Consider the following 57,671-nt stretch of genomic DNA (forward strand, 5'->3'; position numbering starts at 1 on the left):
TGCCCCGGCCTCTCCCGAGCGTCCCACCGTCTTCCCGATGCGCCAGGCTGTCTCTCCAACCCGTCCGGCCACCGAAGCGACCCAACCAACCGCGTCGCCGCTGCCGGTAGAGGGGGTTCTAAGTATAACCGGCAGCACCCGCAACCCAAAAACAAAACAAATCGCAACTTTCTGCAACAGAATTGTGAAACATAAACAATATCAATACTTTACACGAAGGAAAACTCCGCAAACCGTTCAAAAATACCCCCCAAACCACCACAGAAACAAACCCAAAACACCAAATCAGAACTTACACACAGACTTACACACAGACTCACTCAACTCTCGTACATGAATCACGCGTGATCGACCCAAATCGCACAATACCAAACCGCTAGCTGGCGCGTTTCGCAGCGCACTACAACGAAACGCAAAAGGGCCCAGCCACTGGCTGAGCCCTCCCCTTTTCCTGTGGTCTCTTCCGGATATTGGAAGGCGCGATCAGGCCTTGGCCGCAGTAACAATGAACTCCACCAGGAAGTCAGGCAGCGCCAGCTTCGCCTCGCCGCAGGCGCGGGCCGGACTGTGGCCTTCCGGGACCCATGCATCCCAGACCGCGTTCATCTCGGCGAAGTCGGCCATGTCGGCCAGCCAGATGGTCGTCTGCAGCAGGCGCGTCTTGTCAGACCCCACCTCGGCCAGCAGCGCGTCGATCTTGTCGAGGCAATCCTGGGTCTGCTGCGCCACGCTTGCGCCCCTGGTGCCGACCTGACCTGCAAGATAGATGGTGTCGCCATGGGTGACGATCTGGCTCATACGGGCGCCAGTGTGAAGACGGGTGATTTCGGACATTATGTCATTCCTGATGTAAGATGAAAGGGCAAGGCCCCATAGACAGATCCCATAGACAGGCCGCCAGACAGATGCAGCAGCCCGGAACAAGAAGTCGCTAAAGACTTTAGCCGCTGATCACTCGCTCAGCAGCCATTTTCCATCAGCGCCCTTGCAGAACTTGCGTGTGATCTCGCGCGCCGGAGTTGCCCCCTTGGGATGTGCCATGTGCCGCATCACAACACAGCCCGAAGGTTTGCTGCTGACCTTGATCACCCCGTAGGTTCCGGTTTCGGGATTACTCCACTTGACCGAAGAGCCCACCTTGACGTCGGCGTGACCATACAGCGCTGCCTCGGCCGCGCGCATGGCATCAAAGTCACCGGGCGACATGGGCGAGTCTGCCAACATCCGGCTGAGCGGCTTGGCGAACGCGGGCTGTGCAACCACTGCTGTCAGGGCAACCAGTGCAAAAACGGAAAGGTGGGAAAGAGCTTTGGGCATGATATCTCAACCTGAAAGAATGTTTTCAACGCAGCCTATAACAGCAGGCGCGTCCAGCATGACGCAAGCCCGCCCGCCTGTCTATGCCTGCCAACATTCGCGCATAGGCGAACGACGCTTTCTGCTGCCACCGGGCATCCGGCACATTGCCCCCTCAAGAAAACTTGCGGAACAGGCGGGTCGTATCAAACAGGGCATCAAGGCGGTCATAGCGTTCTTTGGTTTCATCCCAGCTGGCCTCTTGGGTGGCCGCGATCATCGCCTCAAGCAGCATCATGGTGGAGATGTTGGAATCCCAGGCCGAGGGGATTTCCACCCAGCAGCTAAAGGCATGCTCCGCCACCGCGGTGATCGGGCTGGCCCATTGATCCGTGATCAGAATCACCTTCACGCCACGCTCTGCTGCCAGTTCGGCCAGCCGCTGCAAATTCGTCTCATACCGGCGCACATCAAACATCAGCAGGGTGTCACCTGCTTCCATGTCCAACACGTAATGCGGCCAGGTCGCCGAAGAAGAGGTCATATGCGTGACCCGCTGCCGGACGGCCTGGAAATGGGTAAAGGCATAATCCGCCAGGGCACGGGTGATCCGGCCGCCGACAACATAAAGGCGTCCGTCGGTATCGGCCAACTGGCGCACGGCGGCATCAAACTGGCCCGAATCCACATTGGAGAATGTCTGGCTCAGGTTATTGGTCACCGCCTGGGAAAACCGATTGAGCATATGCCCCTCTGGTGCCTCTGAGGCCCAGTTGGCGCGCCGCTGGGTCGGGCCAGAAACCTTTGCCTCCAACTCTTTCAGCAGCGCCTGATGGAATTGCGGATAGCCCTTGAAGCCCAATTTTTGCACCATGCGCGCCACCGTTGGCGTTGAAACATCTGCATTGGACGCGACAATGGTAATCGAAGCCAGCCCCGCTGCAGGGTAATTTTCCAGCAGGGAATTGGCAAACTTGCGCTCTGATTGCGTCAGCGTCGCATAGTGATCCCGGATCTTTTCTCGCACGGTGAGTGACGATTTGGTCAAGGCAGGATCCCCCTCGGGTGAATAAAAAACAGGCAACAAGAACAAGACATCTTTGACAAGACCGCTCCGTTTGTCCTTGCGGGAGAAATCTCTTCTGAAATTATATTGACAGAAATAATCCTGCGTGAAAAGATTTTTTCAAAATGAGGAGACCCGAATGTCACTGAGCGATTCCACCGCTCGCAGCGAGGCCTATGAAGTATCCAACGGCGCCGGCCGTGGGAATGCCGTTATCCTGTGCGAGCATGCCAGTCACCACATTCCACCTCGTTATGGCGATCTGGGATTGGCCGAGGCGGATCGCCAGAGCCATGCCGCTTGGGATCCTGGTGCGCGCGCTGTTGCGCGCCTGCTGTCGGATGCGCTGGATGCCCCACTGATTGCTTCCAAGGTGTCGCGCCTCGTCTATGACTGCAACCGCCCACCAGAGGCCGCATCGGCGATGCCCGAAAAATCAGAAGTGATTGAGGTTCCCGGCAATACAAACCTGACCCAGGACCAGCGCGACGAACGTACCGCAACTGTTTACACACCATTCTGCGAGGCCGTCAGCCAGGTAATTTCAACCCGCAAGGCAGCCGGGCTGACAACGGCGCTGATCACCATTCACAGCTTTACGCCGGTCTATTATGGCAGCCCTCGCAGCGTAGAGATCGGAATTTTGCACGATAGCGACAGCCGCCTCGCGGATGCCATGCTGGATCACGCCTCGGCCCTGCCCCATCGCCAGGTCAGCCGAAATGACCCCTATGGCCCCGAAGATGGCGTCACCCATTCGCTGCAGCTGCATGGGCTGCAAAACGGTTTGGCCAATGTCATGATCGAGGTGCGCAATGACCTGCTGCGTACCCCCGAAGACGAGGCCCGGATAGCGGACGAACTGATGGCCCTGCTGCGCCCGGCCCTAGCAGCGACCCAACCCACAGGAGGTGCCGGTGCCTAATCTCATTCTGCGCTACATTCGCGCCGTCGAGGCGATGAACCGGCTGATTGGCCGCTTTGCCATGTACCTGATCTTTGCCCTGATCGGGGTGCTTCTGTGGTCTTCCGTGTCAAAGACTTTCTTCAATCCCTCGCTCTGGACGCTAGAGATGGCCCAGTTCATCATGGTGGCCTACTATATCCTTGGCGGGCCCTATTCGATGCAGATGGGGTCCAACGTGCGGATGGACCTGTTCTATGGCGGCTGGACCACCCGCACCAAGGCGATGGTGGACGCCTTTACCGTACTGTTCCTGATGTTCTATCTCGGCGTGCTGCTCTATGGGGCGGTCAGCTCTATGGCTTATAGCCTGGGCTATTTCGGGATGGAGCCCTTTAGCTTCTTTGGCGATATCCTGGCCACTCTGTTCACCGAAGGCCCAAGCGCGGCCTGGGCCAAAATCGGCTATATCGAGCGCAGCTCTACCGCCTGGCGGCCCTATCTGTGGCCCGTAAAATCCATCCTCTGTTTTGGCGTCTTCCTGATGCTGTTGCAATGTCTTGCCGAATTGTTCCGCGATATCGGCCGTCTTCGCGGAGTCGAAATCTGATGCCCTATGAATTGATCGCGATTGTCATGTTTGCCGGCATGATGCTGATGCTGATGACCGGCCAGCGCGTCTTTGGCGCCATTGGCTTTGTCGGCGCTGTCGCCGGTATGATGCTCTGGGGTACGGGCGGGGTGGAAATTCCCTTTGCCGCCTCGATGAAGCTGATGAAATGGTATCCGCTGCTGACGCTGCCGATGTTCATTTTCATGGGCTATGTGCTGTCGGAATCCAAGATCGCCGATGATCTCTACCGTATGTTCCACGTCTGGATGGGCCCGGTGCAGGGCGGCCTGGCCATTGGCACCATTGGTCTGATGGTGCTGATTTCCGCCATGAACGGCCTGTCGGTGGCCGGGATGGCCATCGGTGCCACCATTGCGCTGCCAGAGCTGCTGCGGCGGGGCTATGACAAGATCCTGGTGACCGGCACCATTCAGGCCGGGTCATCCCTGGGTATTCTGGTGCCGCCTTCGGTGGTTCTGGTGCTTTATGCAATGATCGCACGCCAGCCAGTTGGCCAGCTGTGGCTGGCCGGGGTCATCCCCGGTCTGCTGATGGCCACCATGTTCATCATCTACATCTATATCCGCGCCAAGATGCAGCCGGACCTTGGCCCCGCCATGACCCCGGAAGACCTGGCCGAATATGACCAGGTCAGCAGTCACCCGCTACGACTGAACTTTGTCGTACTGGCCTCCATCGTTATTGTGCCGCTGTTGGTCAAACTGGACATGGTTGCGCCCAAGACCTCTATTGGGGTGGCGCTGGGTGCCGCGGTTCTGGCCTTTACCACCCGCAGCCTGCCGATGTTCTACAAGGATGTATTCCTGAAGGAAAAACACCGCCTGCTGTTTTCCGGCGTTCTGCCCCTGGCGATCTTTGCTGCGATGATGGTGCCCTTTGTCAACGGCTGGACCTCGCTGGTGGAAAGCTCTGCCATTGGTGCCATGACCGCCTTTATCGCGGCCATCCTCAAGGGCCGCATGAACAAGGAGGTGTTTGAAACCTCGGTCCGCTCGACCCTTGGGATTTCCTGCATGTTCATGTGGATCATCCTGGCGGCCCTGGGCTTTGGCGCTATCTTTGATGGGCTGGGCGCGGTCAAGGCAATCGAGGATCTGTTCACAACCCAGCTGGGTCTGAGCCCCTGGATGATCCTGATCCTGATGCAGCTCAGCTTTATCATCATGGGGACCTTCCTGGATGACACAGCGATGCTGGTGATTGTGGCACCGCTGTATGTGCCGCTGGTTGGCGCACTGGGGTTCGATCTGATCTGGTACGGGGTGCTGTACACCATCACCACCCAGATCGCCTATATGACACCACCCTTTGGCTATAACCTGTTCCTGATGCGGGCCATGGCACCGCCGGAAATCGGCCTGAAGGACATCTATATCTCTATCATCCCCTTTGCCGCTGTTATGGTCGTGGCTCTGGCCCTGATCATGATATTCCCACAGATCGCGCTCTGGCTGCCAGAGCTGGTCTACGGCAATTGACCCGGATGGCAGAGTCCCCGAAATAACCCAAGAAGAGCCCCGCTCGGGGGCCCTATTTCACCCCGATCCAACATGGAGAGAGAGTAATGACAACAAGACGTAAGTTCCTGCAAACCGCAGGCGTTGGCGCAATGGCTGCACCTCTGGCAACCCCTGCACTGGCACAATCCACCATCAAATGGCGGATGCAGACCTATGCGGGTGCTGCCCTGGCAGAACACGTGGTGAAGCCCGCCGTTGACATGTTTAACAAGATCGCCGGCGACCGCATGCAGATCGAACTCTATTTTGCCGATCAGCTGGTCCCCACGGGCGAACTGTTCCGCGCCATGCAGCGCGGCACCATCGACGCCGTGCAGTCGGACGATGACTCGATGGCCTCGCCCACCGAAGTCACCGTTTTTGGCGGCTACTTCCCCTTTGGCTCGCGCTATTCGCTCGACGTGCCTGTCCTGTTCAACCAGTACGGCCTGAACGAGATCTGGGATGAGGAATATTCCAAGGTTGGCGTCAAACACATCTCTGCCGGCGCGTGGGATCCCTGCCATTTTGCCACCAAAGACCCGATCCGCAGCCTGGCAGACCTGAAAGGCAAGCGCATCTTTACCTTCCCAACTGCGGGTCGTTTCCTCAGCCAGTTTGGCGTCGTGCCTGTCACCCTGCCGTGGGAAGACATCGAAGTCGCCATGCAGACCGGCGAGTTGGACGGCGTTGCCTGGTCCGGCATCACCGAAGACTACACCGTTGGCTGGGCTGATGTGACCAACTACTTCCTGACCAACAACATCTCTGGTGCCTGGGCTGGATCCTTCTTTGCCAACCAGGGGCGTTGGAACGAACTGCCCGAAGATCTGCAGACCCTGTTCCGCGTCTGCTGTGACCAGTCGCACTACTATCGTCAGTGGTGGTACTGGGGTGGCGAAGCCTCCCTGCGGGTCAATGGCCCCAAGCTGGAGCTGACCTCCATTCCTGACGACGAATGGAAAACCGTCGAAGACGCCGCCGTCAAGTTCTGGGATGAAATCGCTGCCGAAAGCCCCACCAAGGCCAAGGTTGTCGAGGTCTTCAAGAAGTACAACTCTGACATGCAAAAGGCCGGTCGCCCCTACCGCTACGGCTAAATCAAATTGCCCCGGCGCCGCTGTGCCGGGGCACCCTCTGCTATACAGGAAAGTACCCCATGACTGGTGTTCTGAGTTTTGACGATCTGAAAGCCCAAGTTGCAAATGGCGATGTAGATACCGTGTTGGTCTGCCTTGTCGACATGCAGGGACGCCTGATGGGTAAGCGTTTTCATGCGCAACACTTTATCAATGGCGCCTGGGAAGAAACCCATTGCTGCAACTATCTGCTGGCCACCGACCTGGAGATGGCAACCCCCGACGGCTTTGCCTCGACCAGCTGGGAAAACGGCTACGGCGATTATGTCATGAAGCCCGATCTGGCCACCCTGCGCCCCCTCCCCTGGCTTGAAAGCACAGTGATGGTGCTCTGTGATGTACTGGATCATCATAGCCATGAAGAAGTTCCCCACAGCCCCCGCGCCATTCTGAAAAAACAGATCCGCCGCCTGGCCGCGCTTGGCTTTGATGCCATGACCGCAACCGAGCTGGAGTTTTTCCTGTTTGAAAAAGACTTTGACGCGATCCGCAAAGAGGGTTTCCGCGACCTGCAGCCGATCTCTGGCTACAACGAAGACTACAACATCCTGCAAACCACCAAGGAAGAACACGTGATGCGCCCGCTGCGCAATCACCTGTGGAATGCCGGCATTCCGGTGGAATGTACCAAGGGCGAGGCCGAGACCGGCCAGGAAGAGCTGAACATCAAATATGGCCGCGCTCAGGATACCGCCGATTTCCACACCATCGCCAAACATGCCACCAAGGAAATCGCCTGGCAGCAGGGCCATGCCGTGACCTTCCTGCCCAAATGGCACCGCGACAAGGTCGGCTCTTCCAGCCATGTGCACCAGTCGCTGTGGCAGGATGGCAAACCCGCCTTTTATGACGCGCAAGACGAGCTGGGCATGTCGGCGCTGATGAAAAGCTACATGGCGGGCCTGTTGAAATATGCGCCCGACTACACCTATTTCATGGCGCCCTATATCAACAGCTACAAGCGCTTCATGAAGGGCACCTTTGCCCCCACCCGGATCATCTGGTCGGTAGACAACCGTACCGCCGGCTACCGGCTCTGTGGTGTTGGCAGCAAGGCCATCCGGGTAGAGTGTCGCATTCCGGGGTCGGACATGAATCCCTACCTGGCAATGGGCGCGATGCTGGCCGCCGGCATTGCCGGCATCGAAGAGGGGCTGGAGTTGCAGGCCCCGGCCACGGGTGATGTCTATCAGGGCGACAGCGGGCTGATCCCTGAAACCCTGCGCGAGGCCCGGCTGAGCCTCAAGGGATCAGAGATGCTGCGCGCCGCCATGGGCGACGATGTGGTGGAGCACTACACGCGTGCCGCCGAGGTCGAGATTGAAGATTTCGACCGCGTCGTCACCGACTATGAAATCGCCCGCGGGTTTGAGCGCGCCTAGCGGCGCGCGGCCTTCGGCGAAGGTATTTTTGGCAAGATGAAGGGGGGCCTCCCCTTTCAAACGAGATGAGGATGAACATGGGCCAGACCCTGAAATGTATCTCTCCGATTGACGGATCGGTTTATGCAGAGCGCCAGACCCTGTCCCGCGACGAGGGATTTGCTGTCGCCACTGCGGCGCGCGCAGCGCAAAAGGCCTGGGCTGCACGCCCGGTGCAGGAACGCATCGATCTGGTAATGGCCGGTGTTGCCGCCATTGGCGCGATGAATGATGAAATCGTTCCCGAGCTGGCCCATATGATGGGGCGCCCGGTGCGCTATGGCGGCGAATTTGGCGGCTTTAACGAGCGCAGCTCCTACATGGCGGAGATTGCCGAAACCGCGCTGGCAGATATCGAAGTTGGCGATGATGCTGACTTTAAACGCTACATCAAGCGGGTGCCACATGGGGTTGTCTTTATCGTCGCCCCCTGGAACTATCCCTATATGACGGCCATCAACACGCTAGCGCCGGCTTTGATTGCCGGTAATACCGTGGTGCTGAAACATGCCACGCAAACCCTGCTTGTTGGTGAGCGGATGGCGGCGGCGTTCCAATCCGCTGGGGTTCCGGCTGAGGTATTCCAGAACGTTTTCCTGGACCATGACACCACCTCGGCCCTGATTGCTGAGCGCGCCTTTGACTTTGTCAATTTCACCGGATCGGTTGGCGGCGGCCAGGCAATGGAACGCGCGGCAGCAGGCACCTTTACGGGTGTCGGCACCGAACTGGGCGGCAAAGATCCCGGCTATGTGATGGAAGACGCGGATCTGGATGCGGCCGTGGATACGCTGATTGACGGCGCCATGTTCAATGCCGGTCAGTGCTGCTGCGGCATTGAACGCATCTATGTTCACGAAAGCCTTTATGATGAGTTTGTCGCCAAGGCGGTCGAGATCGTCAAAGGGTACAAGCTTGGCAACCCACTGGATGAGGCCACAACCATGGGCCCAATGGCCAATGTGCGTTTTGCCGCCGAAGTGCGTGCCCAGATCGACGAAGCCGTCGCAGCAGGGGCTGTGGCGCATATCGACACCATGGCCGAAGACGACGGTGGCGCCTATCTGACACCGCAGATCCTGACAAATGTCACCCATGAAATGCGGGTGATGCGCGACGAGAGCTTTGGCCCGGTGGTTGGTATCATGAAAGTGTCGTCGGACGCCGAAGCGATCGCCCTGATGAATGACAGCGAATTTGGCCTCACCGCCTCGCTCTGGACCCGTGATCTGGACCGCGCCGCCCGCATCGGTGACGAGATCGAGACTGGCACCGTGTTCCTGAACCGTGCCGATTATCTGGATCCCAGCCTATGCTGGACGGGGTGCAAGAACACCGGTCGCGGTGGTGGACTGTCGGTCATCGGTTATCAGAACCTCACCCGACCCAAGAGCTATCACCTGAAGAAGGTGGCGGGGTAACCCTATCGGCCCGAACTGGAAACAGGTCGGGCCACCATAGCCCTGGGCATGCCGCCCGAGGGCAGAGTGTTACGTTGGCCCCTGCGGCCACATATGAAAGGCGAAGATATGTCTCTCGTTGGAAACTGGTCCTACCCGACCGCAATCAAATTCGGCGCTGGCCGGATCAAGGAACTGGGGGAGGCCTGCGCCGCCGCCGGGATCAAGAAGCCCCTGCTGGTCACAGACAAGGGTCTGGCGGATCTGCCGGTCACCAAAGGCACCCTCGACATCATGGAGGCTGCAGGCCTGGGACGCGGCATCTTCTTTGAAGTGGACCCGAACCCAAATGAGAAAAACCTGGAGGCCGGGGTCGCGGTCTATAATGCAGGTGGCCACGATGGCGTCATTGCCTTTGGTGGCGGCTCTGGCCTGGATTTGGGCAAGATGGTTGCTTTCATGGCGGGCCAAACCCGCCCGATCTGGGATTTTGAAGACATTGGCGATTGGTGGACCCGCGCCGATGCTGATGCCATTGCGCCGATCATCGCGGTACCCACCACGGCTGGCACCGGCTCTGAAGTGGGGCGCGCCAGCGTCATCACCGATAGCGTCAGCCATGTAAAAAAGATCATCTTCCATCCCAAGGTGCTGCCTGCGGTCGTGATCTGTGATCCCGAGCTGACCGTTGGTATGCCCAAGTTCATCACCGCCGGCACTGGCCTGGATGCCTTTGCCCATTGTGTCGAGGCCTTTTCCTCGCCGCATTACCATCCGATGTCGCAGGGCATCGCACTGGAAGGTATGCGCCTGGTCAAAGACTATCTGCCACGCGCCTATGCCGATGGCACCGATATCGAAGCCCGCGCGCAGATGATGTCTGCCGCTGCCATGGGGGCCACCGGCTTTCAAAAGGGGCTGGGTGCTATCCATGCCATGAGCCACCCAATCGGTGCGCATTTCAACACACATCACGGCACCACCAATGCGGTCTGCATGCCCGCCGTGCTGCAATTCAACGCGTCGGCGATTGCCGATCGCTTTGACAAGGCAGCCGCCTATCTGGGCATCGAGGGGGGCTTTGACGGGTTCTGCGGCTATGTGCAGGAGTTGAACGACAGCATGGGCATTCCGCGCAAGCTGTCGGATCTGGGCGTCACCGAGGCCGCAATCCCCGATCTGGTCAAAGGCGCCATCATCGACCCCTCTTGCGGGGGCAACCCGATTGAGCTGACCGAGGCCAATCTGACAGAGCTGTTCAAGGCTGCCCTGTAAGGCGCTTTCTCATCGCGATAGCAAAGAAAATGAGCCCCTCGGCATATCCTGCCGGGGGGCTTTTACATTGCGTGCAGCCAAGCTGCGCAAAATGAGCACCCGTATTGTGGCCCTGGGACATCTGATCCCCGCAAAGGCCGATCCCATAGCGAGAGTGCAGATGAACGCGATGCGTTCTAAAGCGACTGGCCGAGGTTGATCCGCGGGCTGAGGATTTCGCGAATGGGCGCCAGATCGGCAGCGCTGTCGCGGGCTTGCAGCACAATCTCGGCGGCGCGTTCGCCAATGGGGCGGCGACAGGCATCCGTGGTGGCCAACTGCAAGGGCAGGCCTTCCAGAATCGGCAGGTTGTTGAAACCGGCCAGCGCCACATCCTGCGGCACCGAAAGGCCTTCTGCCAGACAATGCATATAGCCGCCCACGCTCATCACATCGCTGGAGTAATAGATGCAGTCTAGGTCCGGTTGGCGGGCCAACATCTGCTCTGTCAGCAGTCGCCCCGTCGCAATCGCGCTATCGCCAGCATAGTGTTTCAAATCAGTCAGCGCGATGCCCTGCTCTGCCAGACCCGAAACAAAGCCGTCATAGCGTTTTCGCGCGCGAAAATCCTGCGGCATCTTGGTGCCAATAAAGCCGATACGCCGATAGCCCCGCGCCAGAATCTGCGCCGCCATGTCCCGCCCGGCCTGCAGATGCGAGATGCCAACGCAGTGGCGCAGCGGGGTGCCATCCGCATCCATAACCTCGACCACCGGGCAATCGGCCTGCAGCAGCATTTTCTGGGTTGCTTCACTGTGCTCCAACCCGGCGACGATCAAACCCGAGGGTCGCCAGCTCAGCATTTCGCGGATCACCTCTTCTTCTTCATCCATTTCATAGCCCGAGATCCCCACCACCGGTTTCAGCGGGCTTTGCTTCAGCACCGAGGAAATCCCCGAAAGCACCTCGGGGAAAACAAAACTGTTGAGCGAGGGAACAACCACCGCCACCAGATTTACCGATTGCGACGACAGAGACCCCGCAATGCGATTGGGCACATAGCCATGGGCACGGGCAATTTCCTCGACCTTGGCACGGGTTGCGTTGGACACATCCGGTGCGCCACGCAGCGCACGGCTGGCGGTCATCTCGCTAACACCGGCAAGCCGGGCAACGTCCTTCAAAAGCATTTTTTTGATCATGTCGCATGGTCCTGCACTTCGCGCCCCACCGCAAGGGCAACAGGGTCAGCTCGCGGCATTGAGGGTTGCATTTTACCGATGTTATCGCTACCGATATCGCAAACGTTAGCGATAACAAATCAAAATCACGGCGCAGATCTGCTGCGCAGTAAACTGGAGCTCTCTGATGACCCTGAAAATCGCCATCAATGGATTTGGCCGCATTGGCCGTGGTGTTATGCGGGCCCTGCTGGAAAGCGGTGCCCAGGACATCGAAATCGTCGCGATCAATGATCTGGCCCCAGCGCAAACCCTGGCGCATCTGCTGAAATATGATTCTGTGCATGGACGGCTAAAGGCGGCGGTGCAGCACAGCGACGACAGCCTTACAGTTGCAGGCAAGACCCTTCGGCTTAGCGCGCTGCGCGATCCCAAGGATCTATCCTGGGGTGATGTCGATATCGCCTTTGAGTGCACCGGGCGCTTTACCAGCCGCGACGCCGCTGCCGCGCATCTGGGCAATGGCTCCAAGCGCGTCCTGCTGTCCGCTCCAGGCAAGGATATGGACCGCACCGTGGTCTACGGCGTCAATCACACCGATCTGACAGCCGCCGATCTAATTGTCTCCAACGCCTCTTGCACCACCAACTGCCTCGCCCCGGTTGCGCAGGTGCTGGACCAGAGCTTTGGCATCCAGACTGGTTATATGACCACGATCCACGCCTATACCGGGGATCAGCCAACCCATGACAGCCCACACAGTGACCTCTATCGTGGTCGCGCAGCCGCCCTGTCGATGGTTCCCACCTCAACTGGGGCGGCCCGCGCCATCGCAGAGGTGCTTCCAAAGCTGAAAGGGCGGCTGGAAGGCTCTGCCATCCGGGTGCCCACGCCCAATGTATCCGTGGTGGATCTCAGCTTTATGCCGGAACGCCCCGCCACCGTTGATGCGGTGAATGCCGCCCTGCAAGAGGCCGCAAATGGCGCGCTCAACGGGGTGCTGTCCTATGAAGTCGATCCGATGGTTTCGATTGATTTCAACCATGATCCACATTCGTCTTGCTTTGCAGCGGGGCAAACCTCGGTCACCGAGGGGGGATTGGTCCGCGTGGTCAGCTGGTATGACAATGAATGGGGCTTTTCCAACCGGATGCTGGACACAGCTCGCCACATGGGCAGCTTGATCTAAAGCCAACCACGCGCGGCACCTGGCAGGCAGGCATGCCCCGCCCCTGGGGGCCGCCCTTTTCCTACTGACCCTTGCCATGCATCCCCAATGAATGGCACTCTGACCGCATCGAAATGTCAGCGCCGTGTACGGTTCCAGCCAAAGGGGAAAAGGTCTGAAATCCGTTCGCCTCAGATTGCTTTTGCTGGCGCTGCTGCCCCTGGCGGTGCTGATGCCGCTGTTGCTAACCCTGGCAATGGCGCGCTGGAACGCGGATTATGATGCGGTTCTCATCGCAAAGGTGGAAAGCGATCTGCGCATCGCGGAACAATATCTGGGGCACCTGCAGACCGGCAGTGCCGAAAGCCTGCACAGCATTGCAAACTCCACCGATTTTCAACTGGCCCTGACCAAAGGACCGGCAGCGGTTCAGGCCCACCTGGCCCCCCTGCGCGCCGCGTTGCAGCTGGATTTTCTGGAATATCTTACGCCTCGGGATCTGACTTCGACCCTGGGGGAATGGCCAGTGGTGCAGGCAGCCGTCAACGGGCAGCGCGCGGCACAGATTGACATTTTTTCACCGCAGGACCTGGCACAGGCCCTGCCGCATATGGTGGAAGATGCCCGTATCCCGCTGATTGAAACCGAGGCCGCAGCACCGACACAGCGACAGGTCGAGGATCGTGGCATGATGTTGCATGCCACGGCCCCCGTCGCCGCCACTGGCCATCACGGCGTGCTGCGTGGTGGGCGCCTGCTGAACCGCAATCTCGACTTCATCGACACCCTGAATGCGCTGGTCTATCTTGGCGGGCCCGCCGATCAGAACCGGCAGGGCACCGCCACCCTGTTTCTGGATGACACCCGCATTTCCACCAATGTGCGCCTGTTCGAAGATGTGCGCGCCCTTGGCACCCGCGTCTCTGCCGTGGTGCGCAACAAGGTGCTGGACGAGGGGCGCACCTGGCTGGACCGCGCCTTTGTGGTCAATGACTGGTATATCTCGGGCTATCTGCCACTGACCGACAGTTTTGGCAGCCGCGTTGGCATGCTCTATGTCGGTTTTCTCGAAGCGCCCTATACCGCTGCCAAAGGTGAGGCCTATTGGACCATTATCGCGGTATTCCTTCTCGTCATGGTCCTATCTGCGCCGCTTTTCTTGTGGCTGGCCAAGGGGATATTCGCGCCCCTGGAACGAATGAGCCATACGATGAAGCGGGTCGAACGTGGCGATTTGACCGCCCGCAACGGCACCACACGCCGACAGGATGAAATTGGCCAGGTCGCAGGCCACCTCGACAGCCTGTTGGACCAGATCCAGGACCGTGACCAGCGCCTGCGCGATTGGGCGGACGAGCTGAACGCCCGTGTGGACAGGCGCACTGCGGAACTACGCGATGCCAACAAGAAGCTGGAAGAAACCTTCAAACAGCTGGTGATGAGCGAAAAGCTTGCCTCTATTGGTGAAATCACCGCTGGTGTCGCGCATGAGATCAACAACCCGGTGGCGGTGATCCAGGGAAATGTTGATGTCATCCGCATGACCCTGGGCGAGGCTGCAGGCGAGTTGCAGACCGAACTGAACCTGATCGACAATCAGGTCATGCGCATTGGCGCCATCGTCGGCAAGCTGCTGCAATTCGCCCGACCGTCTGAATTTGGCACCTTTGAGGAAAGCCTCGATCTTGCGCCTCTGGTCAGCGATTGTCTGGTGCTGGTGGACCATGTGATTTCGCGTCAGACCATTCAGGTGGACAAGCGCTTTGCCGAAGGTGAAAATGCGCCCCCGCCGGTGCGGATTGACCCCGGAGAGCTGCAGCAGGTGGTGATCAACCTGATCCTCAACGCCACCCAGGCGATGGCCGGGGCCGGCAGTTTGACCCTGTCTCTTTGCGCTGCGGAACGTGATGGCAAGGTGGGGGCGCTGCTGACGGTCGCTGACACCGGCTGCGGCATTGCCGAAGATCAGATTGGCGCCGTGTTTAATCCGTTTTACACTACCAAACTGGGCGAAGGGACTGGCCTGGGGCTCTCTATCAGTCAGACCCTGGTACAGCGCGCCGGCGGGATCATCTCGGCCTTCAATCGCGCCGAAGGTGGGGCTGCCTTCTCGATCTGGCTGCCCGCCGCCGCACCAGAGCAGGCAAACATCGCCTGACCAAGGGGCACGGCGGCCCAGGCTAAAACAGGTGCGGCGCAAGCGAGGTCAAAGGTCCCAGCTCGCGCATTTGCGATCAACAGTTTTTCGCGACACCCCAAGACGGCGCGCCGCCTCGGCCCGGTTACCATCGCAGGCGTCCAGCACATGCATGATATGGCGCTGGGTCACCAAATCCAGCGATTCAACTGCAGCAGCCCCGGTGATGGCCCCCTTGCCGGCAAACTCTTCTGGGAATTCCCCCAAAATCACCGAACGTTCAATCAGATTGCGCAGCTCGCGCACATTGCCGGGCCAGTCATAGCGCGCGAACTTCAACAGGGTCTCTTCGTTCAACTCCAGCGCCTCCATGCCAAGGCTGCTGGCGAATTGTTCCATGAACAGGGCTGCCAGCTCGACGATGTCTTCAATGCGCTCTTTCAAGGGGGGCATCTGGATCTCGACCACATTGATCCGGTGATACAGATCCGCCCGAAAGCGCCCGTCTTCAACGGCGGTTTGCAGATCGGCATTGGTGGCAAAAAGAAACCGCAGGTTCAGCGGAATATCCCGCTCGGCACCAACCGGGCGCACCCGCTGATCCTCAAGCACCCGCAGCAGCGCCGCCTGTACCTGATCAGGCATCTGCGCCACCTCATCGAGAAACAGCGTGCCCCCGTCAGCATGCAGGAACAATCCGTCCTTGCGGCGGTTCTGTTCATCAATCTGGCCAAACAGCTCATAGGCGATGCGGTCCGGTGCAATCCCGGCACAGTTCACCGCCACAAAGGGTTGCATCGCGCGGTCAGACAGCGAATGCAGGGTGCGCGCGGCGATTTCCTTGCCAGTGCCACTGGCCCCGGTGAACAATACCGGCGTTGGCAGCGGTGCCAGGCGGTGCAGCATATCGCGTGCCTGACTGATAGCAGGCGATATGCCCAACAGCCGTCCGCGTGCCGCGCTGCCTTCGGCCAGAAGTTCATGCTTCAACAAATAGTTTTCGCGCCGCAAATATTTGCGATCCAGCGCCCTCGCCACAGAGTTGAGGATCTGATTGGCCCGAAACGGTTTCAGCACGAAATCGGCAACCCCGGTGCGCAGCGCCAGAATAGCCGTTTCCAGATCAGCGTAGGCTGTCACCAGAATGGTATCGGCAAACAGCCCCACCCGGCGCTGTTCCTGCACCCATTCCAGCCCGGTTTTGCCCGGCATGATATTGTCCAGAATGATCAGATCAAAATGCGCCCGATCCAGAATGGTCGAGGCCTCGGCAGCAGATGCGGCCTGTTCAACCCGTTTGCAGCGCGGTGCCAGGATCTTGGTCAGAAAGTTGCGCATGCCCGGTTCGTCATCAATCACCAGGATCGAGGCATTGGCCAGGTTCTCTCCGTATTCGTCGCTTGCGCCTTCTGCCCGCGTCATTGCCGCCACTGCCCTGTCTTTCATTGCTGCCTCACTTGCCCCTGCCCCGGTCGTACCAAAACAGGCCTGCCCAACCTATCAGGGTCGGGCCTGCCTGCGCCATCTGTTTTCATACCTGTGTTATTTTGCTGGCTGCTGTGCCTTGCCAGGCGGTGCGGAGGCCTGCTCTTCTTCCAGGACCTCTTCCAGCCAAATAGAGTGGTGCTGACGGGCCCAAGCCTCATCAACCTCCCCCGAGCCCATGGCATCATAGGCCCCCTCCATCCCGAGAGAGCCGATATAGATATGGGCAATAATAATCGCCATCAACACAAAGGAAAGCGCGGCGTGCCAGGCTTGCGCCAATTGCATTTCTTCTTGTGGCGCCAGATCAACCGGCAACACACCAAAGCCGAGCATCTCTGGCAGACCTGTGGAGTTGATCACCGCAAAGGTCTTGGCAAAGAGTTGCAGTTCATAGGGGAACAACAAGGAAATCCCTGACACCGCAATCGACGTGCCAAACAGAATAACCGACCAAAAGATCATCTTTTGCCCGGCGTTGAATTTCTTGGCCGGCGGGTGCGCTGATCCAATGATTCCGCCGAACTGGCGCAGCCAGACCAGATCGGTACGGTTTGGAATATTGTGGGCAACCCACATGACAAAGACCATGACCAGACCAACAATAAAGCCCCAGGCCACCATATTGTGAAGCCATTTGCCCAGGTCCAAAATCGCCGCATTGGGCGCTTTGCCCAGATAGGGGGCGATCACCACCCGGCCAAACAGCGACAAAAGTCCGGTCACGCCAAGAATAACAAAAGACCCCGCCATCAACCAATGCGCAAAGCGTTCAATCGCCTTGAAACGCGTTACCGTGCGGCCAGACTTTTCGCCGTCGATCATGATCCGGCCCCGCAGCAGGAAGAACAGCAACAGCCCCCCGATGGTGCCCAGCAACAGCCAGCCGCCATAGTGGCGCAGCGGTCCGGCGCGAAAGTTCAGCCAGGTCATCCCACCATCCTGGATCAGCACCTTGGCCACATCCCCACCGGCCGAAACCCGGACCTCGGCGGTGCCATAGCGCATCTGTCGCCACAGATCGGGATCCGAGGCACCGCCAAGCGTACCCAGTTGCTGGGTCATGGCCGCAGCGGCCGCAGGGTCGCCTATATTGTCCCGCCGGAAGCCTTCATCCAGCGTCTGCCCCTCTTGCCGGGCCAGGATATCCGCCAAGGTCTGCGCCCCGCCCGTTGCACTGCGGTCCACCGCGGCATCCGCCGCAGGGGTGCCGACAGCTGTATTGGCCTCCTGTGCCAGCGCCTGTTCAGGCCCCAAGGGGAACCACAGCATCAGCTGCATGAAAAAGAGAAATGCCAGGCGCAGCATGGGCCACACTCCTTTGCGGGTCGCAAATTTGAAAAAATACCAGTTTGCAGACGGCCTGCACTGAGCAGGCCGTCGTTCGTTTACGCAGGTTGTTTTACGCAAGCAGATGCCAGCGTTTAGCCGCCCTTTTGCTCATAGGCTGTACCCCAGCCCCAAGCGCCGGAGCCAAAGCCGCGTGCCACGATCCGTTCGCGGTAAATCGCAGAGACCGTATCGCCATCCCCGGCCAGCAGGGCCTTGGTGGAACACATCTCGGCGCAGATCGGCAGCTTGCCTTCGGCAATCCGGTTGCGGCCATATTTAGAGAACTCCGCATTGGAATTGTTCTCTTCAGGTCCACCCGCACAGAAGGTACATTTGTCCATCTTGCCACGGCTACCGAAACTGCCGGCCTGCGGATATTGCGGCGCGCCAAAGGGGCAGGCGTAGAAACAATAGCCACAGCCGATGCACAGATCCTTGGAGTGCAGCACCACACCGTCTTCGGTTTGATAGAAACAATCCACCGGGCACACGGCCATACAGGGGGCATCGGAACAATGCATGCAGGCCACCGAGATCGAGCGTTCACCAGGTTTGCCGTCATTGATGGTAACAACACGGCGCCGGTTGATGCCCCAGGGCACCTCGTGCTCGTTTTTACAGGCGGTCACACAGGCGTTGCATTCAATGCAGCGTTCGGCGTCGCAGAGGAACTTTGCTCTTGCCATCTTTCTTTCTCCTTATGCTGCAGTGATCTTGCAAAGAGTACACTTGGTCTCTTGCATTTGCGTGACGCTGTCATAGCCATAGGTAAAGGCCACGTTGGCGCTTTCGCCCAGGACATAGGGGGCTGCCCCTTCGGGATATTTATCCCGCAGATCCTTGCCCTGGAAATGCCCGCCAAAGTGGAACGGCATAAAGGCAACGCCCGCCCCCACCCGTTCGGTGACCATGGCCATGACCTTGACCTTGCCACCTTCGGGGCCTTCGACCCAGCACTGTTCGCCGTCGCGTACGCCCAGATTATTGGCATCCCGCGTGTTGATTTCGACAAACATGTCCTGCTGCAATTCGGCCAGCCAAGGGTTGGAACGGGTCTCTTCCCCGCCGCCCTCATATTCCACCAATCGCCCGGAGGTGAGGATGATCGGATAGTCCTTGGAGACATCGTTCTTCTGGATAGAGGCATAGAGGGTCGGCAGACGATAGGAATGACGGTCCTCGTATGTTGGGTAGTCTTTGACCAGATCACGACGGTTGGTATACAGCGGTTCGCGGTGAATTGGCACCGGATCCGGGAAGGTCCAGACCACGGCCCGCGCCTTGGCATTGCCGAAGGGCGCACATTCGTGCTTGATCGCCACCCGCTGGATACCGCCAGAAAGGTCGGTCTTCCAATTGGTCTTGGGACCAGCCACGGCCTCGATCGAGGCGCGTTCGGCGTCGGTAAGATCGCCATCCCAGCCCAGATCCATCAGCATCTGCATGGTGAATTCAGGGTATCCGTCCTGGATGTCCGAATTCTTGCTGTAGACACCTTCCGCCAACAGATTGTCGCCATCGCGTTCAACGCCAAATCGGGCGCGGAATGTCAGACCGCCCTCAGAAACCGGCCGCGACATATCATAGAGGTTCGGCGTGCCGGGGTGCTTCATCTCTGCTGTGCCCCAGCAGGGCCATGGCAGACCATAGAAATCCCCATCGGCCGGACCACCCACAGCCCGCAGCGTGGTGCGGTCAAAGGTGTGCTGGTTGGCCATGTGCAGTTTCAGCCGCTCGGGGCTTTGACCAGTATAGCCAATGGTCCAGAGCCCCTTGTTGAATTCGCGGGTGAGGCTTTCAACATTGGGGGTTTCCGCATCCTCCATTTCGATGTTGCGGAACAGACGATCCGCCCAGCCAAACTTGTTGGCGAACTTTGCCATGATGACTTCATCCGGCAGGCTCTCGAACAGGGGTTCAACCACGCGATCGCGCCACTGTATGGACCGGTTCGAGGCCGTGACAGAGCCACGCGTTTCAAACTGGGTACAGGCCGGCAGCAGATAGACACCGTCGGTACGATCCTGCAAAACAGCCGAAACCGTTGGATAGGGGTCGATCACGACCAGCATATCCAGCTGCTCCATCGCCGTTTTCATTTCCGTCATCCGGGTCTGTGAGTTCGGCGCATGCCCCCACAGGACCATAGCCCGCACATTGTTGGGCTGATCGATGTTTTTCTTGTCTTCCAGGATACCATCAATCCAACGACTGACAGGGATACCCGACAAGTTCTGCAGGCTCTTGTCCTTGCCATCTGCACCTTTCAGCGTATCAAACTGATTGGCGAGCCATTCTGGATCTTCTTCCCAGACGCGCGCCCAGTGGGCCCAGGCACCCTTGGACAGGCCATAGTATCCAGGCAGCGTATGCGACAGCACGCCCAGATCGGTCGCGCCCTGCACATTATCGTGGCCCCGGAAAATATTAGTGCCGCCGCCAGAGGCGCCCATGTTGCCAAGCGCCAGCTGCAGGATGCAATAGGCGCGGGTGTTGTTGTTCCCCGTGGTGTGCTGGGTGCCCCCCATGCACCAAATCACGGTGCCGGGACGGTTGTTGGCCAGGGTGCGCGCGACGCGCTTCAGCTGCTCACCAGGCGCGCCGGTGACGCGCTCTACTTCCTCTGGTGTCCAGTTCTTCACCTCGTCGCGGATCTGCTCCATCCCCCAGACACGGGTGCGGATGAATTCCTTGTCTTCCCAGCCGTTTTCAAAGATGTGCCACAGAATGCCCCAGACCAGCGCCACATCGGTGCCTGGCCGGAAGCGGACATATTCATCGGCATGGGCCGCCGTACGGGTAAAGCGCGGATCACACACGATAACCGGGGCGTTGTTCTGCTCTTTCGCCTTAAGCAGATGCAGCAACGAAACAGGGTGCGCTTCAGCTGGGTTGCCGCCGATGATAAAGATCGACTTGGAGTTATGGATGTCGTTGTAGGAGTTGGTCATGGCGCCGTAGCCCCATGTATTGGCCACACCCGCCACGGTCGTTGAGTGACAGATCCGCGCCTGATGGTCGACGTTATTGGTGCCCCAATAGGCCGCGAATTTGCGGAACAGGTAGGCCTGTTCGTTGTTATACTTGGCCGAGCCAAGCCAGTAGACGCTGTCAGGACCGCTTTCCTCGCGGATATCCATCATGTTGCCACCGATTTCGTCGATGGCCTGATCCCAGGAGATGCGCTTCCACTCTCCGCCCTCTTTTTTCATCGGGTACTTCAGGCGACGTTCGCCATGCGCGTGTTCGCGTACCGATGCGCCCTTGGCGCAATGCGCCCCCATGTTGAAGGGGCTGTCCCAGCCGGGTTCCTGACCCGTCCAGACACCGTTTTCCACCTCGGCGACGACGGTACAGCCAACCGAACAGTGGGTGCAGACGGATTTGATGGTTTCGACCGCGCCTGCTGCGGCTGTCGCTGCAGTGGCCTGTGTAACCGTGCCACCTGTGGCACTGATCGCAGCCAGGCCACCAATGGCCAGGCCAGACCCGCGCAAAAAGGCGCGCCGGTCAACGGATGCTTCCGCAACCTGATTGAGGATCGAGCTCCGCTGGGGGCGTCTCGCAACCCCGTTGGTCTTTTTCCTAAGCATGTAAACCTCCCTTGCCAGCCCAGAAATACGGGCCTGCTGGGTTTATGGAAAACCACATGGACGGTCGGGCGTCTCGCAACCAGTTGCCCCGTGGTTGATGAAGGTCTTGTGTGCGACCGGCGCTGATTAGAACCGGGTGCTTTCGTAATAGGCGCGGGTATGCGCGGTATCCTGCATCTTGTCGGATGCCAGATCGGGTGCCGCAGCCTCAGCCGCAGTGCCGCTGGTGGCCACTGCCACCGCAGCCAGCGGTGCCGTTGTCGCCGCCAGTTTCAGAAAGTCGCGGCGGCTGCTGCCACCCTCTTCCTTCTTGCTCATGTGAACTCCTCCTCCCGGCGCTAGGGCCAGGTTCCTGTTTCACTGGGTTACAGCGCAGCGCCAAAGCCCTGCGCCCTTTTGCGGATTACTCCGCGCTCATCCGAAAACCTTCGGCTTCGATATCCATGAAGTGCCGCCCGACAGCGCCGAGGGCCGCATAGAGAACCGACGCCTTTGCGGCTTCGAGATCTGAAAAGAAATGTCCGGCCCAGGGGCGGATGTGTTTGCTGAAAAACCGCTTTTGCTGCTCCAGGTCCGCCGAGGGACCAAAACGCCCGGCGATCATGGCCCCCATCATCTCCATCAGAGAGGCGATGTTATCCTCGGGTTCAAAGGCATTTGGCGCCCGGGTGATCCCCTGTGCCGCCATATCCTGACGCAGCATTGCCAGCGGCTTTTCGTTCAAGAACCCGGTCAGGTAGTAGCTGGCATAGGGCAGCAGCTCACCACGTCCCAGGCCAATGAACAGCTTGTTGAATTCCCGCTCGCTGGCGGCAGGTTTGCTATGGCTGGCCAGCTTGGCCAGCCCATTGATCGCCTGGCCAAGATCGGTGCCATCCCCAGACAGCCCGGCAGTCTGCTGCAGCAACATCTGATCCGGCGGCCCTGCCAGCATGACCCCCAGATAGTTATAGAGATCCGCGCGCATCTGATCCTCGGCACCGAGAGAAACTGGCGGCTGTGCCCTTGTCGTGGGGGTCTCAAGAGTGGCTGACATCTGGGGCTCCATCTGCGGGCTGTCGGGGGTCATTCGGGCACTCCTTCAAAAGAGAACCGCATACGGCGAAGGGCAGTATAGTGCTGGCTTGGGCTCATCTCGACACGGATTTCTGGTGTCCCAATCGGGACTGGGCTGTCGCTAACCTGCCCCCAATCAGGGTCTTGCTTGTCGGCCAGCGGATCCGCCCCCGCCGCATCAGCGCTTGGGGTCGGATCCGCACTTTCGCTACACTCTGCGCTCGGCTCCGGGGGCGGCGCATCAGCCAAATCCACCTGCTGCGCGGCGTCCTGTTCTGCCTGCGCAGCTTCGCGGGCCAGCGCGTCTACATGTTGGGTCATGCCCTTCCCGACCTGATAGGCAGTCTGCATTCCTTCGATCACCAGCGCGGCATCGGTGAAATCCTCGCCGTAATCCACCAGCCCGTCAACGCAGGCCAACACCGGGTCGGCCCGCCACAAATGACGCAGAGCCCGTGTCTTGATCCGCGCGGGCACCTGCTCGCCCAGGAATACTTTGAAATCATCACCGGCTTTCAGGCTCTCTGGCTCTGGCAGGCTCAACTCTGCCAACAGATCTTCGTCGCTTTTCTCGGCGACGGCCTGATCGCGGGCAGCGCGTTCGACCGAAATTTGCGCCTGTTCTTCAGCTGCCTCTTCGGCGGCGACGGCCGCCTGGCGGCGTGCCCAGAAGGTCGTTGCAGTCATTGCAGCCGCTCCTTCTTGGCCAGCGCAGGAGAGCGGTATACATCTGTCAGCTGCGCAATGCGCGGATCGCCGATACCATCCTCGACACTGCCAATGTCCGTTTTATCGCGACGCCGCTTTACGAATTCTTCTTCGCGAAAATGTGCCACAGTAAAGGCGCGTAGCCAAGCCACCAGCCCACTGGGCATCGCCACCTTTTCCACCAGTTCATCACCGCTGTCGGCATAGTCCTGCGCTTCAAACGGAGAGGCGGTAATCAGCGCCACCTCCAGCGGAAAGCTACCCTGGTCGGCCTCGCGCAGGATCACATAAAGACTGGGGGGATCGGTGGCCAACGCCTGCATATAGGCCTCGGCCTCGGCGCGGTGCAGCTCCAGCGGCAGGGTGGCAGCGTGATACTCGCTCACCCCCGCCTCTGTGCGCAGCAGGTGCCAATCCGCCGGACGCGCAGCAGGCAACAACCCCGAAACTGTCCAGTTCCACCTTGCCCAGCGGGTCACGCCCGGCGCGCGACGTATCACCACCCCGACCGGCATCACATCAGTTTTCTCTGCGCTTTGGCTCACCCCGTCACGATACCCTTTGTCAGCTGCACAATTCCGTCTGCCCCCTGTGTCGCCGCAGCAGATGCTGTCGGGCCAAGGCGGCAATTCTTGTCATTCAGAGTGCGCCGGGTCGCTGGCGCAACGAAAGGCTGAATTTCGCGCCGTTGCAGAAAACTGTCAGGACGGGACAAATTGGGAAGTCAACGCGACACCCCCTGAACAGGGCGGTCTAAATGTCTATCTCGACAAAATAGCTCGGAAAACAGGCTGTGCTGCATTTAGCGAATCACCAATCGCGCCAGGGCCGCCAGATCGGCCTGCCGCCACTGGAAATCGGTTTACCTCGTCAAAGAATCAGAGCTAGTCTAAGCCCCCAGCAAGCGGCAAAATCATGGATGATTTGCCACAATTTCTCGCGAGGAATACAATGGCGAAGCAATTGATTTTATGTGATTGTTCAGGAACACAGGCGTTCGACCCTGAGGCCCTGTCAACCGCCACTGGCCTAGGCTGCAGCCAAGTCTATACATCCCTGTGCAGCACCCAGATAGATGCCGCTGCCGCCGCTATTTCCTCGGGTGAATCGGTGATTTGCTGCGCCCAGGAAAAAAGATTTTTTGCCGATCTCGCCGCCGATCTGGAGGCCCCCGCCCCTGCCTGTCTCGACCTGCGGGACCGGGCCGGTTGGACCGCAGATAGCGGGGATCTACTACCCAAAATGTCCGCCCTGGTGGCCGAGGCCGCGCTGGACCTGCCCCCAGGCAAGAGCCTGGATGTCACATCAGAGGGGCTCTGCCTGATCTTGGGGGCGCCAGAAATTGCCCTTGCCGCCGCCGAAAGGTTGCAGGATCTGCTCGGCGTGACGGTCTTGATTGAAACATCAGGCGAAGACCTGGACACCACCGGATTGGGGCGCGGCTTTGATCTGATCCGGGGCCAACTGCGTCAGGCCAAAGGGGCCTTGGGGCAATTTCAGCTGCGCTTTGACGCCCTGCAGCAGCGCGATGTAACGGGCCGCCAGTGGGGCTGGAGCGCGCCGCGCGATGGCGCTGTGTCAGACTGCGATATCCTGCTGGATCTGCGGGGTGGCACGCCGCTGTTTCCGGCCCCGGAAAAACGCGAAGGCTACCTGCGCGCCGACCCTGCGAACCCACTGGCGGTGGCAGATGCCATTCTGGCGGCCAGCCAGCTGGTCGGGACCTTTGAAAAACCGCTTTACCTGCGCCATGAGCCGCTGTTGTGCGCCCATTCGCGCGCCTCGCAGACCGGGTGCAACAAATGCCTGGATCACTGCCCAACCTCTGCCATCAGTTCCGCCGGGGATCACGTCACGATTGATCCGATGGTCTGCGCCGGCTGCGGTGCCTGTTCGTCGCTCTGCCCCTCGGGGGCCATCACCTATGACGCGCCACCAACCGAGGCCCAGTTCCGTCGGATCCAGACCCTCGCAAAGGCCTATCAGGACGCAGGCGGCACCGCCCCACGCCTGCTGGTGGTCAATGAACATGGCGGCGAGATGATCCAGCTGGCCGCCCGCTTTGGCCGCGGCCTGCCGGCCGATGTCGTGCCGCTTGAGGTGACAGCCCTCAATGCCTTTGGCCATGCGGAAATCCTGGCCGCCCTCGCGGCAGGTTTTGCTGATGTCTCGATCCTGCTCGCCCCCGGTGCCGACCCAAAGGTGCAGGCGTCAGAGCTGGCGCTGGCACAGGCCATCAGCGGCAGCAACTCCGCGCGGCTGCTGGATATCCAGGACCCGGATGCGCTAAGCGATGCGCTTTATGACAGCCAGCCAGCCAAGCCCATCGCCACACCTATTCGGCCCATGGGATCGCGGCGTCAGATCACCCGGCAGGCGGCCCTGGCCCTGCACGCAACTGCCGGGCAGGACGCGGCGGCGGCCCCCCTGCTCCCCCTGCCCGATCAGGCCCCCTATGGGGCGGTGCTGGTGGATCAGGATAGCTGCACTCTCTGCCTGTCCTGTGTGTCGCTCTGCCCATCGGGGGCTCTGGGCGACAACCCGGATCTGCCGCAGCTGCGGTTTCAGGAAGAGGCCTGCCTGCAATGCGGGATCTGTGCCAATACCTGCCCAGAGGATGCGATTACCCTTCAGCCACGGCTCAACCTTGATCCGGCGGCCTTGTCGCAGGTGGTTCTGCATGAAGAAGACCCCTTTGCCTGCGTTGAATGCGGCGCGCTGTTTGGGGTGAAATCCACCATCGAAAAGATCACCGAAAAACTGGCCGGGAAACACGCGATGTTTGCCAGACCTGAAATGGCCCGAATGATCCAGATGTGTGATGACTGCCGGGTTCAGGCCCAGTTCCACCAAAAGGACAGCCCCCTTGCCGGGGCGGAACGCCCGCGGGTCCGCACAACGGAGGATTACCTCAGCAAACGCCGCGACCATTGACGCCCGCCGCGAAACCCCGCCGCCATCGGTAGCCTGTCCCCCCGCCCACGCGTCAATAGCCGCGCGCCGGGCTGTTTGCAGATGGCAGATGCACCAGCGGTGCAGATCAGATAGACAGATGAAAACCAAAGAGCTCAGCAGGTGCCAGTTGGCCCTTTTTCTCTTTGCCATCAGACAGACAGCGCCCGCCCGTCGGGCCACATCAAAGGAGCAAGCCCCGCGTGTCCATTAACCGAGAAACCGTCCTCGCGGCCCTCAAAAGCATTTCCGACCCCATCAGCGGCCAGGACATTGTCGCCGCAGGCCTGGTGCGAGGCCTTACGGTTGAACCAGGCTCTGTGCTCTTTGTGCTGGAAATCGACCCTGCAAAATCAGAAACCTACACGCCCATCCGCGATCAGGCAGAGGCCGTGATTAAGGATCTGCAGGGCGTCGACAAGGTCTCGGTGATGCTGACCGGCCATTCCACCAAGGCGCCGCCAGATCTGAAAGCCTCAAAGCCGACTACGCCACAGGGGCCGCAAAAAATCCCAGGCGTTGGTCGCATTATTGCGGTTGCCTCGGGTAAGGGCGGTGTGGGGAAATCTACCGTATCGGCCAACCTCGCCTGTGCGCTGGCAGCCCAGGGGCGGCGTGTCGGCCTGCTGGATGCCGATGTCTATGGCCCGTCGCAGCCCCGGATGCTGGGGGTTTCGGGACGCCCCGCCAGCCCCGACGGCAAGACCATCCTGCCGCTGCGCAATCACGGCGTCACCATGATGTCGATCGGTCTGATGACCAATGATGATCAGGCCGTGGTCTGGCGCGGACCAATGCTGATGGGGGCACTGCAGCAGATGCTGATGCAGGTACAATGGGGCGCCCTAGATGTGCTGATCGTGGATCTGCCGCCCGGCACCGGTGATGTGCAGATGACCCTGGCCCAAAAGGCGCAGGTGGATGGTGCCGTGATCGTCTCCACCCCGCAGGATGTGGCACTGATTGATGCGCGCAAAGGCATTGATATGTTCAACAAGCTGAACGTGCCGATCCTGGGCATGATTGAAAACATGTCGACCCATATCTGCTCCAGCTGCGGCCATGAAGAGCATGTCTTTGGCCATGGCGGCGTTGCCGCCGAAGCGGCCAAGCTGAACGTGCCCTTGCTGGCAGAAATCCCGCTGCATCTGGATGTGCGTCTGGCGGCAGACAGTGGCGCGCCAATTGTGGCCGCCAAACCCGACAGCGCCCAGGCGCAGGCCTTTTTCGATGTCGCAAAGGCCCTGGTTGAACGGGGTGCTGCATGAGTGCAGCCCCCACCTTCCCGCCGCTGATGTCCGGCCTTGCCGTGACCGGACAAGAGGATCCTTTCGAGGCCGCTTGCCAGCGGGCGGTGCTAGGCTGCGATGCCGGTTTAATTGTCTACAACCTGGGGGCAGATCAGCTGCGCGCCGCCATCGTTTTTGCGCCAGAGGTGCCGCTGCAAAAGGCCATGGCCATGTTGCCCACCTGTGGCATTGGTCTGCAAAATGCCCTCGGCTCTCTGGCCCCGCCAGAGGTGGCGGTCCACCTGGAATGGGGTGGCGGGCTGCGGATCAATGGCGGGCGCTGCGGCACCCTGCGCGTGGCTGCCAGCACCGATGATCCCGACCAGGTGCCCGACTGGCTGGTGCTGGCGCTGCAACTGCCGCTTTGGCCCGCCGATCAGGACGGCGGCGACACCCCTGACCAGACCGCGCTCTACGCCGAAGGCTGCGCCGATGTGACCGCCCCTGCCCTGCTGGAAAGCTGGGCGCGTCACGCGCTGCACTGGATTGCCCGCTGGGAACAGGATGGCACCGAGCCGCTGCATGCCGAATGGCGCGGCCTGACCCATGGACTGGGCGAAGAGGGGGACTGGTACGGCAACACCGGCACCTTTCTGGGGGTCGATGAAGATTTTGGCATGCTGCTCCGAGATGCCAGCGGCACCCGGCTGATCCCCTTGACCACACGACTGGAGACCCCATGATGCAACTGGCCCGTGCCATCCACTTTGACGAGAGCGACCAAAACATCTTTGCCAACCCCGCACGCACCGGTGAATGGTGCATTTCGGGCGGTTTTGAATTTTCCAACTGGGTCGAGGGCGACCTGACCGGCAAGCAGCGCCAGGCCTTTGCCAATGGCTGGCTGGGGCTGGAGACTGCCGGGCGGGTCACCTTTGTCGCGGTGACCAAGATCGAGGCGGGCGAGCTGGAAGAGCTCATCGATCAGCTGGCGCAGCATTTTGTCAGCCACTATGGCGCGCCAGATCAGGCAACCGCCCGCCCCGTCGCGCAGGAAGAACTGCGCCAGATGCAGGAGATCTGCGCCGAACACGAGGCCAATACCCTGCTAACGGTGGCCCGCGAATTGCGCAATGCCGGGGTGCATGAAAGCTACCGCAGCATTGCCCCGCAGTCGGCGGACCTGGAACAGTTTGCCATTCACGTCACACCAGATAGCTAACCCCCCCCCGACGTGGCTCTCCCGCCCGTCGAAAGATGCCTGCGGCACCTTCTCCCGTTGGGCCGGGCGCCGCTGCGCGGCGCCCCCTTCCAGGAGGAGACAGGTCAAGGGCCGCGGAGCGGCCCTGCCGCAGGCAGGGTTTACCCTTGAGGTGTCTCCGCCACTATACAATTGACATGGCCCTTGAAGGGCAGCCCAGCCCTTCAAGGGCTTCTCAGCAGGTTTTTCTCTTGCTGCGCCGCGCAGCGGCGCCGGGCCCAAGGCCGCCAGGGCTCAACTGGCGAAGCCTGTTGAGCCTGCGGGCGCGGGAGCTCCGCCTTTTGCTGTGACCACTGCTGGCCTCTCTCAGAAATATTGGGCAAGGCCTGCTGCAAAGGAGGGCGGTCAGGCGTATTTTTCCAAAAAGGCCTCGGCATTCATGGTGCGAAAATCTGGCAATGCGGTGCGCAGTTCTGCATGGGTCCAATCCCACCAGGCCAGCTCTATCATGCGCTCTGCGACTTTGACGGGATAGCGGCGGCGGATCAGGCGGGCGGTATTGCCGCCAACAATGGTGTAGGGGGCCACATCCTTGGTCACCACGCTGCCCGAGGCCACAACGGCACCATGGCCGATACGCACTTCTGGCTTGATCAGCGCGCCATGTCCTATCCAGGTGTCATGGCCAATATCGGCCCGCCGTGTCGCCCGGTGGGCAAACCAATCCGCATCATCCGCCACATCGTCCCAGTACAGCGCCGAGCGATAATGAAAATGATGCAGCGAGGCCTTCTCCATCGGGTGATCCGTGGCCCCGATACGCGTGGCGCTGGCGATATTGGCGAACCTGCCCACTGTGGCATTGGCGATGTCGCAGCCGCGATCGCAATAGGAGTAATCGCCAATAGTGCAATTGGCGATCCGGCTGCCAGCACCAATCTCGACATAGGTGCCAAAATTGCTGTCGCTAATCTGGCAATCGGGGTGCAGGAAAGGTTGGTCGGCGGATAGTCGTGCCATTGGGGGCTCCCATAATCGGCCCCAGTCAGTCCAGCTTTGACTGGGGCGTGGCAAATCAGGACAGACAGATGTTCAAGGCAGCACGAAGGGCTTGCCAACCGCCGAGGATCGACGCTTTACCTTGCCACCTTCCCCCTTGATCAGGCGGCGGCGCAGCCAACCAGACAGCCAATCCATCATCATCACCATCAGGATGATCAGCACGATGTAATAGGCGACTTCTTCCCAGTCTTTTTGGGTAATGATCGCCTGGGTCAGCAACAGACCAATACCGCCCCCCGTGATCGCCCCAATGATGGTGGCCGAGCGTGTGTTGGATTCCAGGAAATACAACAGTTGGCTGAGCAGCACCGGGGTAATCTGCGGGATCACCCCAAAGCGATACCGCTGTGCCGGTTTGGCCCCGGTCGAGGTGATGCCTTCGATCTGCTTGTCATCGACATTTTCCAGCGCTTCCGAGAAGATCTTGCCGAAGGTGCCGGTATCAGTGACCAGAATGGCCAAGGCCCCGGTCAGCGGCCCCGGCCCGAAGGCCCGCGCCAGCACAACAGTCCAGATCAATGAATCCACCCCGCGCAGGAAATCAAACACCCGGCGCATGGCAAACCGAAGGGCACCAAGCGGCGCAAAGTTTCGGGCAGCCAGAAAGGCCAGAGGCAGGGCAATGATGCCAGCGCCAATGGTGCCCAGAAAGGCCATCAGCAGCGTCTCCACGATGGCCCAGGCAACATCCTGGTGTCGCCACATCTTGTTGGTCCAGAAGTCGTTGAAGATCGCCCCGGCCTCGCCCGTGGCGGCGCGCTGTGCCAGTTCCACAAGTCCAAGCCCGTGATAGGGGCTGTCCAGGGTGAAAAAGAACAGCTCCCAGCCGGTGAAATAGCGGAACACTTCGGACCGATTGCGGGTGACCGTCAGGCGGCCAGCCTCCGTTTTGACTGCAAGCCGGTTCTTGGAAACGCTGATCCAGTCCGGCACCTCGCCGGGGGGCAATTCGGCCTGCACCCCCTTGCTGCGGCTGGGGGTCGCGCGCACAAGCCCATAACCTGGGATAGTATATTCAATGCTTTCAGGACCAAAGCGCACCTCGTGACCCTGCTCCAGATCGATCACCGAGGTTGCCCCCAATGTCACCCAGGCTGGACTCTCGCCATCAGGGTAGGCCCCCTTGCGCTCTCCTTCGATGGCGACCGAAACGTCACCGTTGCGATTGTCCCGCGTTACATGGGTTTTGTAGCTGTAGGTATCGCTCACCAGGGTCTGGGCGTTTTGCAGGCTGACCCGCTGCCACAGCCCGGCCATGTCAAAGGCGACAAAGACATAGGCCAGATAGGCCAGCACCAGGGCCGGCAGGGCAAAGCTCCACAGCTTTTTCTTCCAGAACAGATGATCCATATCCCGTTTGGCGGCGACAGGGCAGAATTCAGCGTCAAGATAGGTCATGCCTTGGCTCCATGGATCAGGCGGTCGCGCATCCCACTGGAGATCTGATCGACCAGCGTGATGGTGATAAACAGCAAAAGGAAAATGGCGGCGGCTTCGTCATAACGCCCCTGGCCCCAGGACATGGCGTTCTTCAGCTCATATCCGATGCCGCCTGCCCCAACAAAGCCAAGGATTGCAGAAGCGCGAATGTTGATTTCAAACCGCAAGAGCGCATAGCTCACATAGTTTGGCCCCACCTGCGGGATCACCCCCAGCCACATCCGCTGCCCCCAGCTGGCGCCGGCGGATTCCAGGCCCTCAACCGGTTTAAGCGAGGCATTTTCATTTACCTCGGAAAACAGTTTGCCCAGCGCGCCGGCAGTATGGATCGCAATGGCAATCATCGCGGGCACCGGGCCACCACCCAAGAGAAAGATCAGCACCAGCGCAATGACGATTTCAGGGATGGCGCGGCAGATGTCCATGATCCGGCGAAACAGCGGAATAAATGCGGGCCAGCGCGCCATGCCGCGCGTCGACAACAGGGACAGCAGGGTGCCAAAGACCAACCCCACCAGGGTCGAGGCGGCGGCAATGTTCAGCGTCTCGATCAGGGCAGGAAAGAAGCTGACGAAATGGCCCGGCAGCAATGCCAGCTTTTCGCCGGCCTCGCTCAGCACTTCGGCTGGGTAATCGAACACATGGGTAATGCCATCGCGAAACGACCCAGCGTTGCGGCCATCTGCGGTGCGAAAGCCTGCCATCATCATGGCGACAAACAGAACCAACATGATACCGCCATAGAGACGCTTGCGCCGGGTCATTGTATCGTATTCGGCCCGAATTTCTGCGGTTGTCATCGGCCCTGCGGTTAGATCTGCCATCCTTGCCATCCTGATTGAGAGGCGTGCGCGCAGCCGCGTTAGGCCACGTCTTCACTGAAAAACGGGGTTCGGACAAAGCAGCCCGAACCCCAAACCCATACCGGTGGAACGTCTTAGTTAGACTTCAACTGGCGTGCTTCGATGATCGCCTGATAGGCATCATGGGTGATAGGCATCACGCCCTTGGCTTCGCCGGACAGAACACCATAAGCGCATTCAGGATCCATCGAGGGCAGCGAGGCCATCAGAGCGGTGAACTTGACCTTCACATCTTCGGGCAGATCCTTGCGCAACACGATGGGGCCTTCGGGGATCGGCTTGGACTGCCAGATCTGCACCATGTCGTTCATGTCGACAAGGCCAGCGTCCACGGCCCGGCGCAGCGCACCAGAGTTGTAGCCGTCTTCCCAGTTGCCCAGGCCATCGGCCCAGGTCACACCGCCATCAAAATCGCCATTGTTGACGCCAACGATGGTTTGCTCATGGCCGCCGGAAAACTTGACTTCGCCAAAGTAGTCGCCCGATGTCATGCTGGCGCCGGTGATTTCAGGGATTTCGATCGAAGGAATAAGAAAGCCCGAGGTCGAGTTGGGGTCGCCAAAGCCAAATACCTTGCCTTGCATGTCTTCCAGCGAGGTGATGCCACTGTCGGCACGGGCAAAGCCAACCGAATAGTAGCCATAGCCGCCGTCATTGTTGACCTTGACCAGGATCGGTTCAACCGCTTCCGGGTCGGACAGGTAGGTTTTGGCATAACCGGAAGCGCCCAGCCAGGCCATGTCGAGCGTGCCGCCCAGCAAGCCCTGGATCACGCCGTTATAATCGGCCGGGGCGAACAGCTTGGTTTCGACACCCAACAGTTCTTCGGTCATTTCGCGCAGGCATTCGTTGTTGTTCAGACGATCCTGGGCGTTCTCGCCGCCCAACAGACCGATGCGGAACTGGGTGATTTCTTCGGCCATGACGGGTGTTGTCAGGGCAGTCGAGGCCAGTGCGGCCAGCAGCAGTTTTTTCATCTTTTTTCTCCGGTTAAGTTATCCCGTCCCCCCATCGGGTGCGGGTGATGAAATTGAGATTTGAGAGGTGTCAGGCTTGCGCCATCTCTGCCCGGATGGTGGCATCCAGGGTTTCGATCTCAGTCGAGGTCGCGGCCTCTGAGAAGTTGGCGTCGGCACCGTAGATTTCGCGGGCAACCCCGGTGGTCAGCTGTTCGGGTAACCCATCAAAGACGATGCGCCCGTCGCGCATGCCGACAACCCGGTCGCAATAGCGCCGCGCGGTATCCAGCGTGTGCAGGTTGGCAATGACGGTGCGGCCGTCCTCTTCGTGGATACGGCGCAATGCCTCCATTACGGTCTGGGCATTCATCGGATCCAACGAGGCAATAGGCTCATCCGCCAGAATGATCTTGGGATCCTGCATCAGGGCGCGCGCAATGGCGACACGCTGCTGCTGCCCACCCGACAGGGCCTCGGCGCGTTTGGGCGCGTGTTCGGCAATGCCAAGGCGATCCAGAATATCAATCGCCCGGTGGATGTCTTCCATCGGAAACAGATTGAACATGGTGGCAAAGGTCGAACGTTGGTTCAGCGTGCCATGCAATACATTGGAAACCACATCCATGCGCGGCACCAGGTTGAACTGCTGAAAGATCATCGCGCAGTCCGACTGCCAGGCACGCTTGTCCCGGCCACGCAGCGCCGTGATGTCGCGCCCCTCAAACAGGATGCGCCCGGCGCTGGCATCGGCAAGACGGTTTACCATCCGCAGCAATGTCGACTTACCCGCCCCGGAACGCCCGATAATTCCGATCATGCAGGGCTGGTCGATATCCAGCGTGGCGGTATCCACCGCAATCTTATCCCCAAAGCGTTTGGTCAATTTGTCGATACGCAGCACAGTTTGTTCCTCTCGTTTGAGGCACTCCCTAAGCCGGGCAAACAAACGATTTGTGTCAAGACCGTGAAGCTTTTGTAAACTGCGCACCCCCTGGCGGGACAAACTGCCCCTGTGCAGCACCCCGGCAAGGCGCTATATGGCGGCTGAAGACTCCTCTTTTGCCCTTCCAAAAGGAAACTGCCCGATGTCCTTTGACCGCAAGATCAAGATTGCCCCCTCTATCCTCTCCGCCGATTTCGCCAACTTTGGACAAGAGATCCAGGCCATCGAGGCGCAGGGGGCCGACTGGGTACATGTGGATGTGATGGATGGCCACTTTGTGCCCAACCTCACCTTTGGCCCGCAGGCGGTCAAAGCCTTTCGCCCGCATGTAAAAACCGTGATGGATGTCCACCTGATGATTTCTCCGGTGGATGCCTATATCGACGCCTATGCCGATGCCGGGGCCGATGTGCTGACCGCCCATATCGAGGCAGGGCCGCATATCCACCGCACACTGCAGGCCATCCGTGCCGCTGGCATGAAGGCTGGTGTCGCCCTGAACCCCGGCACCCCAGCCGAGGCCGTGGCGCATCTGCTGGACCTGACCGACCTGATTTGTGTGATGACGGTAAACCCCGGATTTGGCGGGCAGAAATTTATCGACATGACCGCCAAGGTGCGCCAGTTGCGACAGATGATTGGCGACCGCCCGGTACATATCGAGATCGACGGCGGGGTTGATCCCAAAACCGCGCCTCTGGTGGTCGAAGCCGGCGCAGATGTACTGGTTGCAGGCTCTGCCGTCTTCAAAGGCGGATCTGTTACCACCCCTGAGGTCTACGGTGAAAACATGCGCCTTATTCGCGCAGCTGCCGAAGGGCACTGGGTCTAAGCCCCCTTACGGCCGTCCCAACGCCCCTGTCGCCCATTTGGACCCGACAACCATCGCCAGCAGTCGACCTCTGTCACAACGGCAATCTCTGGCGAACACCTTCGACACAGCAGAGCGGGTCCATGGATCCGCTCTTTTTTTATGAAACCTATTGGATCAACCGTCGCCTCGCGGCGCAAGGCGCAATCGGCCACAGATAGGGCTGCTTGCAGAAAATTAACCGAATCACTGCAGATTAACCGGTAATCTTGGCAAGGCAGATCATGTTTCATCCGGACCGGATCTGCTGCTGGCAGTTTGCCCTGTGCAACGCCTTAGAGCAGAAAAGGTTTGTCTTAGGTGAATAGAAATTCTCTTGCTTTCAAATTGGCTCTGCCAGTTCCACTGTGCCTCTGTTTCGCGCTTTTGATCGCCGGGCTGACCCTGCCTGCTGCCCTGCGCGACACCGCCATGACATCGGCAACCGAGGCGGCAATCCAGACCGCCAACCAGATCAAAACCATCCGCGGCTACTACACCAGATATGTGATTAGCGATGTAAACACCGCAGAGAGTTTGTCAGTCGGCCGCGATCATGAAACCGATCCCGCAGTCATTCCCCTGCCTGCAACCATGGTGCATGATCTCAGCGCCTTGCTGTCCCCTGAACAAACCAATATCTCGCTCTATAGCCCCTACCCCTTTGCCAACCAGGCTGACCGGCCAACGGACGCCTTTATGCAAGACGCCTGGCAAGCCCTGTCCAAAGACCCTGAAACGTTCTTCCAACGGACCGAAGTCATTGATGGCAAAACCATACTGCGCGTAGCAGTCGCCGATCATATGAGCGCAGAGGCCTGCGTTGCCTGCCACAATAGCCATGCCGGATCAGCCAAGACAGATTGGCAGCTGGGGGATCTGCGTGGCGTCATCGAAGTGCGCCGCAATGTGGATGCAATTTTGGCCGGCACCCAAAGCCTGTCGGGCAAGATCCTCATGGCTATGGCTTTGCTCACTGCCCTGCTGCTTGTTGCCTGTCTTCTGGTCGCCCGCTCGGTGACCCGCCCGATCAATCGTGTCTGCCGCGACATTGCCGCCGTTGCGAATGGCGATCTGGACAGCGAGATCAGTACGGCCCGGCGCGAGGATGAAATCGGCAGGATCGGCAAAGCGCTCGTGGGGTTGCAGGATGATCTGAAACAGGCCCGCAGTGGCGAAGAGCGCCGGGCTGCGCTCCAGCAGGAACAGCATGATGTGGTGCAGCATCTCAGCTCTGGTCTGGTCAGGCTGTCGCAGGGTGATTTCTCAAGGCCAATCACCGCAGAATTTTCTGGCGCGCATGAAAAACTGCGTCAAAACTACAATCAGACCATAGATACGCTCTCCGGCACGGTGTCCCAGGTGATTGAAGCCTCTGGTTCCATTCGCAATGGCGCCATCGAGATCAGCCAGGCCTCGGATGATCTGTCACATCGAACCGAAAGCCAGGCGGCAACCCTGGAACAGACCGCTGCCGCGCTGGACCAGATGACCGCCTCGGTCAAGGCGGCCGCTGACGGCGCCCGCAGCGTCGAGGCCACCATGGAGGAGGCCAAGCAAGAGGCCAGGAGCAGCAGTCGGGTGGTTGAAAACGCCGTTTCCGCCATGACCGCGATTTCAGATTCCTCAAAGCACATCGGCCAGATCATCACTGTCATCGATGACATCGCATTCCAGACCAATCTGCTGGCCCTGAACGCCGGCGTCGAAGCCGCCCGCGCGGGCGAAGCCGGCAAAGGCTTTGCCGTGGTTGCCGCCGAAGTACGGGCGCTCGCGGGTCGGTCCTCAGGGGCGGCGATGGAAATCAAGGCGCTGATTGACGCTAGCGCCGAACAGGTCGGACACGGGGTCGATCTGGTGGGCAAGGCTGGCGATGCGCTTTCTGCCATTGTCGGGCGGGTGAACCAGATTTCCGAACTGGTCTCTGATATTACTGAAGGTGCTGTCGAGCAATCAACCGGCCTTGCCGAAATCAACATCGGTGTGACCCAGCTGGATCAGGTGACCCAGCAGAATGCCGCCATGGTGGAAGAGTCGACCGCTGCAGGTTACCTGCTAAAGGCGGATGCCGAGAAGCTTACCAAGGTGGTGGCCGGTTTCCAGATCCAGGGTGGGGCCGCAAAACCGAGGCCGCAGCCCGCCACGGCAGAGACAGAGCAAGACCGCGTCGCCTATGACTACCTTGATTGGGGCGATGAGGCTGCTCCGCCCCCTGCCCCGGCGGCGCAGAAACCAGCCCAGCCGCTCCGGGTTGTTGCGAACAACACTGACGACAGCAAGTGGCAGGATTTTTAGGGCGCGCAGCAGATCACACGATCCCAACGCGCGCCCCAAAGACGACATGGTGAGCTTACTTCAGGGCAGCGGCAAACTCGGCCAGAAGCTTATGTTTCAGAATTTTCCCGGTCGGCGCCGCCGGCAGGCTCTCGCTTAGCACGATCTGCGAGGGGCATTTGTAGCCTGCCAGCTGGGCACGCACGAATTGCATCAGATCCGTCACCTCTGGTCGATCATCCGGACTGATCTGCACAAAGGCCAGGACCTCTTCGTCGCTTTTGGTGGGGCGTCCCACCACCGCGGACTGCACCACCTGCGGATGGGCATTCAGCGCCGCCTCGACCTCTGGCGGAAAGACATTAAAGCCACCGTGAATGATCAGCTCTTTGCAGCGTCCCTCAATATGCAGAAAGCCTTTTTCATCCAGTCGTCCCAGATCACCACTGCTCAGCCAGCCATCGGCATCCAGCACTCGCGCGGTTTCCTCGGCGTTGCGGTAATAGCCCAGCATGACATTGGCACCGCGCATCTGCACCTCGCCGATACCATCGCCGCCGCCCGGCACCTCTTCGTCGATCCGCAACTCGACTCCGGGCAGCGGTGGCCCAACAGAGATATCGGGATCCCCCAAGATGCTGTTCTTGGTCGCACAAACACCAGCAGTGGCCTCGGTCATGCCATAGCCATTCTGCAGCGCAACACCGTAAAAACTCTCGGCCCGACGCTTCCAGTCCGGGTCCAGCGGCGCCGCCCCGGAAGAGACATATTGCAACACCGGGCTATCAAGGCGTTCCAACCCCTGCTCTTTGGCGAATTGCATCACCAGCGCGTGCATCTGCGGTACCGCAGCCAGCCGCGTCACCCCACGGCGCAACGCCGCATAGAGCTTGGCCGCAGAAAACCGCGCCTCAAGCCAGACCTCTGCCCCGGAGTAGAGCGCGGCGGTCATCACCGAAGCCAGCCCAAAGACATGGGTCATCGGCAAGACGCCATAAATTACATCCCCCGGCACCATATCGCGCAGTTCAACCGACGACCGGCCGCCAAACAGCAGGTTGCCATGGGTCAGCATCACCCCCTTGGGGGCACCTGTTGTGCCAGTGGTATAGAGCAGAACTGCAACCTCTTCCGGGGCAACGCCATCGTCAGCGCCCTGCGCATCGGCGGGCCTCCTGCCGGTGAGATTCGCCATATGCAGCGCGCCAAAGCCCCCGGAAATCGGCACTGCCTGCAGGCGGTCAGCATGGCTCTGGGCGGCGCCTTCAATCTGCGTGGTGATCAGCACCAGCGCCGGACGGGCGTGATCGATAATCCGGTCAACTTCGCCCGCGCTCATCCGGGCATTGACCGGAACCGCAACCGCACCGCACTGCGAGGTCGCCATCAAGCCGGCCACGGTGGCGCAGCAATTTTCCGACAGCACCATCACCCGGTCACCGGGGACAACCCCAGCGCCCTTGAATAGATCGCCAAGCTCAGCCACGGCGGCGGCCAGGTCGCCATAGCTCCAGCTCAGGCCCAGACTGTCAGAAAAAGCCGCAGCTTCAGGGCGGGTTGCCGCCTGCGCCGCCAAAAGATCGTGCCATCGCTTCATCACCGCTTCTCCCCATCGGTTTTGATTTACAGGTCCTTGTTTCGCGCCATTATTCTGGCGGGAAGCGAGGTTTTCGTTTTTCCAGAAAGGCTGCGATACCCTCGCCGGCCTCTGCCGCACCGGCGGCCTGGGCCATTGCGTTTCTCTCTGCATCCAGCTGCGCCGCCTCGCTTGCCTCATAGGCGTCAGACACCAGATGCCGAATGGCACGCTGCGCGGCGGGCGGGCCCTCAGCCAGTTGATCGGCCAGGCCATGGGCCGCAGCAAGCACAGCCCCCGCTGGCACCACCAGGTTTACCGCACCCAGATCCGCCATCTGCTGCGCTGTAACCGGACGCGCCAGAAGGCACATTTCCATAGCCAGCGGACGCGGCAAGCTGCGCGCCAGAGCAGAGGTCAAACCGCCATCCGGCACTAGCCCGGCCTTGACATAGGCCGCGGTGAACTTTGCGCCTTCGGCCGCGACGATCAAATCCGCAGCCAGGGCCAAGGAGACACCTGCGCCAGCAGCGCCGCCCTCTACCGCCGCGATTACCGGCACCGGGGCTGCGCGCAATCCGCGGATCAGCCCATGCAGCTGCTCCACCTTGTCGCGGCGTTCTCCCTCGCTCAGCCCGCGCCGTTCGATCAGGACGTTGAGATCACCGCCTGCGCAGAAAAAGCCCCCCTCGCAGGTCAACAGAATGGCGCGGATACGCGGTTCTTTGGCCAGATCAATCGCCGCCGCAATGGCTTCATACAGATCCGGCGACAGCGCCCCACGGCGGGCAGCGTTCATATTGACGACAACCGCGCGGTCGCCCTGATCTTCAAGCCGGGCCAAGGGGCTCATCTCTTGATCCTCTTGAATACACCGGTGGCTGTGGCCAAGAGCTGACCCTCGGCATCCACCAATTCGCCAAGGACATGCGCGATAGAGGCCCCGCCCCCCGTCACCCGTGCAGTGGCGCTGACCCGGCCCGCCCGTGCCGCCGCCACATAGGACAGCGTCAACGAGACCGTCACCAGCGGCGCGTGGTTTTTCGGGTCAAAGAACTGCGAGGCGGTATTGCCGCATACCACATCCAGAACCGTCGCCACGATACCGCCATGCAGGATGCCATGGCGATTCAGGTGCGGCGGTTCCAGATCCAGCGTGACAAGGCAACTGCCATCGCGCCGGTCGATGGTTGTCTTATATCCCACCAGTTGCTGGACACCGGGGTCTTCGATCTGCAAGAAATGCTCCGGGTCGGCCTGCGCCGCCCCGGTTTCAGGCAGCCCGGATTCAGGCGGCACAGTGGTCAATGAACCGCTCCAGCTGGGTATCGGTATCGCCGAACCGATGATCCGCCATCACGATGCGCTTGGCGATATGGGCCAGCTCATACTCTTCGGTCATGGCAATACCACCATGCAGCTGGATGCTCTCCTCTGCCACCAGACGCCCGGCGCGGCCAATCAGGTTGCGGGCAGCGGCAATCTGCAGCGCCTGTTCCTTTGGGCTGGCGTCCAGATGGCCTGCCGCATTGATCACCGCCGAACGCGCCTGTTCCAGCTCGATCAGCAGGGTTGCCATGCGATGTTGCAGCGCCTGAAAGCTGCCAATCGGGCGGCCAAACTGTTGCCGGGTCAGCAGGTATTCACGGGTCAGGGCGGTCGCGGTTTCCATCGCACCAAGCGTTTCTGCCGCCAAGGCCACCTCGGCGCGCATCATGGCACGATGCAGCGCCGGATAGGCCGCCCCAGCCGCGCCCAACCGCGCAGAGGCAGGCAGGCGCAGATCATCAAGATCCAGCTCAGCCGCACGCCCCCACGCCAACAGCGGATAGCCGCGCAACGACAGGCCTGCGGTGTCACGCGGCACCAGGAACAAAGAGATGCCGTCCTGCGCGTCCACAGCGCCGCTTTCGCGGGCAGACACCAGCAAATAATCCGCAGCTTCGGCGTTGACCACCACAGCCTTGCGACCGTTGAGGATGATTTCATCCTCGGCGACCTGCGCCGTGGTTTCCACCTGTGACAGGTCATAACGACTGTTGGGTTCCCCATGGGCCAGCGCCAGATGCAGCGCGCCGCCAATCACGTCTTCAACCAACTCTTTTTGGGGGTCATTCCCCAGTTCTGCAATCAGACCACCGCCAAGGATGGCACTGTCGAGCAGCGGTTCAACCACGCCTGCGCGCCCCAGTTCTTCGAACACGGTAGTCAGATCAAAGCCCGCGCCACCAAAGCCGCCGTCGGCCTCGCTGAACAGCGCGCCGATGACGCCCAGTTCAGCCAGTTTGGTCCAGATTTCTGCGTCAAAGCCCAGCTTGTTGTCGCTCTCACCCAATCGGGTGCTGGCGCGCAGCGCCTCTTGGTTGTCACGCAGAAAACGGCGCAGCGTGTCCTGCAGCATCTGGCGTTCGTCGGTCAGATCGAAGTTCATGCCCCGCCTCCCAGTTTGACTTTGGCGATGATGTTTTTCTGGATCTCGTTAGAGCCCCCAAAGATCGAGAGCTTACGATTGTTAAAATACTGCGGCGCGGCGGCGGCGCTGCCCTCTGGGCCCATTGCAGGTTCATTGCCGCCTTCCAGGGCTTCTGAGACGAAGGGCAGCGCATAGGCACCCGCGGCGCGGCGGGCCAGATCGTTTATTTCCTGGCGAATTTCCGTACCCTTCACCTTAAGCATCGAACTCTCGACGCCTGGCGCCTGTCCGGCAGCCGCCCGCGAGATAATCCGCAGGTTGGTGGTGGACATCGCCATAAGATCGATCTCGGCCCGTGCAACACGGGCGGCAAAATGTGCATTTTCGATCAGGGGGCGGCCCCGATGCATCTGGCTGCGCGCCATGCGTTTCACCGCGTCCAGGCCCGCCCGGCTAAAGCCCACGCCGGCGATATTGGTGCGTTCGTGGGTCAACAGATATTTGGCGTAGGTCCAGCCTTTGTTTTCTTCGCCCACCAGATTTTCAACCGGCACTTTGACATCCGTGAACCAGACTTCGTTCACCTCATGGGTGCCATCCAGCAGGATGATCGGGCGCACTTCAATGCCAGGGGTGTCCATATCAATCAGCAGAAAGGAAATGCCGGATTGCTGCTTGGCATCGGGATCGGTTCGCACCAGGCAGAAGATCCAATTCGCGTATTGGCCCAGGGTGGTCCAGGTTTTCTGACCATTGACCACATAGTGATCGCCGTTGCGCACTGCGCGGGTTTTCAGGCTGGCCAGATCAGAACCTGCACCTGGTTCAGAATAGCCCTGGCACCACCAGTCTTCGCCCGACAGGATGCGCGGCAGGTAGTGGTCCTGCTGCGCCTTGGAGCCGAATTTCTGCAACACGGGTGCCAACATCGACAGACCAAAAGGCACAATGCGCGGTGCATTTGCACGGCAGCACTCTTCCTCAAAGATGTGGCGCTGGACAGCGTTCCATTCGCAACCGCCAAATTCCTTTGGCCAATTGGGGGCGAGCCAGCCCTGATCGTTGAGGATCGCATGCCATTTTTCATGCCCCTCTTTGCCCAGTTCTTTGCCGTTGCGCATGGCATCGGCCATCTCTGCTGGCAGCTTTTGTGCCAGGAAGTCCTGCACTTCTCTGCGAAATGCCTGCTCTTCGGCAGAATAATTCAGATCCATTTGGTGCTTCCTCCCAGAAAGCCACCCCTGGATTTTGATCCAGAGGAGCGCCCAGACGTCTCTTCGTGGTGACGTTTGGGCGCATTTTGTTGATTGATGAGCGAAATCAGTAGATCTCGAACAGGCCAGCAGCCCCCATGCCACCGCCGATGCACATGGTCACCACGCCAAGCTTGGCGCCGCGACGTCGGCCTTCACGCAGGATATGACCCGTCATGCGCGCCCCCGTCATGCCAAAGGGGTGGCCGATCGCGATAGAACCGCCATTCACGTTGCATTTGGCGTCATCAATCCCAAGACGGTTGCGGCAATACAGCGCCTGGCTGGCAAAGGCCTCGTTGAGTTCCCAGATGTCGATGTCATCCACTGTCAGACCATGCCGTTCCAGCAGACGGGGCACGGCGAATACCGGGCCGATGCCCATCTCGTCGGGTTCGCAGCCCGCAACCGCAAAGCCCTTGAAGGCACCCATGGCTTCGATCCCGCGCTGCTCTGCCTCTTTGGAATCCATCAACACCACCGCAGCGGCACCATCGGATAGCTGGCTGGCATTGCCAGCGGTGATGAAGTTTCCTTCACCGCGTACCGGGGCCAGGCCCGACAGCCCGTCCAGCGTGGTGCCGGGGCGATTGCATTCATCCCGGTCCACCAGCGCCTCTTTCATCGAGATCTCGCCGGTTTCCTTGTCCTTGACCGCCATGGTGGTGGTCACTGGAATGATTTCATCATCAAACAGCCCCGCCGATTGCGCCGCAGCAATCCGCTGCTGGCTGCGCAGCCCATAGGCATCCTGATCTTCGCGGCTGATACCGTAGCGCTGTGCCACGACATCGGCGGTTTCGATCATGGTCATATAGACCTCTGGCTTATGCTCTAGCAGCCAGCTTTCATGCGCTGATCGGGCTTTGGGCTGCACCATAGAGATGCTCTCGACGCCGCCCGCAACCATCGGGCCGGCCCCTTCGCAAATGATCTGCTGCGCTGCCAGAGCAATGGACTGCAACCCCGAAGAGCAAAACCGGTTCACCGTCATGCCCGAAGTGGTCACCGGCAGCCCGGCGCGCAGCGCAATCTGGCGCGCAATATTAGCGCCGGTTTCGGCTTCGGGCGTGCCACAGCCGATGATGCAGTCTTCAATCTCGGCCCCCTCAATGCCGGCACGGGCAACGGCTGCTTCGACCGCAGCGCCGCCCATGGTGGCCCCATGGGTCATGTTGAACGACCCGCGAAAGGATTTGGCCAGCCCGGTGCGGGCGGCAGAGACAATAACGACTTGTTTCATTAGCTGTTTTCCTTGTTGAGATCGTCAAATGTGCGACCCTCTGCCACCAGTTTTTCCAACAATGGTGCGGGCTCCCAGAAGTAGGGATCCACCTCGGCCCCTTCGGTGATTGTGGCAAGAATTTTGTCCAGTCCCTGCATATCGGCCCATTTCAGCGGCCCGCCGCGATAGCGCGGGAACCCATAGCCAAACAGCAAGGTCATATCGACATCCAGCGGACGGCGCGCGATGCCTTCGCCCAGCACCTTGGCTGCCTCATTCACCATGGCCGCCATATAGCGGGTGACGATTTCCTCGTCGCTAAAGGCGCGCGGAGTAATGCCTTTTTCTGCGCGTTCCGCCGCGATCAGGTCGATGATTTCAGGATTAGGCGTGCCACCGCGTTTGCCAGCCTCATAGACATAGTAGCCTTTGCCAGTCTTCTGACCAAAGTGCCCGGCTTCGCAGACCTTATCCATATAATTGCTGTCGCGGTCGCGTGGATCCATGCCCTCGGCCCGTTTGCGTTTGCGCACCGCCCAACCGATATCCAGCCCCGCCAGATCGGCCACCGCAAATGGCCCCATAGCAAAACCAAAATCGGTCAGCGCCTTGTCGATCTGATAGGGAGAAGCCCCATCCAGCACCATATGATCCGCCGCCTTGCGATAGGTGGCCAGGATACGGTTGCCGATAAAGCCATCGCAAACGCCGGCCCGTACCGAGATCTTTTTCAGCCGCTGCCCCAGGGCAAAGCCCGTGGCGACCACATCCAGCGCGGTCTTATCCGCGACCACGACTTCCAACAGCTTCATCACATGCGCGGGCGAGAAGAAGTGCAGCCCGATCACATCTTCGGGACGCGAAGTGCAGGCGGCGATTTCATTCACATCCAGATAGGATGTGTTGGACGCCAGGATCGCGCCCTTCTTGCAGACCTCATCCAGCTTGGTGAAGACCTGCTTTTTGACGCTCATCTCTTCAAAGACCGCCTCAATCACCAGATCGACCTCGCTCAGCGCGCTATAGTCGGTGGCCAGGGTCAGCGCCTCTTCGGTCAACTGGGTGAACTGCGCCTCAGAGATTTTGCCGCGCTTCAACGCACCCTGCAGGTTGCCACTGATACGCCCCTTGGCGGCCTCTGCCGCCTCGGCAGTCATCTCCAGCATCACGACAGACAGGCCAGCCAGCAGCGCAGCAGTGGCGATGCCCGCCCCCATGGTGCCGCCGCCGATCACGCCGATGGCGGCCAGATCACGCGGCTCGACGCCCTTCAGCTCGGGCAGCTTGCTGACCGCGCGCTCTGAAAAGAAGGCATGGATCAGCCCTTCGCGCTGGTCTGAATTCATCAGCTGCATGAACAATTCACGCTCGCACTTCAGCCCCTCCTGCAGAGAGCTGGACTCTGCTGCCGCCTGCACGGCACGCACGCAGGTCGCAGGCGACAACTGGCCCCGGCCCTTTTTCAGCGTTGCCTCATAGACCGCATCAAAATCAATGGCCTGCGGCGCGGGCAATTCCCCCACAGCGCGTCGGGGCGCGCCCTGATCCAGCAGGTCCTGCGCATAGGCCAGGCCAACCTCGCGTGGCTCTCCCTCGGCAATCTTGTCGATGATCCCCATGGCAAGCGCCTCTTTGGCCCCCACCTGACGTCCGGATGTAATCATCTCCAGCGCGGCTTCGGTTCCCGCCACACGGGGCAAGCGCTGCGTACCACCCGCGCCTGGCAGAATACCCAGATGCACCTCGGGCAGCCCCATTTTCGCCGATGGAACAGCAACTCGATAGTGTGACGACAGCGCCACCTCTAGCCCGCCCCCCAGGGCAGTCCCATGCAGCGCCGAGACCACCATCAAGGGCGAGGCCTCGATGCGGTTGCACAGATCGGGCAAAAAGATCCCCCGCGGTGGCGCGCCAAATTCACGAATATCAGCGCCGGCAAAATAGGTGCGGCCCTCACCATAGATCAAAACCGCCTTGGCCCCCTCTTTTTCAGCCCGTTCGATTCCTGCGAGCAGGCCTTCGCGAATATCAAAACCCAGCGCATTCACCGGTGGGTTCTGTGCTTTCAAAACGGCGATCTCTCCGACGCGTTCATAGCCGATGGCATCTGTCATTCGAATTCCTTTTCTCCCGTTGGGCTCCAGCGCAGCCGCCCGGTTAGCCCCTGTGTTTCGTCAATCTCAGCATAAGCCATGTCTTAGCGCAAAGTCCCAGCGCAAAGCGCCGATGCAGAACCTCACGTCACAGGCAGTACATCCACCAAGGGCGATGATGGCTCCTTGAAAATTCCACAATGCGGAAATCTATTCCACAAATTTCCACTTACCTTAGGCAAGAGCCTTCATAGGATCAAGCCATAAACAATCCAGACGACCTAGCGGAATTCCCACCCCAGACAGCCGCATCAACCGACAGCCACAGATCAAGAAAAGGGGCACCTGCCCGTGCAGATGCCCCCTTCAGATATTTCAGCTGCCCAACCCGATCCGGCCAACCCAGTCCAGTCCGCCCCAGTCAAGCGTCGGCGCGTGACACCGGCACGCGATGCCAGCCCCCACTGATCGACTGCACCTATAGCTCCGCCTTGATGACCCCGCTTGCCACCCATGCGTCAAAAACCTCTAGCACTTTGTCACAAAACGCGGCGTCATTGATGTGACAGTCCAGTGGGTACAGGTCGACACTATCGGGGCAGACAGCGCGAATCTCTGCGCAAAACGCCGCAAGCCCCGCCGCATCCTGCAGGTCTCCTCCGGGGCGATCCCACTCATTGCAGCCCCGTTCAGGCAAAATCAGTGCCACCGGTGCCACCGCCTCTGACAACTTGTCACAGATCGAACGCGCCACCGCCCGGCGTTCCGGCCCATCCAGTACTGCGGAAGACAGCAACCGGTTATGGGCATGGGTCGGGCGGCCCTCCAGCGCGCTCGGCACCCCCTGCCAGCCAACGAAATCAACCAGATCATAACACCCCGGCGCCACCAATTGCGGCGTACCGACCCGGCCCGCATGGGTCAGGCGATCCGCCCCCGCCGACAGCCCGCCAAACAAATGGTTTGAAACCTCCTGCGGCGCAAAATCCAACACCGCAGCAAAGGCACCCTCGCCTGCAAGACTCTCAAAGGCGCGCCCCCCCATGCCGGTGGCGTGAAATACCGCAACCTCAAACCCCCGCGCCTCCAGCGCGGGCTTCAGCTGCACCATATACCGCAGCACGGTCTTGCCAAAAGAGGTCATCCCAATCAGTGGCCGCTGCCGCCGTGGCGCCTCAACTGCACGCGCCGCCCCCAAGATCGCCCCAGCGGCTTGGCTCAGTGCCGCCCTGCATATCGAATTCAACCCATACAGCCCACCAGCCCAAAGGATCATCTGCACATCCGCCGGGATCCGGTCCGGCGGCATCAAGGGCGAAAAGGCAACGGTAGAAACCACATATTTCGGCACCCCAACAGGCAGCGCCGCGCAGAGATCCAGCGCCAGATCGGTGCCCATGGTCCCCCCCAGCACCACCACCCCATCAATGCGCCCGTCCAGATGCAACTGACGTGCCTTGGCAGCCGCTCCCGCCCCCATGATCTGCATCGCGATATTTTCGTCGCCACTCGCGATCGCCGCCTCAATGGTACTGCCTCCGGCACGAGCCACTTCATGCTTGCTCACATCCACCGGGCGCCGCGGACTCCCCAGAACGCTCACATCCATCGACAAAACGGCACCACCCTGGCCACGAATAACCTCTGCCAGATACCACAGCTCATCCTCTTTGGTATCATAGGTGCCGACCACCAATATGGTCTTTTCAACCGTCATCGCTCACTCCCCCCTGCGGCCCCTGGCGCCGCCCATTTCATCTTGCTCCAAATACCTCCGCCGGAGGCCACAGGTTTTGCAGGGCAAAACCTGTTCACAGCATCCCCTACAACTGGATCCAGGCGGTTTTGAGATCCAGGTATTTGTCCAGGGCATGCAGGGATTTGTCATGCCCATTGCCCGATTGGCCAACCCCGCCCAGCGGTACGGTATTATCCGCACCGCCATAGGTATTCACATGCACCACGCCGGCCCGGATGCCCGCGACCATGCGATGGGCCCGCGACAGATCCGCCGTCCAAACCCCCGCCGCCAGACCAAAGTCAGTGGCATTGGCCAGACTCAAGGCCTCCGCTTCGCTGTCAAAGCTGCTCACCGACAGGACCGGGCCAAAGACCTCGCGCTGAAACAGGGCGTGATCGCGTGCAACGCCCGTCACAACTGTTGGCGCCATATAGCTGCCGCCCGTCTCGGCCAAGATCCGCGCGCCACCGGTGATCACCCGCCCCCCTTCAGCGCGGGCCATATCCATGAAGGACAGGTTGCGCCGCAGCTGCTCTTCGGAATTCACCGCGCCGATCTGCGTGCCCAGATCCAGCGGATCCCCGACCCGCAGCGCCTCTGCCTCAGCCGCCAGCCGCGCAACAAACTCATCATGTATCGAGGCCGCCACCAAGAGCCGCGCCCCGGCGACGCAGACCTGGCCGGAATTGCGAAAAATCCCCATGGCCGAAACTTTGGCCGCCTTGCCCAGATCCGGTGCATCGGCAAAAATGATATTGGGGGATTTGCCACCCAGCTCCAGATAACAGCGTTTCAGATTGGATCGCGCCGAGGCCTCCAGCAGCTTGCGCCCTGTCCCGCCCGAACCGGTAAAGGCCAGGACATCAACCCCCATCGATTCTGCCAGCGCCGCGCCCGTCTCTGCGCCCCTGCCGGTGACCACGTTGAACACCCCATCCGGCAAACCGCACTCGACACAGATCTCCGCCAGCCGCAACAACGTCAGCGAAGCTGTCTCGGCCGGTTTCAGCACCACCGAATTGCCCATGGCCAGGGCGGGTGCCAACTTCCAGGCGCCAATCATCAGCGGAAAGTTCCAGGGCACAATCGCCCCCACCACGCCAACCGGCACCCGATGTACCAACCCCAGGACATCCGATGCCGTGGGGGCCACTTCTCCCGCAATCTTGTCCAGGGCCTCGGCGTAGTAGCGAAAGGTCCCGGCGGCCGATCCCGGTTCCGCCTTCAGGGCCATGTTGAATTCGGTGCCATTGTCGCGTACCCCCAGGACGGCCAGCTCAACCGCCTCGGCTTCGATACGCTCGGCGATCCGGTACAGAACCTTCTTGCGTGCAGCGGGGGACTGCCCCGCCCAACGACGATCATCATAGGCACGGCGCGCCGAGGCGACCGCCTTTTCGACATCCGCCGCAGAAGCACCCTCCAGCGTGGTTAGAACAGCCCCCTCAATCGGCGAAGTAACTTCGAGTGGCGTGCCCGAACCTCTTTGCCACGATCCTTCAAGAAAGAGTTTTTGCGGCGCGACATCAGCTGCCCGAAGCTGGTTGATGCGGTTTTGGTCTGCCATTCGGCCTCCTTTAGCTCCTTGCGATCCCGCCAGACGCGCAGCAGGTGGCTTGCAAGAACCAAGATGATGATGATGAAAAGAATGAATGATATCGGTCGATTGATGAAATCAAGCGGCTCTTTGACCCGGGCCATACCAGCCCGTAGCTTGACCTCCATTATGCCACCCAGCACCATCCCCAGAATGATTGGAACCGCCGGCAGCGACAGCCGTTTGAGGATAAAGCCAAAGATGCCGAACCCCGCCGCAATCAGGCAATCCGTGGCTGAATTGCGCAGCGAATAGACGCCAACAAAGCTCAGGGTCAGAATGCACACCCCAAGGAACCGATTGGGGATTTTCACCACCTGCACCAGCGACCGGGTGGCAAAAAGCAGGAAGACAAGCACCAGAACATTCAGCACCAGCAGCGCCAGATAAAGCGCCACGACGAAATCCATGTCGTTCTGAAACAGCGCCGGCCCCGGCACCACGTTGTGCACATAAAAGACGCTTAGCATCATTGCCGTCAGCGCCTCGCCCGGGATGCCCAGCGCCAAGAGCGGCACCATGGCTGCCGCCGGCACGGCGTTGTTGGCGGTTTCCGCCGCGATCAACCCCTCGGAAGAGCCATGGCCAAAATCCTGCGGCCGCTTAGAGGTTTTCTGCGCGTAGGTATAGGACATGAACTGGGCGGTGAACTCTCCGACACCTGGAATCATCCCCATCAAGACGCCAAAGCTGGCTGAAACGGCGGTGACACGCGGATGGCGCGCCAGTTCGCGCAGCCCCTGGAACATGCCGCCGCGTAGCTTGTTCAGATGTACTTTTTCGTCTTCATCCATCAGCAAGACAAAGGCCTGGCTTAGGGCAAAAAGCCCCAGAACCACCACGATCAGATTGACGCCACTGCCCAGGAAATCCTGCCCGAAGGTATAGCGTTGGGTGTATTTCACCGGCTCCATGCCGACCGAGTTCAAAAAGATCCCCAGACAGGCCAGTGCGCCGGCAATCAACGCCTGGCCACGATGTGCCACCACCACCAGAAGCAGGCCTAGCAGGGCGGCGAGAAAGATTTCACGACTGCCAAACATCGGCGCCACCTTGGCCAGAACCGGGGCAAACAGGATCAGGCAGATGACGGAGAAGACACCGCCAAAAAAGCTGGCCGAATAGGCAAGGCTCAGGGCGCGGCGTGGCTCTCCGCGGGCGGTCATTGGATAGCCATCATAGGTGGTCAGCGCATTGACCGCCGTACCCGGCGTATTGATCAGAATCGCAGGGATTGCACCGCCGTACATCGACGAGCCGTAGATCCCCAACAGCACCGTCAGCCCGACGATAGGATCCATCGAAAAGGTCGCGGGCAACAAAATGGCAATCGCCACAGCCGGGCCAACACCGGGGATCGCCCCGATCAAGACCCCGCCTACCGATCCGGCAAGCAGCGCCAGCGCCACGTCCCAGCGCATCAGGATGTCAATCGCAGAGAGGAGAAGATCCATCGAACACCCAGAGTTTAGAGATACAGAATGAAGAAACTGCGCAGGCCAGCAGGCAGGTAATCATAGAGCAGCGCACCGGGAATTCGCACGCCCAGAACCGCCTTGAACACCACCACAACCGCAACCGCAAAACCGAGGGAGATGCCCAGCATCCAGCCACCGCGATAACCCATGCGGCGCGCCAGCAGCGGCACAAAGACCAGGGTCACAGGTAGGTAGCCAACTAGCGGCACCAAAAGCACGTAGCCCATGAACCAAAACGCAAATTCCAAGCTGCGCCCCCATAGCCTAGCTTCCCACAGATCATAGCGTGAGGTGCGGCGCCACGGCAGGGCGTAGACATGCAAGCCGCCCAGAAGCACCATGCCACCAAGGCTGATCGCAGGCCAGAACCGTGGCTGGGCAAAGAGCTGGGTCTTTTTGACCCAAGCGGTTTGCTCTCCGATCAGCGCTAAGAGCAGCACCGAAAGGGTCAGAAACACCAGGGCAAAAATCAATTGGCCGCGTCGGGGGCCGACAAAGCGGCGTTCTCGTTCCGTTGTCATTGAGGGATCTTTTTTGCTTTGCGCAGAAACAGAAACCGGGGCCACAGCAGGCCCCGGCAGGATATTTGGCTTGGCTAGTCGAGCAGAGCACTGATTTTGGCCATGGTGGCAATATCGGCGGCCACGCGGCTGGCACTTTGATCCGCGTCCTGCCAGTAAACCAAGGCACCGGTCTCATCGGCCACGGCCTGGGCACGATCACTCAGCATGGTCTTTTCGGCCACCACGATGATCTTGTCGCGCACATCCTGCGGCGTATCCTTTGACACAAACAAGCCGTTCCACAGGGCAATGTTCAGACCTGCATCCAGCTCTCCGATGGCGGGAGCATCGGGAACCAGCGGAATGCGTTCATCGGTGATCGAGACCAGCACTTTGACCTGGTCCAGACAGGGCAGGATCAACTGCAATGTCGTATTGATGACATCCGCATCCCCCGAAGCCAGCGTATTGCAATCCAGCGCATCAAATGCGGCGTCCGATCCCCAGTTGAACCCGGCGTTCTTGGCAAAGGCCTTGGTTACCTGGGTTGGCGTCAGCACATCACCAAAATGGCCCAGCGCCACGTCATTTTCCTTGGCGTAGGCGGTCAGCTCTTCCATCGTTGAATATGGCGCATCAGCCGAGGTGGCGATGACAAAGGGATAGGTGAGGAAGATCCCCAGCGGGTCAAACTTGGCCGGCGTCAACGGCGCGATGTCGATCTGATGGCCCATGACCGGCACGCCGATGACAAAAGAGCCAACCGTGTACCCATCGGCCGGGGCATTGGCCACTTCGATTGCGCCGGGGAACGGCCCACCACCGCCGCCGGGCTTGTTCACAACGGCAGCCGCCACGCCATATTCGGCCTCAAAATCATCGGCAATCATCCGCGTCAGCACATCCTCCAGATCGCCAGGTGGCCAGGGCACGATAAAGCTCACTGGTTTTTCTGGGTATTCCGCCTGCGCAGCCACTGCGCTCAGGCCCAGAGCTGCCGCTGCAGCGGCCCCTTTCACAAGATTGGTCAATTGCATTTTACTCTCCCGGTTGGTGCTGAGGTTTCAGCGGGTGCGGTTCATTATTTGAACCATCGGTTTGAATTTAGATTGACAGTCCACCCGCTTATCTGTCAACAAAATAACATCTTGGGTGTTTGTTTTTGCGAACCAATGCCCTGTATTCACCCAGATGGAGACCGGATCAGCGCATGGGAACTGTCACCAAAGCCCTGTCATTGTTAAGTTTTTTTGCCCCTGACCGGCCCGAAATCGGGTTGAGCGACCTCACCCGCCTGTCAAGCATGAACAAGGCTACGGTCTATCGCCTCATGGGCGAGTTGCAGGCGGCAGGATTCGTTGAGCAGGGAGAAGGCGACCGCGCCTATCGGCTGGGACCGCAGGTTTTGCACCTGGCCGCCCTGCGCGAGGCCTCGACGCCTATTCTATCCGTTTCACGCCGGATCCTGCGCGAGCTGAGCGATGAAACCGGCGAAACCACCCATGTGTCGCTGGGACATGACAGCTGGGTGCAGACCCTCAGCCATGCCTATTCGCCGCGCCATGCAACCAAGGTCACCATGGAGGATGCCCAGACGGTGACCTATCATGCCACCAGTTCTGGGCTGGCGATCCTGGCCTATGCCGATCCGCAGTTTGTCGACAGCATTCTGTCGCAACCCCTGAAAAGCCACACAAGCAAAACGCTGGTCGACCCCGATCTCATCCGCAGCAAACTGGAACAGATCCGCCAGACCGGTCTGGCCGATACGCTGGGCAGCTTTGAGCTGGAAGTGCATTCCCATGCGGTGCCGATTTTTGGTGCCGACCATCGCGCCATTGGGGCACTGGCGGTGGCCGCCCCCGCCGCCCGCATGCCTGCCGCGCAACAAGACATCATTCGCGCCGCCCTACGGCGCGCAGGGGCTGCCCTAACCCATCGTATCGGGGGCCGCCCGCCCGCGGATTACCCCCAGTGCGCTGCCCCGTGATCCTGCCGTTTTTCCTTCAAGATACCCCCGGTCCTCTCCGGACCTGATCAGGAGTTTACCAGATGAAAGATTCCAATTTCCTCAAAGAACACAATGCAAAATCGCTATGGCATCCGATGGCGCATCCAGCCGACAGCCTAGCCAATCCGCCAACGATCATCACCGGGGCCAGCGGTGTGCGGATCCGCGACGTCGATGGCCACGAAGTCATTGACGCAGTGGGGGGGCTGTGGAACGTCAACCTTGGGTTTTCCTGCCAGCCCGTCAAAGATGCCATCGCCGCGCAGCTGGATGTGCTGCCCTATTATTCAACCTTTCGCGGCACCAGCAATGATCAGGTGATCCAACTGGCGGAAGAGTTGCGCACCTTCTTTGCCCCGGATGGGCTCAGCCGGGCATTCTTTACCTCGGGGGGATCTGATTCCGTCGAAACCGCCCTGCGCCTGGCGCGGCAGTATCACAAGATCCGCAGCGAGGCTGCGCGCACCAAATTCCTCAGCCTGAAAAAGGGCTACCACGGCACCCACATGGGCGGGGCTTCGGTCAATGGCAATGCCAACTTCCGCACCCAGTATGAACCACTCTTGCCGGGCTGCCATCACATCCCCGCGCCCTATACCTACCGCAATCCCTTCAACGAAAGCGACCCCGAGCGCCTGGCCCAGCTCTGCCTGCAAGCGCTGGAGGACGAGATCGCCTTTCAGGGGGCTGGCACCATCGCCGCCTTCATCATGGAGCCAATCCTGGGCGCCGGCGGGGTGATCCCCCCCCATGCAAGCTTCATGCCCGGCGTGCGTGAAATTTGCGACAAATATGGCATCCTGTTGATCGCGGATGAGGTGATCACCGCCTTTGGCCGCACCGGATCCTGGAGCGGATCGCGCCACTGGGGGGTGCAGCCAGATTTCATGTGTACCGCCAAGGCGATCACCAATGGCTATTTCCCCTTTGGCGCGGTGATGATCGCGGATCAGGTGGCCGAAGTGTTTGAACAGGACGAAACAGGCCGCGCCGCTATTGGCCATGGCTACACCTATTCCGGCCACCCCGTGGGCGCGGCCGCAGCCCTGGCCTGCCTGCAGGAAACCCAGCGCCTGAATGTGCCAGAAAACGCCGCCGCTCGTGGGCAGGAGCTGCACCAAGGGCTACAGGCCCTGCAACAAAAATACCCGCTGATTGGCGATGTGCGCGGTGGCCACGGGCTGATGTGCGCAATGGAGCTGGTCGCAGATCGCGACACCAAATCGGCCGCCGACAAAAAGACCCTCGCCAGGCTGCAGGAGGTCACCTATCAGAACGGTGCCATGGTGCGGGTCTCTGGCCCCAATATCATCCTGTCGCCCCCCCTGGTCCTTAGTACGCAGGACGTCACCGGCATCCTTGCTGCTCTCGACGCGGGTTTTGCTGCGGTCAGTTGATCAAAGACTGAATTTGGCGCGGGCAGCGATTTGCCCCGGCCAAATGCAGCCGCTATCACGCCAGCAACCCACACGATAGCGCAGGCAAATGGCCCAAGCACCGGCCCAGGACGCAACCGCAGCCGACCGAAGGGAGGCTGCCACCGGATACCATGGCGGGCCCGAAGCATATGCTTCGGGCCCGCTGCCTCTCATAGCGCCGCTCACGCGGCGCGGCACCGTGATATGGCAGAGGCGGCGCTATCGCAGCATCCACCGGTATCGCTTGCCGTCTTGAACAGCGGCTTGACCTGGGGTCAGAAAGTCAAACGAAATGCACATAGAAATCGCGCATCCCATCGCCCTCCAGATCGCGGGTCTTGCGCGCTTCCTTGCGCTTCATAAAGACGTGGTTGGCAACCAGATCGCTCCCCACCGCCTCGCACAGAGCATGGTCGCGCTCCAAATCAGCCACCGCGCCTTTCAGGTCAATCGCTGTGCCGTCGCGCGCATCCGTCCGATCAAAACCATCTCCTGTCTCCATCGCAGGCAGTGCATAGCCTTGCTCCACCCCCAACAAAGAGGCCTGCAATACCGCAGCAACCGCAGTATATGGATTGGCAGACGCATCCGCCATGCGATGCTCCAGCCGCGCCTTGCTCCCCCCTTCAGAGCTGATCCGAGTGGTGACATTGCGATGATCCCCCCCCCAATTCTGCCAATACCCCGACAGAGACCCCGGCTGCAGTCGCATATAGCTGTTGGCGGTGGGCGCGATCAGCCCCGCCAGCCCCTTATGGTGATGCACGACACCCGCCAGGCAGCCCCGCGCCAGATCGTTCATATGCTCTGGCCCGCCGCGCGGCCCCGAGGACAGCGCATTGCCGCCCACCTCGTTCACGAAGGAATAGTTGATATGCATACCAGAGCCGCCGGCCTCGGGCACGGGCTTGGGCATGAAGGTCAGGACGATCCCATATTCCAGCGCGATCTCTCGCGCCATCAGACGGAACAGCACGATATCGTCCACTGCCTTCACCGCATCATCAAAGGTCAGGGTGTATTCAAACTGCGGCGAGTCAAACTCCGCCGTGATCATATCCAGCGAAAAACCCATCTCATCCGCCATCGCCCAAATCCGGTCGTTAAAGCGCAACGGATCGGCAAATGGCCCGGTACCGTAGACCACGCCCCCCGGCGCGTCATAGGGCATCAAGCGGCCTCGCTCATCCGCCTGCAGCGCATAGGCTTCCAGCTCGATACCCACCTTGGGCTGCAGGCCGCGCGCCTGCCAGCCCGCAACAGCCCGCTTCAGCGCCCCGCGCGGGCACAGGGACAACGGCACCCCATCTACATCAAACAAATCGCCCAGCACGACATTGGTATTGGCATGCCAGCTGTTGCGAATATCGTCATGCTGCCAGCGCAGCTCCATATCCGGCATGCCCTGTTTGACCATCGCCCCCGGCGCATCCAACAGATCGCGATCATAGTGTGTGCCAAAAACTGAACGGCAAAACCGGGTGTCATCATTGCCAATTTTGGCCGCTGGCAGATACTTCCCCCGCATGATGCTAAGGTGGTCGCAGAACATCGCGCGCAAGCGGGTCTTCATGGCATTGATCCTTCCAGGTTGGTCAATCTGCAGAGGTGGCTGTGTCTAATCTCTTTCAGCTTGTCGTCTTCTTGGAACAAAAAGCAGCTCCGGTTTCAGAAACATGGCATTACTTAACATATTTAGTGTCACGCGGGGACGATTATTATCACCCATCCTGGTAGATGCGGCGCGAGCACCGTGTCACACGCACCGGCAGCTCTTTTATGCCGCCGACAAAATTTGATCGCAGAAACTTATGCGGTCCGGCAGCCTCGATGTGGCTGATGCGCTTGGCCAGTTCTTGAAACAGCACCGTCACCTCCAGCCTCGCCAACCACATGCCCAGGCAGACATGCGGGCCAAACTGGCCAAAAGAAAGATGCCGGTTGGGGCTGCGCATCAGGTTGACCCGAAAAGGATCGTCAAAATAGCTGTCATCCCGATTGGCCGAAGCAAACCAATACAGCACCTTATCCCCTTCGCGGATCAGCTTGTCGTGCACCTTGATATCGCGTGTTGCGGTGCGACGAAAATAGATTGCCGGGGTGGCCCAGCGAATGATCTCATCCGCTGCCGTATCCCAGATGGCACCCCCCGCCTGCATCTGCGCCAACAGCTCGGGCTGGTGACACAGCGCCTGTATGCCCGCCGCAATGGAATAGCGCGTGGTGTCATTGCCCGCCGCCACCAAGAGACAGAAAAAGTTACGAAACTCCGTCTCGGAAATGACCGAGCCATCCTTGGCCGGCTGCAGGATCATGTTCAGCACACCGGCGGTATCGCCCGCTTTGGCTTTGTCGGCCATCAACTGTTTGGCGTAAAGATACAGCTCCGCCCCGGCCGGGGAATTGAAAGGCATTAACCGAAACGCGTCGGTTTCCAGCTTGTCCATCACATGGGCCGTGAAATCCGGATCTGTATTGGCAATCAGCGCGTCGCCTTTTTCCACCAACCAGGGCAAATCGGTCTCGGGCAGACCAACCACCCGCCCCAGCATCCGCATCGGCAGGGTGCGGGCAATCTGCTTGGTGGCATCAAACTCCCCCAGTTCCAGAACCGGATCCAGTATTTCGGCGCAGATATCGCGAATTTCCTGCTCATACTGCGCCATGCTGGTCTTGGAAAACGCCTTCATCAGCTTCATGCGCACCTGCGAATGTTCTGGCGGATCGGTTTCCTGAAAGGTCCGCCGCGCCAGATATTCCTCATAGCTCTGATCCTCCATGCGGATCCCGCGCGCCGAGGAAAATACCTCCGTGTTCTTGTTCATCCGGGTGATGTCCTCATAACGGGTCACCGACCAGAAATTTTCCCCGCCAGGATACTGGGTCCAATGTATCGGATCGTGGCGCCGCAGCCGGGCAAAGGTGTTGTGCGGCGCGCCATGGGCAAAACTGTCATGACTGCTGAGATCAGCATAGCCGTCGTCCTGTGGTGTCCAGATGGTCATATTGGGCTTCCCGAATATCTCTATTATGTATACTATTGGGGATCATAAATATGTAAATATAAATCTAATGAGAAATTTCATGCACTTAGCCATTCTGGTTACGAATACTGACAAGAGCAGCTTTGCCGCAAAGCACCCCCTTGATGAAGAGAAGTTCACCCATCTCATTCAAATGGCGCGCCCGGATTGGCTCTGCAGCGCCTTTCAAATTCATGCCGGCGATTTTCCGGCAGATCTGCAGGCGTTTGATGGCGTGATGATCACAGGCAGCCCCGCCTCAACCCGTAGCGGCCTGCCTTGGATCGATCCACT

The 57,671-nt window shown here is 60.0% G+C and carries 50 protein-coding genes (1 of these 50 running past the window's edge); 19 read left to right on the top strand and 31 right to left on the bottom strand.

The genetic code is table 11. The features are described 5' to 3' along the window. The coding region (locus P2081_RS12135) for a hypothetical protein (RefSeq protein ID WP_278923138.1) at positions 1–337 on the top strand (337 nt) is incomplete at its 5' end. Positions 338–483: 146 nt separating this feature from the next. Here P2081_RS12135 and P2081_RS12140 read toward each other — a convergent pair. The 3 genes from P2081_RS12140 to P2081_RS12150 form a co-directional block, all read right to left on the bottom strand. Next, positions 484–834 carry a RidA family protein gene (locus P2081_RS12140; protein WP_278923139.1) on the bottom strand — a complete coding sequence of 117 codons (351 nt, stop codon included), beginning with the start codon at positions 832–834 and terminating at the stop codon, positions 484–486. Positions 835–951: 117 nt separating this feature from the next. After that, the gene (locus P2081_RS12145) at positions 952–1,317 is read right to left on the bottom strand and encodes a hypothetical protein (RefSeq protein WP_278923140.1); all 366 of its coding nucleotides are present in this window, start codon (positions 1,315–1,317) and stop codon (positions 952–954) included. A gap of 154 nt (positions 1,318–1,471) precedes the next feature. Then, complete coding sequence (locus P2081_RS12150; protein WP_278923141.1) at positions 1,472–2,344, bottom strand: MurR/RpiR family transcriptional regulator; 873 nt, start codon at positions 2,342–2,344, stop codon at positions 1,472–1,474. A gap of 157 nt (positions 2,345–2,501) precedes the next feature. Between P2081_RS12150 and P2081_RS12155 the strand changes: the two genes are divergently transcribed. The 7 genes from P2081_RS12155 to P2081_RS12185 all read left to right on the top strand — a co-directional run bounded on the left by P2081_RS12155 (position 2,502) and on the right by P2081_RS12185 (position 10,634). Further along, positions 2,502–3,287 (top strand): N-formylglutamate amidohydrolase, encoded by a 786-nt coding sequence (locus P2081_RS12155; protein WP_278923142.1) that lies wholly within the window; start codon positions 2,502–2,504, stop codon positions 3,285–3,287. Between the two features lie 34 nt (positions 3,288–3,321). Continuing rightward, positions 3,322–3,876 (top strand): TRAP transporter small permease subunit, encoded by a 555-nt coding sequence (locus P2081_RS12160; RefSeq protein ID WP_269751834.1) that lies wholly within the window; start codon positions 3,322–3,324, stop codon positions 3,874–3,876. Then, positions 3,876–5,378 (top strand): TRAP transporter large permease, encoded by a 1,503-nt coding sequence (locus tag P2081_RS12165; RefSeq protein ID WP_278923144.1) that lies wholly within the window; start codon positions 3,876–3,878, stop codon positions 5,376–5,378. Before P2081_RS12160 ends, P2081_RS12165 begins: the two co-directional genes overlap by 1 nt. 86 nt (positions 5,379–5,464) lie before the next feature. Beyond that, complete coding sequence (locus tag P2081_RS12170) at positions 5,465–6,499, top strand: TRAP transporter substrate-binding protein (RefSeq protein ID WP_278923145.1); 1,035 nt, start codon at positions 5,465–5,467, stop codon at positions 6,497–6,499. 59 nt (positions 6,500–6,558) lie between these two features. Next, positions 6,559–7,920, top strand: a complete 1,362-nt coding sequence (locus P2081_RS12175; protein ID WP_278923146.1) for a glutamine synthetase family protein — start codon at positions 6,559–6,561, stop codon at positions 7,918–7,920. A gap of 77 nt (positions 7,921–7,997) precedes the next feature. Further along, positions 7,998–9,380: an aldehyde dehydrogenase family protein gene (locus tag P2081_RS12180; protein ID WP_278923147.1), complete on the top strand. Its 1,383-nt coding sequence runs from the start codon at positions 7,998–8,000 to the stop codon at positions 9,378–9,380. 108 nt (positions 9,381–9,488) lie between these two features. Further along, positions 9,489–10,634, top strand: a complete 1,146-nt coding sequence (locus P2081_RS12185; protein WP_278923148.1) for an iron-containing alcohol dehydrogenase — start codon at positions 9,489–9,491, stop codon at positions 10,632–10,634. 176 nt (positions 10,635–10,810) lie between these two features. On the opposite strand, the gene P2081_RS12190 is transcribed toward P2081_RS12185, so the two are convergent. After that, positions 10,811–11,815, bottom strand: a complete 1,005-nt coding sequence (locus tag P2081_RS12190; protein ID WP_278923149.1) for a LacI family DNA-binding transcriptional regulator — start codon at positions 11,813–11,815, stop codon at positions 10,811–10,813. 166 nt (positions 11,816–11,981) lie between these two features. Between P2081_RS12190 and gap the strand changes: the two genes are divergently transcribed. Beyond that, positions 11,982–12,983 (top strand): type I glyceraldehyde-3-phosphate dehydrogenase, encoded by a 1,002-nt coding sequence (gene gap / locus P2081_RS12195; protein WP_278923150.1) that lies wholly within the window; start codon positions 11,982–11,984, stop codon positions 12,981–12,983. 211 nt (positions 12,984–13,194) lie between these two features. Beyond that, on the top strand, positions 13,195–15,120 hold the full coding sequence (locus P2081_RS12200) for a sensor histidine kinase (protein ID WP_278923151.1): 1,926 nt from the start codon (positions 13,195–13,197) through the stop codon (positions 15,118–15,120). A gap of 48 nt (positions 15,121–15,168) precedes the next feature. Here P2081_RS12200 and P2081_RS12205 read toward each other — a convergent pair whose 3' ends face one another. The 8 genes from P2081_RS12205 to P2081_RS12240 form a co-directional block, all read right to left on the bottom strand. Further along, the gene (locus P2081_RS12205; RefSeq protein WP_278923152.1) at positions 15,169–16,545 is read right to left on the bottom strand and encodes a sigma-54-dependent transcriptional regulator; all 1,377 of its coding nucleotides are present in this window, start codon (positions 16,543–16,545) and stop codon (positions 15,169–15,171) included. Between the two features lie 96 nt (positions 16,546–16,641). Continuing rightward, a complete protein-coding gene (locus tag P2081_RS12210; protein ID WP_278923153.1) occupies positions 16,642–17,892 on the bottom strand; it encodes a formate dehydrogenase subunit gamma in 1,251 nt (416 codons plus the stop codon). Between the two features lie 116 nt (positions 17,893–18,008). Further along, positions 18,009–18,602, bottom strand: a complete 594-nt coding sequence (fdh3B, locus tag P2081_RS12215; protein ID WP_278923154.1) for a formate dehydrogenase FDH3 subunit beta — start codon at positions 18,600–18,602, stop codon at positions 18,009–18,011. A 12-nt stretch (positions 18,603–18,614) separates the two neighbouring features. Next, a complete protein-coding gene (locus P2081_RS12220) occupies positions 18,615–21,509 on the bottom strand; it encodes a formate dehydrogenase subunit alpha (protein ID WP_278923155.1) in 2,895 nt (964 codons plus the stop codon). Positions 21,510–21,635: 126 nt separating this feature from the next. Next, positions 21,636–21,827 carry a twin-arginine translocation pathway signal protein gene (locus P2081_RS12225; protein WP_278923156.1) on the bottom strand — a complete coding sequence of 64 codons (192 nt, stop codon included), beginning with the start codon at positions 21,825–21,827 and terminating at the stop codon, positions 21,636–21,638. Positions 21,828–21,912: 85 nt separating this feature from the next. Continuing rightward, positions 21,913–22,545, bottom strand: coding sequence for a TorD/DmsD family molecular chaperone (locus P2081_RS12230; protein ID WP_278923350.1), 633 nt, complete (start codon positions 22,543–22,545; stop codon positions 21,913–21,915). A gap of 29 nt (positions 22,546–22,574) precedes the next feature. Then, positions 22,575–23,252 carry a DUF3306 domain-containing protein gene (locus P2081_RS12235; RefSeq protein WP_278923157.1) on the bottom strand — a complete coding sequence of 226 codons (678 nt, stop codon included), beginning with the start codon at positions 23,250–23,252 and terminating at the stop codon, positions 22,575–22,577. Beyond that, positions 23,249–23,788: a DUF3305 domain-containing protein gene (locus P2081_RS12240; RefSeq protein ID WP_278923351.1), complete on the bottom strand. Its 540-nt coding sequence runs from the start codon at positions 23,786–23,788 to the stop codon at positions 23,249–23,251. Before P2081_RS12240 ends, P2081_RS12235 begins: the two co-directional genes overlap by 4 nt. A gap of 436 nt (positions 23,789–24,224) precedes the next feature. On the opposite strand from P2081_RS12240, the gene P2081_RS12245 reads away from it, so the two are divergent. The 4 genes from P2081_RS12245 to P2081_RS12260 all read left to right on the top strand — a co-directional run bounded on the left by P2081_RS12245 (position 24,225) and on the right by P2081_RS12260 (position 28,676). Next, complete coding sequence (locus P2081_RS12245) at positions 24,225–26,207, top strand: 4Fe-4S binding protein (RefSeq protein ID WP_278923158.1); 1,983 nt, start codon at positions 24,225–24,227, stop codon at positions 26,205–26,207. Positions 26,208–26,428: 221 nt separating this feature from the next. Continuing rightward, positions 26,429–27,493, top strand: coding sequence for an Mrp/NBP35 family ATP-binding protein (locus P2081_RS12250; RefSeq protein ID WP_278923159.1), 1,065 nt, complete (start codon positions 26,429–26,431; stop codon positions 27,491–27,493). After that, positions 27,490–28,197, top strand: a complete 708-nt coding sequence (locus tag P2081_RS12255) for a biotin/lipoate--protein ligase family protein (RefSeq protein ID WP_278923160.1) — start codon at positions 27,490–27,492, stop codon at positions 28,195–28,197. Before P2081_RS12250 ends, P2081_RS12255 begins: the two co-directional genes overlap by 4 nt. Next, positions 28,197–28,676, top strand: coding sequence for a DUF6505 family protein (locus tag P2081_RS12260; RefSeq protein WP_278923352.1), 480 nt, complete (start codon positions 28,197–28,199; stop codon positions 28,674–28,676). Before P2081_RS12255 ends, P2081_RS12260 begins: the two co-directional genes overlap by 1 nt. 384 nt (positions 28,677–29,060) lie before the next feature. On the opposite strand, the gene P2081_RS12265 is transcribed toward P2081_RS12260, so the two are convergent. The 5 genes from P2081_RS12265 to phnC form a co-directional block, all read right to left on the bottom strand. Continuing rightward, positions 29,061–29,675 carry an LbetaH domain-containing protein gene (locus P2081_RS12265; protein WP_278923161.1) on the bottom strand — a complete coding sequence of 205 codons (615 nt, stop codon included), beginning with the start codon at positions 29,673–29,675 and terminating at the stop codon, positions 29,061–29,063. Between the two features lie 72 nt (positions 29,676–29,747). Further along, on the bottom strand, positions 29,748–31,115 hold the full coding sequence (gene phnE / locus P2081_RS12270; RefSeq protein ID WP_278923162.1) for a phosphonate ABC transporter, permease protein PhnE: 1,368 nt from the start codon (positions 31,113–31,115) through the stop codon (positions 29,748–29,750). Next, complete coding sequence (gene phnE, locus P2081_RS12275) at positions 31,112–31,981, bottom strand: phosphonate ABC transporter, permease protein PhnE (RefSeq protein ID WP_278923163.1); 870 nt, start codon at positions 31,979–31,981, stop codon at positions 31,112–31,114. The genes phnE (P2081_RS12270) and phnE (P2081_RS12275) overlap by 4 nt, the downstream gene beginning before the upstream one ends. A 113-nt stretch (positions 31,982–32,094) precedes the next feature. Further along, a complete protein-coding gene (gene phnD, locus P2081_RS12280; protein WP_278923164.1) occupies positions 32,095–32,997 on the bottom strand; it encodes a phosphonate ABC transporter substrate-binding protein in 903 nt (300 codons plus the stop codon). Positions 32,998–33,067: 70 nt separating this feature from the next. After that, on the bottom strand, positions 33,068–33,880 hold the full coding sequence (gene phnC / locus P2081_RS12285) for a phosphonate ABC transporter ATP-binding protein (RefSeq protein WP_278923165.1): 813 nt from the start codon (positions 33,878–33,880) through the stop codon (positions 33,068–33,070). A 184-nt stretch (positions 33,881–34,064) separates the two neighbouring features. Here phnC and rpe point away from each other — a divergent pair, with 184 nt between their 5' ends. Then, positions 34,065–34,754, top strand: coding sequence for a ribulose-phosphate 3-epimerase (gene rpe / locus P2081_RS12290; RefSeq protein WP_278923166.1), 690 nt, complete (start codon positions 34,065–34,067; stop codon positions 34,752–34,754). A gap of 339 nt (positions 34,755–35,093) precedes the next feature. Further along, on the top strand, positions 35,094–37,067 hold the full coding sequence (locus P2081_RS12295) for a methyl-accepting chemotaxis protein (RefSeq protein WP_278923167.1): 1,974 nt from the start codon (positions 35,094–35,096) through the stop codon (positions 37,065–37,067). Positions 37,068–37,122: 55 nt separating this feature from the next. Here the strand turns inward: P2081_RS12295 and P2081_RS12300 are convergent, their stop codons facing one another. The 12 genes from P2081_RS12300 to P2081_RS12355 form a co-directional block, all read right to left on the bottom strand. Then, complete coding sequence (locus P2081_RS12300) at positions 37,123–38,643, bottom strand: class I adenylate-forming enzyme family protein (protein WP_278923168.1); 1,521 nt, start codon at positions 38,641–38,643, stop codon at positions 37,123–37,125. Between the two features lie 49 nt (positions 38,644–38,692). Next, the gene (locus tag P2081_RS12305) at positions 38,693–39,475 is read right to left on the bottom strand and encodes an oxepin-CoA hydrolase, alternative type (RefSeq protein WP_278923169.1); all 783 of its coding nucleotides are present in this window, start codon (positions 39,473–39,475) and stop codon (positions 38,693–38,695) included. Continuing rightward, positions 39,472–39,930 (bottom strand): PaaI family thioesterase, encoded by a 459-nt coding sequence (locus P2081_RS12310; protein ID WP_438826535.1) that lies wholly within the window; start codon positions 39,928–39,930, stop codon positions 39,472–39,474. Before P2081_RS12310 ends, P2081_RS12305 begins: the two co-directional genes overlap by 4 nt. After that, positions 39,911–41,053 carry an acyl-CoA dehydrogenase family protein gene (locus P2081_RS12315; protein ID WP_278923170.1) on the bottom strand — a complete coding sequence of 381 codons (1,143 nt, stop codon included), beginning with the start codon at positions 41,051–41,053 and terminating at the stop codon, positions 39,911–39,913. The genes P2081_RS12310 and P2081_RS12315 overlap by 20 nt, the downstream gene beginning before the upstream one ends. Continuing rightward, positions 41,050–42,249 (bottom strand): acyl-CoA dehydrogenase family protein, encoded by a 1,200-nt coding sequence (locus P2081_RS12320; RefSeq protein ID WP_278923171.1) that lies wholly within the window; start codon positions 42,247–42,249, stop codon positions 41,050–41,052. Before P2081_RS12320 ends, P2081_RS12315 begins: the two co-directional genes overlap by 4 nt. A gap of 106 nt (positions 42,250–42,355) precedes the next feature. Further along, positions 42,356–43,531, bottom strand: coding sequence for an acetyl-CoA C-acyltransferase (locus P2081_RS12325; protein ID WP_278923172.1), 1,176 nt, complete (start codon positions 43,529–43,531; stop codon positions 42,356–42,358). Further along, on the bottom strand, positions 43,531–45,627 hold the full coding sequence (locus tag P2081_RS12330; RefSeq protein ID WP_278923173.1) for an FAD-dependent oxidoreductase: 2,097 nt from the start codon (positions 45,625–45,627) through the stop codon (positions 43,531–43,533). The genes P2081_RS12325 and P2081_RS12330 overlap by 1 nt, the downstream gene beginning before the upstream one ends. 457 nt (positions 45,628–46,084) lie before the next feature. After that, positions 46,085–47,323: a Tm-1-like ATP-binding domain-containing protein gene (locus tag P2081_RS12335; protein ID WP_278923174.1), complete on the bottom strand. Its 1,239-nt coding sequence runs from the start codon at positions 47,321–47,323 to the stop codon at positions 46,085–46,087. Positions 47,324–47,429: 106 nt separating this feature from the next. Further along, positions 47,430–48,896, bottom strand: coding sequence for an aldehyde dehydrogenase family protein (locus P2081_RS12340; protein ID WP_278923354.1), 1,467 nt, complete (start codon positions 48,894–48,896; stop codon positions 47,430–47,432). Next, entirely contained in the window at positions 48,779–50,398 is a 1,620-nt protein-coding gene (locus tag P2081_RS12345; RefSeq protein ID WP_278923175.1) for a tripartite tricarboxylate transporter permease, read from the bottom strand. Before P2081_RS12345 ends, P2081_RS12340 begins: the two co-directional genes overlap by 118 nt. Before the next feature lie 14 nt (positions 50,399–50,412). Further along, positions 50,413–50,943, bottom strand: a complete 531-nt coding sequence (locus P2081_RS12350; RefSeq protein ID WP_278923176.1) for a tripartite tricarboxylate transporter TctB family protein — start codon at positions 50,941–50,943, stop codon at positions 50,413–50,415. A 74-nt stretch (positions 50,944–51,017) separates the two neighbouring features. Then, positions 51,018–51,962: a tripartite tricarboxylate transporter substrate-binding protein gene (locus tag P2081_RS12355; RefSeq protein ID WP_278923177.1), complete on the bottom strand. Its 945-nt coding sequence runs from the start codon at positions 51,960–51,962 to the stop codon at positions 51,018–51,020. 173 nt (positions 51,963–52,135) lie between these two features. On the opposite strand from P2081_RS12355, the gene P2081_RS12360 reads away from it, so the two are divergent. Both P2081_RS12360 and P2081_RS12365 read left to right on the top strand, forming a co-directional pair. Beyond that, on the top strand, positions 52,136–52,915 hold the full coding sequence (locus P2081_RS12360) for an IclR family transcriptional regulator (RefSeq protein ID WP_278923178.1): 780 nt from the start codon (positions 52,136–52,138) through the stop codon (positions 52,913–52,915). A gap of 62 nt (positions 52,916–52,977) precedes the next feature. Continuing rightward, positions 52,978–54,333: an aspartate aminotransferase family protein gene (locus tag P2081_RS12365; protein WP_278923179.1), complete on the top strand. Its 1,356-nt coding sequence runs from the start codon at positions 52,978–52,980 to the stop codon at positions 54,331–54,333. 304 nt (positions 54,334–54,637) lie between these two features. On the opposite strand, the gene P2081_RS12370 is transcribed toward P2081_RS12365, so the two are convergent. Further along, complete coding sequence (locus tag P2081_RS12370; protein ID WP_278923180.1) at positions 54,638–55,927, bottom strand: type I glutamate--ammonia ligase; 1,290 nt, start codon at positions 55,925–55,927, stop codon at positions 54,638–54,640. Positions 55,928–56,075: 148 nt separating this feature from the next. Beyond that, positions 56,076–57,359, bottom strand: coding sequence for a cytochrome P450 (locus tag P2081_RS12375; protein ID WP_278923181.1), 1,284 nt, complete (start codon positions 57,357–57,359; stop codon positions 56,076–56,078). A gap of 79 nt (positions 57,360–57,438) precedes the next feature. Here P2081_RS12375 and P2081_RS12380 point away from each other — a divergent pair, with 79 nt between their 5' ends. Beyond that, positions 57,439–57,671, top strand: the start of a protein-coding gene (locus P2081_RS12380) for a type 1 glutamine amidotransferase (RefSeq protein WP_278923182.1). 472 nt of this gene lie beyond the right edge of the window; the window shows 233 of its 705 coding nt (coding positions 1–233); it begins with the start codon at positions 57,439–57,441; its stop codon lies off the right edge, out of view.

Origin of the sequence: Pseudophaeobacter profundi, from assembly GCF_029697505.1 — a bacterium.
GTDB classification, from domain to species: domain Bacteria; phylum Pseudomonadota; class Alphaproteobacteria; order Rhodobacterales; family Rhodobacteraceae; genus Pseudophaeobacter; species Pseudophaeobacter profundi.

Coding starts and splice junctions, on each gene's coding strand:
- P2081_RS12265 (WP_278923161.1), bottom strand. CDS start 29,675: ATGGCACGACTATCCGCCGACCAACCTTTCCTGCACCCCGATTGCCAG.
- P2081_RS12175 (WP_278923146.1), top strand. CDS start 6,559: ATGACTGGTGTTCTGAGTTTTGACGATCTGAAAGCCCAAGTTGCAAAT.
- P2081_RS12165 (WP_278923144.1), top strand. CDS start 3,876: ATGCCCTATGAATTGATCGCGATTGTCATGTTTGCCGGCATGATGCTG.
- fdh3B (WP_278923154.1), bottom strand. CDS start 18,602: ATGGCAAGAGCAAAGTTCCTCTGCGACGCCGAACGCTGCATTGAATGC.
- P2081_RS12185 (WP_278923148.1), top strand. CDS start 9,489: ATGTCTCTCGTTGGAAACTGGTCCTACCCGACCGCAATCAAATTCGGC.
- P2081_RS12350 (WP_278923176.1), bottom strand. CDS start 50,943: ATGACAACGGAACGAGAACGCCGCTTTGTCGGCCCCCGACGCGGCCAA.
- P2081_RS12140 (WP_278923139.1), bottom strand. CDS start 834: ATGTCCGAAATCACCCGTCTTCACACTGGCGCCCGTATGAGCCAGATC.
- P2081_RS12260 (WP_278923352.1), top strand. CDS start 28,197: ATGCAACTGGCCCGTGCCATCCACTTTGACGAGAGCGACCAAAACATC.
- gap (WP_278923150.1), top strand. CDS start 11,982: ATGACCCTGAAAATCGCCATCAATGGATTTGGCCGCATTGGCCGTGGT.
- P2081_RS12225 (WP_278923156.1), bottom strand. CDS start 21,827: ATGAGCAAGAAGGAAGAGGGTGGCAGCAGCCGCCGCGACTTTCTGAAA.
- P2081_RS12245 (WP_278923158.1), top strand. CDS start 24,225: ATGGCGAAGCAATTGATTTTATGTGATTGTTCAGGAACACAGGCGTTC.
- phnD (WP_278923164.1), bottom strand. CDS start 32,997: ATGAAAAAACTGCTGCTGGCCGCACTGGCCTCGACTGCCCTGACAACA.
- phnE (WP_278923162.1), bottom strand. CDS start 31,115: ATGACCTATCTTGACGCTGAATTCTGCCCTGTCGCCGCCAAACGGGAT.
- P2081_RS12170 (WP_278923145.1), top strand. CDS start 5,465: ATGACAACAAGACGTAAGTTCCTGCAAACCGCAGGCGTTGGCGCAATG.
- P2081_RS12375 (WP_278923181.1), bottom strand. CDS start 57,359: ATGACCATCTGGACACCACAGGACGACGGCTATGCTGATCTCAGCAGT.
- P2081_RS12200 (WP_278923151.1), top strand. CDS start 13,195: ATGCCGCTGTTGCTAACCCTGGCAATGGCGCGCTGGAACGCGGATTAT.
- P2081_RS12160 (WP_269751834.1), top strand. CDS start 3,322: ATGAACCGGCTGATTGGCCGCTTTGCCATGTACCTGATCTTTGCCCTG.
- P2081_RS12355 (WP_278923177.1), bottom strand. CDS start 51,962: ATGCAATTGACCAATCTTGTGAAAGGGGCCGCTGCAGCGGCAGCTCTG.
- P2081_RS12360 (WP_278923178.1), top strand. CDS start 52,136: ATGGGAACTGTCACCAAAGCCCTGTCATTGTTAAGTTTTTTTGCCCCT.
- P2081_RS12205 (WP_278923152.1), bottom strand. CDS start 16,545: ATGAAAGACAGGGCAGTGGCGGCAATGACGCGGGCAGAAGGCGCAAGC.
- P2081_RS12335 (WP_278923174.1), bottom strand. CDS start 47,323: ATGACGGTTGAAAAGACCATATTGGTGGTCGGCACCTATGATACCAAA.
- P2081_RS12155 (WP_278923142.1), top strand. CDS start 2,502: ATGTCACTGAGCGATTCCACCGCTCGCAGCGAGGCCTATGAAGTATCC.
- P2081_RS12255 (WP_278923160.1), top strand. CDS start 27,490: ATGAGTGCAGCCCCCACCTTCCCGCCGCTGATGTCCGGCCTTGCCGTG.
- phnE (WP_278923163.1), bottom strand. CDS start 31,981: ATGGCAGATCTAACCGCAGGGCCGATGACAACCGCAGAAATTCGGGCC.
- P2081_RS12330 (WP_278923173.1), bottom strand. CDS start 45,627: ATGACAGATGCCATCGGCTATGAACGCGTCGGAGAGATCGCCGTTTTG.
- rpe (WP_278923166.1), top strand. CDS start 34,065: ATGTCCTTTGACCGCAAGATCAAGATTGCCCCCTCTATCCTCTCCGCC.
- P2081_RS12180 (WP_278923147.1), top strand. CDS start 7,998: ATGGGCCAGACCCTGAAATGTATCTCTCCGATTGACGGATCGGTTTAT.
- P2081_RS12325 (WP_278923172.1), bottom strand. CDS start 43,531: ATGAAACAAGTCGTTATTGTCTCTGCCGCCCGCACCGGGCTGGCCAAA.
- P2081_RS12300 (WP_278923168.1), bottom strand. CDS start 38,643: ATGAAGCGATGGCACGATCTTTTGGCGGCGCAGGCGGCAACCCGCCCT.
- P2081_RS12320 (WP_278923171.1), bottom strand. CDS start 42,249: ATGGATCTGAATTATTCTGCCGAAGAGCAGGCATTTCGCAGAGAAGTG.
- P2081_RS12230 (WP_278923350.1), bottom strand. CDS start 22,545: ATGTCAGCCACTCTTGAGACCCCCACGACAAGGGCACAGCCGCCAGTT.
- P2081_RS12190 (WP_278923149.1), bottom strand. CDS start 11,815: ATGATCAAAAAAATGCTTTTGAAGGACGTTGCCCGGCTTGCCGGTGTT.
- P2081_RS12220 (WP_278923155.1), bottom strand. CDS start 21,509: ATGCTTAGGAAAAAGACCAACGGGGTTGCGAGACGCCCCCAGCGGAGC.
- P2081_RS12315 (WP_278923170.1), bottom strand. CDS start 41,053: ATGAACTTCGATCTGACCGACGAACGCCAGATGCTGCAGGACACGCTG.
- P2081_RS12370 (WP_278923180.1), bottom strand. CDS start 55,927: ATGAAGACCCGCTTGCGCGCGATGTTCTGCGACCACCTTAGCATCATG.
- P2081_RS12235 (WP_278923157.1), bottom strand. CDS start 23,252: ATGACTGCAACGACCTTCTGGGCACGCCGCCAGGCGGCCGTCGCCGCC.
- P2081_RS12365 (WP_278923179.1), top strand. CDS start 52,978: ATGAAAGATTCCAATTTCCTCAAAGAACACAATGCAAAATCGCTATGG.
- P2081_RS12345 (WP_278923175.1), bottom strand. CDS start 50,398: ATGGATCTTCTCCTCTCTGCGATTGACATCCTGATGCGCTGGGACGTG.
- P2081_RS12305 (WP_278923169.1), bottom strand. CDS start 39,475: ATGAGCCCCTTGGCCCGGCTTGAAGATCAGGGCGACCGCGCGGTTGTC.
- P2081_RS12145 (WP_278923140.1), bottom strand. CDS start 1,317: ATGCCCAAAGCTCTTTCCCACCTTTCCGTTTTTGCACTGGTTGCCCTG.
- P2081_RS12210 (WP_278923153.1), bottom strand. CDS start 17,892: ATGCTGCGCCTGGCATTTCTCTTTTTCATGCAGCTGATGCTGTGGTTC.
- P2081_RS12240 (WP_278923351.1), bottom strand. CDS start 23,788: ATGCCGGTCGGGGTGGTGATACGTCGCGCGCCGGGCGTGACCCGCTGG.